This window comes from Amycolatopsis sp. MJM2582 (assembly GCF_000754115.1).
Lineage (GTDB): Bacteria > Actinomycetota > Actinomycetes > Mycobacteriales > Pseudonocardiaceae > Amycolatopsis > Amycolatopsis japonica.
Genome location: NZ_JPLW01000003.1, coordinates 221072 through 266828 on the forward strand (window position 1 = coordinate 221072; position 45757 = coordinate 266828).

46 protein-coding genes and 2 pseudogenes are annotated in these 45757 nt (G+C 69.2%); 19 read left to right on the forward strand and 29 right to left on the reverse strand.

Annotation, left to right across the window (positions count from 1 at the left end):
- The 4 genes and pseudogenes from ED92_RS19775 to hppD form a co-directional block, all read right to left on the reverse strand.
- A pseudogene (locus ED92_RS19775) lies at positions 1–1416 on the reverse strand (hypothetical protein); the annotation flags it as partial.
- The gene (locus ED92_RS19780) at positions 1416–1730 is read right to left on the reverse strand and encodes a type VII secretion target (protein WP_037340818.1); all 315 of its coding nucleotides are present in this window, start codon (positions 1728–1730) and stop codon (positions 1416–1418) included. The pseudogene ED92_RS19775 and the gene ED92_RS19780, both read right to left, overlap by 1 nt.
- 33 nt (positions 1731–1763) lie before the next feature.
- Positions 1764–2321 carry a YbaB/EbfC family nucleoid-associated protein gene (locus ED92_RS19785; RefSeq protein WP_037340821.1) on the reverse strand — a complete coding sequence of 186 codons (558 nt, stop codon included), beginning with the start codon at positions 2319–2321 and terminating at the stop codon, positions 1764–1766.
- Between the two features lie 199 nt (positions 2322–2520).
- Entirely contained in the window at positions 2521–3720 is a 1200-nt protein-coding gene (gene hppD / locus ED92_RS19790; protein ID WP_037340823.1) for a 4-hydroxyphenylpyruvate dioxygenase, read from the reverse strand.
- 122 nt (positions 3721–3842) lie between these two features.
- On the opposite strand from hppD, the gene ED92_RS19795 reads away from it, so the two are divergent.
- A complete protein-coding gene (locus ED92_RS19795) occupies positions 3843–4316 on the forward strand; it encodes an Lrp/AsnC family transcriptional regulator (protein WP_037340824.1) in 474 nt (157 codons plus the stop codon).
- Here the strand turns inward: ED92_RS19795 and ED92_RS19800 are convergent.
- The 3 genes from ED92_RS19800 to ED92_RS19810 form a co-directional block, all read right to left on the reverse strand.
- Positions 4313–5116, reverse strand: a complete 804-nt coding sequence (locus tag ED92_RS19800; RefSeq protein WP_037340826.1) for an MBL fold metallo-hydrolase — start codon at positions 5114–5116, stop codon at positions 4313–4315. The genes ED92_RS19795 and ED92_RS19800 overlap by 4 nt on opposite strands.
- 250 nt (positions 5117–5366) lie before the next feature.
- Complete coding sequence (gene greA, locus ED92_RS19805) at positions 5367–5867, reverse strand: transcription elongation factor GreA (RefSeq protein WP_016337198.1); 501 nt, start codon at positions 5865–5867, stop codon at positions 5367–5369.
- Positions 5868–6066: 199 nt separating this feature from the next.
- The gene (locus ED92_RS19810) at positions 6067–6522 is read right to left on the reverse strand and encodes a DUF4307 domain-containing protein (protein ID WP_037340828.1); all 456 of its coding nucleotides are present in this window, start codon (positions 6520–6522) and stop codon (positions 6067–6069) included.
- 146 nt (positions 6523–6668) lie between these two features.
- Here ED92_RS19810 and mca point away from each other — a divergent pair, with 146 nt between their 5' ends.
- Both mca and ED92_RS19820 read left to right on the forward strand, forming a co-directional pair.
- A complete protein-coding gene (gene mca, locus ED92_RS19815) occupies positions 6669–7562 on the forward strand; it encodes a mycothiol conjugate amidase Mca (protein ID WP_037340831.1) in 894 nt (297 codons plus the stop codon).
- A complete protein-coding gene (locus ED92_RS19820; protein ID WP_037340833.1) occupies positions 7563–7892 on the forward strand; it encodes a hypothetical protein in 330 nt (109 codons plus the stop codon).
- A 72-nt stretch (positions 7893–7964) separates the two neighbouring features.
- Here ED92_RS19820 and ED92_RS19825 read toward each other — a convergent pair whose 3' ends face one another.
- Positions 7965–10457, reverse strand: coding sequence for a polynucleotide kinase-phosphatase (locus tag ED92_RS19825; protein WP_037340835.1), 2493 nt, complete (start codon positions 10455–10457; stop codon positions 7965–7967).
- Positions 10454–11821 carry a 3' terminal RNA ribose 2'-O-methyltransferase Hen1 gene (locus ED92_RS19830; protein WP_037340838.1) on the reverse strand — a complete coding sequence of 456 codons (1368 nt, stop codon included), beginning with the start codon at positions 11819–11821 and terminating at the stop codon, positions 10454–10456. The genes ED92_RS19825 and ED92_RS19830 overlap by 4 nt, the downstream gene beginning before the upstream one ends.
- A gap of 63 nt (positions 11822–11884) precedes the next feature.
- On the opposite strand from ED92_RS19830, the gene ED92_RS19835 reads away from it, so the two are divergent.
- A complete protein-coding gene (locus ED92_RS19835) occupies positions 11885–13903 on the forward strand; it encodes a thioredoxin domain-containing protein (RefSeq protein WP_037340840.1) in 2019 nt (672 codons plus the stop codon).
- Here ED92_RS19835 and ED92_RS19840 read toward each other — a convergent pair.
- The gene (locus tag ED92_RS19840) at positions 13884–14387 is read right to left on the reverse strand and encodes a hypothetical protein (RefSeq protein WP_037340842.1); all 504 of its coding nucleotides are present in this window, start codon (positions 14385–14387) and stop codon (positions 13884–13886) included. The genes ED92_RS19835 and ED92_RS19840 overlap by 20 nt on opposite strands.
- 155 nt (positions 14388–14542) lie before the next feature.
- On the opposite strand from ED92_RS19840, the gene ED92_RS19845 reads away from it, so the two are divergent.
- The 3 genes from ED92_RS19845 to ED92_RS19855 all read left to right on the forward strand — a co-directional run bounded on the left by ED92_RS19845 (position 14543) and on the right by ED92_RS19855 (position 18483).
- Positions 14543–15103: a hypothetical protein gene (locus ED92_RS19845; protein WP_037340845.1), complete on the forward strand. Its 561-nt coding sequence runs from the start codon at positions 14543–14545 to the stop codon at positions 15101–15103.
- 69 nt (positions 15104–15172) lie between these two features.
- Positions 15173–16531, forward strand: a complete 1359-nt coding sequence (locus ED92_RS19850; protein ID WP_037340847.1) for a glycoside hydrolase family 28 protein — start codon at positions 15173–15175, stop codon at positions 16529–16531.
- A gap of 65 nt (positions 16532–16596) precedes the next feature.
- Entirely contained in the window at positions 16597–18483 is a 1887-nt protein-coding gene (locus ED92_RS19855; protein ID WP_037340849.1) for an acyl-CoA dehydrogenase, read from the forward strand.
- On the opposite strand, the gene ED92_RS19860 is transcribed toward ED92_RS19855, so the two are convergent.
- The 3 genes from ED92_RS19860 to ED92_RS19870 form a co-directional block, all read right to left on the reverse strand.
- A complete protein-coding gene (locus tag ED92_RS19860; RefSeq protein WP_037340851.1) occupies positions 18440–19186 on the reverse strand; it encodes a potassium channel family protein in 747 nt (248 codons plus the stop codon). The genes ED92_RS19855 and ED92_RS19860 overlap by 44 nt on opposite strands.
- A gap of 38 nt (positions 19187–19224) precedes the next feature.
- Positions 19225–19596 (reverse strand): pyridoxamine 5'-phosphate oxidase family protein, encoded by a 372-nt coding sequence (locus ED92_RS19865; RefSeq protein ID WP_037340852.1) that lies wholly within the window; start codon positions 19594–19596, stop codon positions 19225–19227.
- A gap of 207 nt (positions 19597–19803) precedes the next feature.
- On the reverse strand, positions 19804–20490 hold the full coding sequence (locus tag ED92_RS19870; RefSeq protein ID WP_369797418.1) for a hemolysin III family protein: 687 nt from the start codon (positions 20488–20490) through the stop codon (positions 19804–19806).
- An 86-nt stretch (positions 20491–20576) separates the two neighbouring features.
- Between ED92_RS19870 and ED92_RS19875 the strand changes: the two genes are divergently transcribed.
- Positions 20577–21353, forward strand: a complete 777-nt coding sequence (locus tag ED92_RS19875) for an isoprenyl transferase (protein ID WP_037306485.1) — start codon at positions 20577–20579, stop codon at positions 21351–21353.
- A 60-nt stretch (positions 21354–21413) separates the two neighbouring features.
- Here the strand turns inward: ED92_RS19875 and ED92_RS19880 are convergent, their stop codons facing one another.
- The gene (locus ED92_RS19880) at positions 21414–21662 is read right to left on the reverse strand and encodes a hypothetical protein (protein ID WP_037340855.1); all 249 of its coding nucleotides are present in this window, start codon (positions 21660–21662) and stop codon (positions 21414–21416) included.
- Between the two features lie 730 nt (positions 21663–22392).
- On the opposite strand from ED92_RS19880, the gene ED92_RS19885 reads away from it, so the two are divergent.
- Positions 22393–23679, forward strand: coding sequence for a PhoH family protein (locus tag ED92_RS19885; RefSeq protein WP_016337181.1), 1287 nt, complete (start codon positions 22393–22395; stop codon positions 23677–23679).
- Here the strand turns inward: ED92_RS19885 and ED92_RS19890 are convergent.
- Genes ED92_RS19890 through ED92_RS19900 form a run of 3 tightly spaced genes read right to left on the reverse strand, consistent with a single transcriptional unit; the run spans position 23676 to position 27852 of the window.
- The gene (locus tag ED92_RS19890) at positions 23676–25340 is read right to left on the reverse strand and encodes an alkaline phosphatase family protein (protein WP_235213337.1); all 1665 of its coding nucleotides are present in this window, start codon (positions 25338–25340) and stop codon (positions 23676–23678) included. The genes ED92_RS19885 and ED92_RS19890 overlap by 4 nt on opposite strands.
- Entirely contained in the window at positions 25337–26380 is a 1044-nt protein-coding gene (locus ED92_RS19895; protein WP_037342459.1) for a glycosyltransferase family A protein, read from the reverse strand. Before ED92_RS19895 ends, ED92_RS19890 begins: the two co-directional genes overlap by 4 nt.
- 32 nt (positions 26381–26412) lie before the next feature.
- The gene (locus tag ED92_RS19900; protein WP_037340859.1) at positions 26413–27852 is read right to left on the reverse strand and encodes a GuaB1 family IMP dehydrogenase-related protein; all 1440 of its coding nucleotides are present in this window, start codon (positions 27850–27852) and stop codon (positions 26413–26415) included.
- Positions 27853–27887: 35 nt separating this feature from the next.
- Between ED92_RS19900 and ED92_RS19905 the strand changes: the two genes are divergently transcribed.
- The gene (locus ED92_RS19905) at positions 27888–28358 is read left to right on the forward strand and encodes a DUF309 domain-containing protein (RefSeq protein ID WP_037340862.1); all 471 of its coding nucleotides are present in this window, start codon (positions 27888–27890) and stop codon (positions 28356–28358) included.
- Here the strand turns inward: ED92_RS19905 and ED92_RS19910 are convergent.
- Complete coding sequence (locus ED92_RS19910) at positions 28344–28748, reverse strand: helix-turn-helix domain-containing protein (protein WP_037342461.1); 405 nt, start codon at positions 28746–28748, stop codon at positions 28344–28346. The two genes, ED92_RS19905 and ED92_RS19910, sit on opposite strands and share 15 nt — an antisense overlap.
- A 9-nt stretch (positions 28749–28757) precedes the next feature.
- Here ED92_RS19910 and ED92_RS19915 point away from each other — a divergent pair, with 9 nt between their 5' ends.
- Both ED92_RS19915 and ED92_RS19920 read left to right on the forward strand, forming a co-directional pair.
- Entirely contained in the window at positions 28758–29114 is a 357-nt protein-coding gene (locus tag ED92_RS19915) for a DUF4440 domain-containing protein (protein WP_235213363.1), read from the forward strand.
- A gap of 73 nt (positions 29115–29187) precedes the next feature.
- Entirely contained in the window at positions 29188–30417 is a 1230-nt protein-coding gene (locus ED92_RS19920; protein WP_037340864.1) for an NADH:flavin oxidoreductase/NADH oxidase family protein, read from the forward strand.
- On the opposite strand, the gene ED92_RS19925 is transcribed toward ED92_RS19920, so the two are convergent.
- The gene (locus ED92_RS19925; protein WP_037340868.1) at positions 30361–31062 is read right to left on the reverse strand and encodes a Pr6Pr family membrane protein; all 702 of its coding nucleotides are present in this window, start codon (positions 31060–31062) and stop codon (positions 30361–30363) included. The genes ED92_RS19920 and ED92_RS19925 overlap by 57 nt on opposite strands.
- A gap of 117 nt (positions 31063–31179) precedes the next feature.
- Here ED92_RS19925 and ED92_RS19930 point away from each other — a divergent pair, with 117 nt between their 5' ends.
- The 3 genes from ED92_RS19930 (at position 31180) to ED92_RS19940 (ending at position 32903) form a co-directional block, all read left to right on the forward strand.
- Positions 31180–32007, forward strand: a complete 828-nt coding sequence (locus ED92_RS19930; RefSeq protein WP_037340869.1) for an NBR1-Ig-like domain-containing protein — start codon at positions 31180–31182, stop codon at positions 32005–32007.
- Positions 32008–32187: 180 nt separating this feature from the next.
- A complete protein-coding gene (locus tag ED92_RS19935) occupies positions 32188–32529 on the forward strand; it encodes a hypothetical protein (protein ID WP_016337171.1) in 342 nt (113 codons plus the stop codon).
- Positions 32526–32903, forward strand: a complete 378-nt coding sequence (locus ED92_RS19940; RefSeq protein WP_037340871.1) for a hypothetical protein — start codon at positions 32526–32528, stop codon at positions 32901–32903. The genes ED92_RS19935 and ED92_RS19940 overlap by 4 nt, the downstream gene beginning before the upstream one ends.
- A 72-nt stretch (positions 32904–32975) precedes the next feature.
- Here ED92_RS19940 and ED92_RS19945 read toward each other — a convergent pair whose 3' ends face one another.
- Positions 32976–34487 (reverse strand): ATP-dependent DNA ligase, encoded by a 1512-nt coding sequence (locus tag ED92_RS19945; protein WP_037340873.1) that lies wholly within the window; start codon positions 34485–34487, stop codon positions 32976–32978.
- A gap of 37 nt (positions 34488–34524) precedes the next feature.
- The gene (locus ED92_RS19950; RefSeq protein WP_037340875.1) at positions 34525–35367 is read right to left on the reverse strand and encodes a helix-turn-helix transcriptional regulator; all 843 of its coding nucleotides are present in this window, start codon (positions 35365–35367) and stop codon (positions 34525–34527) included.
- A gap of 128 nt (positions 35368–35495) precedes the next feature.
- On the opposite strand from ED92_RS19950, the pseudogene ED92_RS19955 reads away from it, so the two are divergent.
- Positions 35496–36326, forward strand: a pseudogene (locus ED92_RS19955) (DMT family transporter); the annotation flags it as partial.
- On the opposite strand, the gene ED92_RS43805 reads toward ED92_RS19955, so the two are convergent.
- Positions 36324–36821 carry an SRPBCC family protein gene (locus ED92_RS43805; protein WP_369797419.1) on the reverse strand — a complete coding sequence of 166 codons (498 nt, stop codon included), beginning with the start codon at positions 36819–36821 and terminating at the stop codon, positions 36324–36326. The pseudogene ED92_RS19955 and the gene ED92_RS43805 sit on opposite strands and share 3 nt — an antisense overlap.
- Here ED92_RS43805 and ED92_RS19960 point away from each other — a divergent pair.
- A complete protein-coding gene (locus tag ED92_RS19960; RefSeq protein WP_037340880.1) occupies positions 36820–37401 on the forward strand; it encodes a TetR/AcrR family transcriptional regulator in 582 nt (193 codons plus the stop codon). The two genes, ED92_RS43805 and ED92_RS19960, sit on opposite strands and share 2 nt — an antisense overlap.
- On the opposite strand, the gene ED92_RS19965 is transcribed toward ED92_RS19960, so the two are convergent.
- On the reverse strand, positions 37398–38795 hold the full coding sequence (locus tag ED92_RS19965; protein WP_037340883.1) for a class II fumarate hydratase: 1398 nt from the start codon (positions 38793–38795) through the stop codon (positions 37398–37400). The genes ED92_RS19960 and ED92_RS19965 overlap by 4 nt on opposite strands.
- Positions 38796–38908: 113 nt before the next feature.
- Between ED92_RS19965 and ED92_RS19970 the strand changes: the two genes are divergently transcribed.
- Positions 38909–39898 (forward strand): NAD(P)/FAD-dependent oxidoreductase, encoded by a 990-nt coding sequence (locus tag ED92_RS19970; RefSeq protein ID WP_037340885.1) that lies wholly within the window; start codon positions 38909–38911, stop codon positions 39896–39898.
- Positions 39899–39900: 2 nt separating this feature from the next.
- Here ED92_RS19970 and ED92_RS19975 read toward each other — a convergent pair whose 3' ends face one another.
- The 6 genes from ED92_RS19975 to ED92_RS20000 all read right to left on the reverse strand — a co-directional run bounded on the left by ED92_RS19975 (position 39901) and on the right by ED92_RS20000 (position 44376).
- Positions 39901–40668, reverse strand: a complete 768-nt coding sequence (locus ED92_RS19975; RefSeq protein ID WP_037340887.1) for a trypsin-like serine protease — start codon at positions 40666–40668, stop codon at positions 39901–39903.
- 9 nt (positions 40669–40677) lie between these two features.
- Complete coding sequence (gene glpX / locus ED92_RS19980; RefSeq protein ID WP_037340889.1) at positions 40678–41748, reverse strand: class II fructose-bisphosphatase; 1071 nt, start codon at positions 41746–41748, stop codon at positions 40678–40680.
- A gap of 84 nt (positions 41749–41832) precedes the next feature.
- Entirely contained in the window at positions 41833–42054 is a 222-nt protein-coding gene (locus ED92_RS19985; RefSeq protein ID WP_037340891.1) for an exodeoxyribonuclease VII small subunit, read from the reverse strand.
- On the reverse strand, positions 42051–42452 hold the full coding sequence (locus tag ED92_RS19990; RefSeq protein ID WP_037340892.1) for a hypothetical protein: 402 nt from the start codon (positions 42450–42452) through the stop codon (positions 42051–42053). Before ED92_RS19990 ends, ED92_RS19985 begins: the two co-directional genes overlap by 4 nt.
- Positions 42449–43714 carry an exodeoxyribonuclease VII large subunit gene (gene xseA, locus ED92_RS19995; RefSeq protein WP_037340894.1) on the reverse strand — a complete coding sequence of 422 codons (1266 nt, stop codon included), beginning with the start codon at positions 43712–43714 and terminating at the stop codon, positions 42449–42451. The genes ED92_RS19990 and xseA overlap by 4 nt, the downstream gene beginning before the upstream one ends.
- Positions 43711–44376: a lipid droplet-associated protein gene (locus ED92_RS20000; protein WP_037340896.1), complete on the reverse strand. Its 666-nt coding sequence runs from the start codon at positions 44374–44376 to the stop codon at positions 43711–43713. The genes xseA and ED92_RS20000 overlap by 4 nt, the downstream gene beginning before the upstream one ends.
- A gap of 151 nt (positions 44377–44527) precedes the next feature.
- On the opposite strand from ED92_RS20000, the gene ED92_RS20005 reads away from it, so the two are divergent.
- Positions 44528–45541: a 4-hydroxy-3-methylbut-2-enyl diphosphate reductase gene (locus ED92_RS20005; protein WP_037340897.1), complete on the forward strand. Its 1014-nt coding sequence runs from the start codon at positions 44528–44530 to the stop codon at positions 45539–45541.
- Positions 45542–45757 lie beyond the last annotated feature (216 nt).

Here is a 45757-nt window from a genome sequence, read left to right on the forward strand (position 1 = left end):
GCCGGTGTCCGCACGGGTGTGCGGGGCGGGGGAGCCGCCGTCGGGTGTGTGGCTGGGCGAACCGCCGGTGTCCGCGCGGTTCGGGCTCGGTGAGCCGCCGTCGGACCGGGTGTGCGGAGTCGACGTGTCGGAGCGGGCGGCGCTGGGGGAACCGTTGCCGCCCGTGTCACCGTCCGAAGTGGACGGTCCGTCACCGGTGCGGTCGGGAGAGCCGCCGTCGGACCGGGACGGCGAGCCGCCACCGTCCCTTGTGGACGATGAGCCGCCGTCGCCGCGGGTGGTGCTCGACGGGGCGCCCGAATCGCCGGAGCCGCCCGTGTCGCCGTCGGAACCGTTCGAACCGTTGGAGCCGTCGCCCGAGCCGCTGCCGGAATCACCGGAGCCATTGCCGTCACCGGAGCCACTGCCCGAGCCGTCACCGGAGCCACTGCCCGAGCCGTCGCCGGAGCCGCTGCCACTGCCACTGCCACTGCCCGAACCGTCACCGTCCGGGCCGTCCCCGGAACCCGAGCCGGAGCCGCCGCCGGATCCACCGGATCCGCCGCCGCTGCCGCCGCGCTGGATGAACCCGCCCGTCTTGATGTTCTTGGTGTTGATCACGTCCAGGCCGGTGACCTTGCCCGCGATCTTGCCGAAGATCTTGATGATCTTCTCGAAGACGTCGGCCAGCTTGCCGAGCAGCGGCGAGACCCGCCGCATCGCGTCGCACAGTTCCTTGAGCTTGTCGGCGATCTTCGCGGCCCACTTGGCGATCGCGGTGACGGCCTGGGCGACCACCACGGGCGTGCCGAAGCCGAGGGAGAACACAGTCTCCATGACCCACGCGATGAGCTTGCCGACCGCGTCCGCGATCAGCTGGCGGATGAACTCACGGACGAACGCGACGATCTCGCCGAAGATCATCACGACGGTGCTGATCGCGCCCGCGACCGTCGCCGCGCCGCTGATCGCCTCGGCCTGTTCCGCGGCCTGCTTGCGGTACTGGTCGGCCGCCTCGCCCGTCCAGCCGGTCGTGCCGTTCTTGACCGCGTTCGAGAACTCGACCTGGGTGTCTTCCAGCTTCTTGGCGACGTTGCCCCAGGTTTCGGAGTACGACTGGATGACCGGCGGGTCGCCGGCGACGGCGTCCAGCATGTCCTTCAGCGGCTGCATGTGTTCCATCAGGAACGAGGCCACCGACGACATCAGGTAACCGAACGGGTCGATCGCCGCGCTGGCGAGCTCGCCCGCGAGGCTCAGCACACCAAGCCCGCCGCCGATCCAGTCGCCGTTCGAGATGCCGTTGAAGGCGTCCATGGCCGACTCGGCGACGCCGATGCCCGCCCCGTAGCCGTATTCGCTGTTCCCGGCCGTCAGCGGACCCGGGCCGTCTCCATCCGTCGGCGCCTTCGCGACGAGCGGGTTTCCCTCGGGCATCAGTCAGGCACCTGCGCGTTCTTGAACTCGGCGGCGAAGTTCTCGTCCTGCGTCTGGTAGGCGTTGGACGCGGACCGCACGTTGTTCGCCACCGCCGTCGCGGCTTCGACGGCCTTGGTCAGCGCGTTGATGCCGAACTCCTCGACCGGGTCGAGCATCATCCGGAACGGCTGGCAGATGATGCCGTACGCGTCGGTCGGCATGCTCACCTGCTGCGCGGCGTCGACCGCCGTGCGCAGGCCGTCGGCGATGCCGTCGATCTGCTTGGCGTGCGCGTCGAGGTCGGCGCCGAGCTCAAAACCCTTGCCTGCCATGGTTTCTCCCCTCTACCAGGCCGGATGGAACGGCTACGAAAGAATGCTGCCGCCGAAGTCGTCGTCATCGTCGTCCTGCGTGCGGCGGCGACGCGGGATCGGCTTCGGCTGAGGTGGGCTCTGGGGTGGGTTCGCCTGCGCCGGCGGCGGAGCGGGATCGTCCTCCTCCGGGCCGAAGCGGTGGTGCCGCTCGGGCTCCGGCGGTGCGAGGTCCTCCTCCGGCGGAGCTTCCGGGAAGGTGCTCTGCGCCTCCGCGATCACCCTGTTCGCCGTCTCGTCGTTCGTGCCGACGGTCTCGGCCATCGCCGCCTGCAGCAGTTCCGGGATCCGTGACTGCGCGAGCTGGACGAGGCGCATGACCTGCGCCGAGACCTCCGCCATCCGTTTGCCGCTCGCGGCTTCGGAGATGACGAGGTTCGTGAGGAGGCCCTTCGAGTCGATCGTGACCTCGATGGTGTTGTCCTTCGACCGCTCGGTCACGGTCTGACCCTGCATGCGGGCGGCCATCGCCTGATAGCGCGCGGCGGTCTCCTGGATCTGCTTCGTCCAGTTGTCCACCATGCGTTCGCTGGCGTCGACGTTGTCCGGCATCGGGACCCTTCCAAGCTGCGTGCTGACGTCTTCACACTGACGGTCCGGAGAGGCCTCCGGTTCCGGGTGCGCTCGAAGTTTAGTTCCCGTCCGGTGTACCACCCTCCGCCGACAAAGTCGGCCCCGTCACGTAGCGAAAGGGCCCTCCACCGCACGAAGTGCGATGAAGAGCCCTTTCACGCCCTGCGAACTGCCGGGGTCAGAGGTTGCCTCGACGCTCCTGCTCACGCTCGATGGCTTCGAACAGGGCCTTGAAGTTGCCCTTGCCGAAGCCGAGCGAACCGTGCCGCTCGATGAGCTCGTAGAACACCGTCGGGCGGTCGCCGATCGGCTTGGTGAAGATCTGCAGCAGGTAGCCGTCCTCGTCGCGGTCGACCAGGATGCGGTGCTCCTTGAGCTTCTCGATCGGCACCCGGACCTCGCCGATCCGCGCGCGCAGCTCCGGGTCGTCGTAGTAGGAGTCCGGGGTGTCGAGGAACTCGACGCCCGCCGCGCGCATCGCCTTCACCGTCGTGACGATGTCGTTGGTGGCCAGCGCGATGTGCTGGCAGCCCGCGCCGCCGTAGAACTCGAGGTACTCGTCGATCTGCGACTTCTTCTTCGCGATCGCCGGCTCGTTCAGCGGGAACTTGACGCGGTGGTTGCCGTTGGAGACCACCTTGCTCATCAGCGCCGAGTACTCGGTCGCGATGTCGTCGCCGACGAACTCCGCCATGTTCACGAAGCCCATGACGCGGTGGTACCAGTCGACCCAGTAGTCCATCTTGCCGAGTTCGACGTTGCCGACACAGTGGTCGACGGCCTGGAACAGTCGCTTCGGCGCGCCTTCGGGCCGGACGATCTTGCTCTCGCGCGGCTCGTAGCCGGGCAGGTAGACGCCGGTGTACTTCGACCGGTCGATCAGCGTGTGGCGGGTCTCGCCGTAGGTCGCGATCGCGGCGATGCGGACGGTGCCGTGCTCGTCGGAGACGTCGTGCGGCTCTTCGAGGACGGTGGCGCCCTGCGCGCGGGCGTGGTCGATGCACTTGTCGACGTCGGCGACCTCGAGGGCGAGGTCGATGACGCCGTCGCCGTGACGGCGGTGGTGGTCGAGCAGTGCGGAGTCGGGCTTGACGCCCCCGGTGATCACGAAGCGGGCCGAGCCCGACTTCAGCACGAACGACTTGCGCTCGAAGTTCCCGGTTTCGGGGCCGGAGTACGCGACGAGCTGCATGCCGAACGCGACCTGGTAGAACCAGGCGGTCTGCGTGGCGTTGCCCGCGATGAACACCACCGCGTCCATCGACTTCACCGGGAAGGGGTCGGTCGAAGAGTCGTGGTCGACGAGGCCGACGAGCTGACGCAGCTGGTCGTAGCTCACGTCGTCAAGAGCACCCTGGGGTTCCACTGTGTGCGTCATGCCCTGAAGCATCCGAGGGCGTGACAAAATGTGCAATGGTCAAAGATTTTGCTGCGCACTATGTCCAGTGAGAGGGCGGGAGGCGCAGTCAAAGTGGGCAACCTGCGTAGGAGGTAGGCACGATGTCGGACTCGCTCGACGCGCTGGACGCGCGGCTGCTGCTGTTGCTCACCGACTCGCCCCGGCTCGGCGTGCTCGAATGCGCCCGCCGTCTCGGCGTCGCGCGGGGCACCGTTCAGGCGAGGCTGGACCGGTTGACCGAACGCGGGATCCTCGGCGGGTTCCCGCCCGAACTCGACCTCGCGGCGATGGGATACGGCCTCACCGCGTTCGCCGTCCTGGAGATCGCGCAGGGCAGGCGGGCCGAGGTCGCGGAGGCGCTGTCCGCCATCGACGAGGTGTGCGAGGTCCACGCGACGACCGGGCAGGGCGATCTCTTCGTGCGGATGGTGGCGCGCAACAACGACGACCTGCAGCGGGTGGTGGACGAGGTGGTCGGCGCGCCGTACGTGCGGCGGACCTCGACGTCGATCGCGTTGTCGACGCCGGTTCCGCCGCGCGTACGGCCGCTGCTGGAACGGCTGGCGAGGAGCTAGCCCACCTGGCTCAGGTACCGCTTCGCCGACCGCTGGACCGCCTCGTGCCCGTCGGTGCGGATGATCGCGTCCCACCAGGCGCCGTAGATCGCCTCGAACGCGTACGGTTCGAGCAGTTCGGCCGCGCGGCGGACGACCTCGGGGCGCTCCGGGATCAGGTTCGGGTAGCTGTACATCATGCCGACGAAGCGACGGTCCGGGATGACCTGCAGGATGTCGCCCGAGAGCACCGCGCCGCGGCCGTTCTCCCCGCCGGGCCAGTGCAGCACCGTCCCGCCGGCGAAATGCACGCCGAGGTTGATGAGCCGCAGGTCGGGGGCGACGTCGAGGGTCGTCCCGCTCCACAGCTTGATCGCCGGATCCGGCCTGCCGATCCACTGCTCGTCGCCCTCGTGCAGGTAGACCGGCACGTCGAAGGCGTGGGCCCATTCGACCATGGTGGTGTAGTAGTGCGGGTGGCTGATCGCGATGCCGGTGAGGCCGCCGAGGTCACGGACCTTGGCGACGAGGTCGTCGTCGATGAAGCCCGCGCAGTCCCACAGGAAGTTGCCGGATTCGGCCTTGACCAGCAGCGCGCGCTCGCCGATGGCGAAGTTGGGAGTGGACCCGACCCCGATGAGGCCGGGCCCCTGCTCCTCGATACGTGCCTGATACGTCCCGCTCGCGCGGACGGCGTTCAGATCGGTCCAGCGCTGTCCGGCCTGCGGGACGTACTGACGTTCGTCCTCGCAGATCGGGCAGTCCGGCCGGGGTTCCGCGTACTGCATGCCGCAGGCGACGCAGATGGGTAGTTCGCTCATCGTTTCCCTCCAGAAATCTCCGGAGGTCACGCTAACGGCTCATATGCGCGCCCGGCCATGGAGCCGGGCGCAGTGTCGATTGTCGCGCGCTGACGAAAACTCGCCGAAGAGGCGCCGGTTCGCAGTCGAACTCGCGCTGCGTGGAGGGCGCCTCTTCATCGAGTTTCCGGGGCCTTCGGCCGCAAAGCGGCGCGCGACGGGTGAAGTCTCCGTCGGGCGCTGGGCGCCCTTGGGGAGACCGGCGGCGCACTTACTTGCCGGTGTACGGCACGGCCTTCACGAGCGTCACCTTCTGGATGCTGCCGTTGGGCAGCTCGTACTCGCGGGTCTCGCCCTCTTTGGCGCCGAGCAGCGCCTTGCCGAGCGGGGACTCCGGCGAGTAGACGTCCAGGTCGCCCTCGGTGCCCTCTTCGCGGGTCGCCAAGAGGAAGTTCTCGTCCTCGTCGTCACCGTCGTAACGCACGGTGAGGACCTTGCCCGGTCCGGCGCTGCCGTCGTTGGCGGGCGGCTCGCCCACCTTGGCCGAGCGGAGGAGCTCCTGGAGGTGGCGGATGCGGGCCTCGTGCTGGCCCTGCTCCTCACGGGCGGCGTGGTAGCCGCCGTTCTCCTTGAGGTCGCCCTCTTCCCGGCTGTCGTTGATCTTCGCAGCGATGACCGGGCGGAGCTCGATGTAGTGGTCGAGTTCCTGCTTGAGCCTGTCGTAGGCATCCTGGGTCAGCCAGGTCACCTTTGTGTCGCTCACGGTCACCATCTCCTAGTAGGGCCTGCCAGGCTTGGGTGTACAAGCCGGCCACCGGACCGGCATGGCGCGCCGGCCTGGCTGAGATAAAGGAAAAACACGGCCCGTCTTGGGCCGTGCCGGTAGATCAGAGTAACACGGCGCGAGGTATCGCCGCCGGTGGAATTCGGTCGCGCCTCGGCGTTGGGCGCCTGTTTCACCCCGTTGGCCGCTATGGCCTTGACAGGTACCGTGGTACGTCGTATGAGCATCCGAAGATATCAGCCGTGACCGGCTTTCCGATGCTCTTGATGGTGGTCGTCACCCGGCTGTTCTTCGAACCAGGCTGAACGAGGACCTCTTTACGGCCGCTTTCCGCGCCGGCCTTGTCACGGACCCGCACGACGCACACGCCGGGACGGTTCACATCGTCCCTGGTCACGTTGATGGTGATCTCCATCGCGTCGCCCGGCTTCTCGGAGAACGAGACGCGTTCGCCCTCGATGGGCGCGCTGCCGAAATTCGTGTACGCGACATAGGCGATCCCACCGCTGACCAGCAGCGCGACCAGGGCGAACACCAGGCGCCGCCAGCGGGCGGGCTTCGCGGCGCGGGTCTTGCCGTACCGGTCTCCTGGCACGTCCGTCCGGGTGCTTTCCGCGGTGGGAGCGTCCTGTCCCGTGCTCAACCCGGGCCTCCCGGTTGGTGTCGTCGTGCTCGCAGGGACAATGGGGTCGTATGCGAGTGGTTCCCCTCGAGTATCCGCGCCCGGCCGGGCGAGCCGTCAGGCAGGGTCTGGAGGGGAATAGGGAACGAGAAGGGGACGTTCGGAGCATGGTGTCTGCCGAGGAACCGCCGAAGTCACGCCTCCGCCTGATGGCGGTGCACGCGCACCCCGACGACGAGTCGAGCAAGGGTGCCGCCACCATGGCCAGGTACGCCGCCGAGGGGCACGAGGTCATGGTCGTGACCTGTACCGGTGGCGAAGCGGGCAGTGTGCTGAACCCGGCCATGGACCGTCCCGAAGTACTGGCCAACATGACCGAGATCCGCCGGGAGGAGATGGCCCGCGCGGCCAAGATCCTCGGCGTGAGCCACACGTGGCTCGGGTTCATCGACTCGGGGCTGCCCGAGGGCGACCCGCTTCCCCCGGTCCCCGAAGGCTCGTTCGCGGTCATCCCGCTCGAAGAGTCCACCGGCGCCTTGGTGAAGGTCATCCGCGAGTTCCGTCCGCACGTGATCGTCACCTACGACGAGAACGGCGGGTATCCGCACCCCGACCACATCCGCACGCACGAGATCTCGGTCGCGGCCTTCGACGCCGCGGGCGAGGCGGAGCGGTACCCGGAGGCGGGCGAGCCGTGGCAGCCGATGAAGCTGTACTACGTGCACGGGTTCTCGCGCGCCAGGATGACCGTGTTCCACGAGGCCCTGCTCGCGCGCGGCCTGGAGTCGCCGTACGAGGAGTGGCTCAAGTCGTGGGACCCGGACAAGGCCGACGTCATGGAGCGGGTGACCACACGCGTCGAATGCGGCGAGTACTTCGAGCAGCGTGACGAGGCGCTCAAGGCGCACGCCACCCAGATCGACCCGAACAGCCGCTGGTTCGCCGTCCCGCGCGACCTGCAGCGCGAGGTCTGGCCGACCGAGGAGTACGAGCTGGTCCGCTCACTGGTGGACAGCACCCTGCCGGAGGACGATCTGTTCGCCGGCTTGAAGGAGGGCTAGATGAGTTTCGTGGTGCCGGCGTTCGCCGTCATTCCGGTGACGGTGTCGTCGCAGTTCCTGGCGCAGCAGCCCGGCAACGGCGACAACGGCGGCCAAGGTGAGGACTTCGGCAAGTCGTCGCCGGTGGGTTTCTTGATCCTGATCCTGTTCCTGATCGCCGTCGGGCTGCTGGTGCGGTCGATGACCAAGCACCTGAAGCGGCTGCCGGAGAGCTTCGACGAGCCCGCCTCCGCTTCGGAGGCTCCTGCTGAGGAGGCCACCGAGGCGCCGAAGGCCGACGCGGAGGCGCCCGCGGCGAAGGTCGAGAAACCGACCGCCAAGTCCGACTGAGCGCTGCCATGAAAGGTCCTTTCCTTGCAAAATTTGCAAGGAAAGGACCTTTCATGGCGTTTCCGAAGCGCGTCAGAGGCGCGGGTCGACCGGATCCGACTCCAGCGCCAGCACGGCGAACACGCACTCGTGCACCCGCCACAGCGGTTCCCCGCGCGCCAGCCGCTCCAGCGCCTCGAGCCCCAGCGCGTACTCGCGCGACGCCAGTGCCCGCTTCCGGTTGAGGCCCCGCTTGCGAAGGCGCGAGAGGTTCTCCGGCAGCGTGTAGTCCGGCCCGTAGATGATCCGCAGGTACTCGCGTCCGCGCACCTTCACCCCCGGCTGAACCAGCCCGCGTGCGCCGCGAGTCAGGTTCGCCGCCGGTTTGACGACCATCCCTTCGCCGCCCGCGCCGGTCAGCTCCAGCCACCATGCGACGCCGCGTGCCACCGACGCCGGGTCGGTGGTGTCGACGGCCAGTGTCCGCGTGCGGGTGAACCGGTCGCCGGTGAGCCGGTCCAGCAGCGAAAGATGCCACTCGTGCGGCCGGTCGTGGTACGCGTGTCCCTCCGACGCCAGGATCTGGAACGGCGCCAGCCGGACGCCGTCGAGGCCGTCGGTCGGCCAGCAGTAACGCCGGTACGCCTGCCGGTACGCGTCCACAGTGGACTCACGAGTCCTGGTGCGTGCCAACAGTTCCGACACGTCGATCCCGCGAGCCGCGGCCGCGTCCAGTGACGCGACGGCGGCGGGCAGCACGGACTGCGCCGCCGCCCCGACGGCCGCGTACTGGCCCGAGATCAGCGACCCGGCCTTCGCGCTCCACGGCAGCAACTCCGCGTCGAGCAGCAGCCAGCCGGTGTCCAGTTCCTCGAACAGGTCCGACGCCGCTTCGCGCACATCGGCGAGCAGCCGCGCGTTCTGGTCCGGAGCGAAGAACGGACGGCCAGTGCGGGTGTAGACCGCTCCGGGTCCCTGGATCCCGAACCGCGCGGGAGCCACGTCCTCGTCACGGCACACGAGCACGACGGCCCGCGATCCCATGTGCTTCTCCTCGCACAGGACGTGATCGACACCCGCCGCGCGGAACTCGGCGAAAGCCTCCTCGGGATGTTCCAGGTAGTCGTCCGTGGCGGACGTCGAACACGGCGCCATGGTCGGCGGCAGGTACGGCAGCCAGCGCGGGTCGACGGCGAAACGGCTCATCACCTCCAGCGCCGCCGCCGATTGCTCGGCGGAGACGCCGACCCGGCCGTGGTGCCGGGTCTCGACGATCCGCTTCCCGGTGACGTCGCCCAGTTCCAGCACCGCGGGCTCGCGTCCGCCCAGCGGCCGCGCCGGTTCGAGCGGCCGGGCCGGTTCGTACCAGACCTTCTTCGCCTTGACCGAGACGACTTCCCGCTCCGGGTAACGCAAAGCGGTCAGCTTGCCGCCGAACACGCAACCCGTGTCGAGACACATGGTCCCGTTGATCCACTCCGGCTCCAACGTCGGCGTGTGTCCATAGAGGACCATCGCCTTGCCGCGGTAGTCGCGCGCCCAGGGCAATCGCACCGGCAGCCCGTACTCGTCGGTCTCACCGGTGGTGTCGCCGTAGAGCGCGGTGCTCCGCACCCGGCCGGACGCGCGTCCGTGGAACTTCTCGGGCAGGCCCGCGTGCGCCACGACGAGCTTGCCGCCGTCGAGGACGTAGTGCGCGATGAGTCCTTCGCAGAAGGCGCGTGCCTTCGCGCGGAAGTCCTCGTCTTGCGCCGAAAGCTGCTCCAGCGACTCCGCGAGACCGTGTGTGGTCTTGACCTTGCGCCCGTTCAGCGCGCGGACCAGTTTCTGTTCGTGGTTCCCGCAGACGACCAGCGCGCTGCCCGCCTCGGCCATCGCCATCACTCGACGCAGCACGCCCGGCGTGTCGGGTCCGCGGTCGACGAGGTCGCCGACGAACACGGCGGTCCGTCCCTCCGGGTGGACGCCGTCGACGTAGCCCAGTTCGACGAGCAGTTCGTCCAGTTCCTCGCGGCAGCCGTGGACGTCGCCGATGACGTCGAACGGTCCGGTGAGGTCGCGACGGTCGTTGCGCAGCGGCTCGACGACGATCTCCGCTTCGGCGATCTCGGCCTCGCTCCGCAACACGTGCACGCGACGGAAACCCTCGCGTTCCAACGACTTCAGCGAGCGGTGCAGTTCGCCGCGCTGACGCCGGACGACGTGCTCGCCGAAATCGCGGTCCGGCCGGGCCTCGTTGCGTTCCTGGCAGACCTTCCCGGGTAGATCGAGCACGATCGCCGTCGGCAGGACGTCGTACTCCTTCGCCAGCTTCAGCAGGCTCGCCCGCGACGCGCGCTGGACGTTCGTCGCGTCGATGACGGTGATCCGTCCCGCTTCGAGCCGCTTCGCCGCGACGTAGTGGAGCACGTCGAAAGCGGCGCCCGAGGCGCTCTGGTCGTTCTCGTCGTCGGCCACCAGGCCGCGGAAGTAGTCGCTGGAGAGCACCTGCGTCGGCGCGAAATGCGTCCGCGCGAAGGTCGACTTGCCGGAGCCGGAGGCGCCGACGAGCACGACGAGGGACATGTCGGGAATGGTCAGTTTCATGCCACGGCCTCCTTTCGAGACGTGAAGACCGCCATCTGGGTCGGCGGTCCTGATTCCTGGGACTCCTGTCCCACCGGCAGGTGGCGGACGTCGTAGCCGCGCCGTGCCGCGACTCCTTCGGCCCACGTGCGGAACTGCTCGCGTGTCCACTCGAAACGGTGGTCGGCGTGCCGGAACCGGCCTTCTTCGAGGAATTCGAAGTGCCGGTTGTACTCGGCGTTCGGCGTCGTGACGAGGACCGTCCGCGGCGCGGCGACCCCGAACACGGCGTGCTCCAGCGCGGGCAGGCGCTCCTCGTCGACGTGCTCGATCACCTCCATCAACACGGCCGCGTCGTAGCCGGCCAGCGACGGATCCGCGTAGGTCAGCGCGGACTGCTTCAGGGTGATCCGCGACTTGTCCTTAAGCCGCTTTTCGGCGATGTCGAGCGCGCTCGCGGACACGTCGACACCGACGATCTCGGTGAACGACGGCTCCTTCTGCAACACGCGCAGCAACGCGCCACCACCGCAGCCGAGGTCGAGCACACGCCGCGCGCCCGCCGCCCGGAGCGCCGCGAGCACACTGCCCTGACGCTGGACGGCCAGCGGTTCGGGCCGGTCCGGCTGCTCGGTGACCCGGGCCTCGGCTTCGGCGGGCACGTCGTCCGCCTCGGCGAGCCGGCCGAGCGCGTACGAGACGATCGGGCGACGACGTTCGAGGTACCGGTTGGTGATCAGGTCGCGTTCCGGATGCGCGGCGAGCCAGCCTTCGCCGACACGCAGCAGCTTGTCCGCTTCGTCCTGGCCGATCCAGTAGTGCTTGTCGCCGTCGAGCGCGGGCAGCAGGACGTACAGGTGCCGCAACGCGTCGACGACACGCTGGGTGCCGGTCAGCCGGAGATCGACGTAGCGGGAATCGCCCCACTGCGGGAACTCGGGATCGAGCGGGACGGCCTTCGCCTCGACCTGCCAGCCGAGCGGTTCGAAGAGTTTGTGGACGACCTCGGCGCCACCGCGCGCGGTCAGCGATGGGACCCGGATCTCCAGCGGGAACCGCTCGTCGACCAGCTCCGGCCGGTTCGCGCACCGGCCGGCCAGCGCCGTGGTGAAGGCGGCCCGCAGCGCCACCGCCAGATACGAGCCACCCGCGTACGGGCGGTCGTTGACGTACTGGGTCAGCGACGTGCCGCCACCGCGCACGAGGTCGACCGGGTCGATCTCGACCAGCAGGGAAACGGTGCAGCGCTCGTCGGACGCCTCCGGGTAGAAGACGTGCGCCGTCCCGGCCGAGAGCGTGAGCGATTGCGCCTTCTCCGGATGCTTGTGCAGGAGAAAGCCGAGGTCGGTGGCCGGGTTCCGGGTGGTGGTCATGGTCAGGAGCACCGGACGAGTGTCGCGCAGACGGCCGTTCTGCGCCCCCGCTTTTCCGCATGCGACCCTGGTGACATGTCGAACCGCCTGAAGGCCGCGACCAGTCCGTACCTGCTGCAGCACGCCGAGAACCCGGTGGACTGGTGGCCCTGGGGCGAGGAGGCGCTGGCCGAGGCGAAACGGCGGAACGTGCCGATCCTGCTTTCGGTCGGCTACGCGGCCTGCCACTGGTGCCACGTCATGGCGCACGAGTCCTTCGAGGACGAAGCCACCGCGACGCTGATGAACGCGAACTTCGTCAACATCAAGGTGGACCGCGAGGAGCGCCCGGACATCGATTCGGTGTACATGGCGGCCACGCAGGCGATGACCGGTCAGGGCGGCTGGCCGATGACGTGTTTCCTGACGCCGGAGGGTGAGCCGTTCCATTGCGGTACTTACTATCCGCCTTCGCCGCGCCCGGGGATGCCGTCGTTCTCGCAGCTGCTCGTCGCGGTCGCCGAGGCCTGGGGCGAGCGGCCGGACGAGCTGCGTTCCGGCGCCCGGCAGATCATCGCCCACCTCACGGAGAAGAGCGGGCCGCTGCCCGAGTCCGTTGTGGACGGTGCGGCGCTGGACGCTGCGGTCGCCACGCTGCGCAAGGAGTTCGACACCGGGAACGGCGGCTTCGGGGGAGCGCCGAAGTTCCCGCCGACGATGGCGTTGAACTTCCTGCTCCGTCACCACGAGCGCACCGGAGCCGACCTCGCCATGGTCGAGCACACCGCCGAGGCGATGGCGCTGGGCGGGCTGAACGACCAGCTCGCGGGTGGGTTCGCGCGGTACTCGGTCGACGCGCGGTGGGAAGTGCCGCATTTCGAGAAGATGCTGTACGACAACGGTTTGCTGCTGCGGTTCTACGCGCAGTTCCACGGCGTGACCGGGCACGGGTACGCGCGGCGGGCGGTCGAGGAGACGGCGGAGTTCCTGCTGCGCGATCTCGGGACGGCCGAGGGCGGTTTCGCCGCGTCGCTCGACGCGGACACCGATGGCGTCGAAGGGCTCACCTACGTCTGGACGCCCGCGCAGCTCGCCGAAGTGCTCGGTGACGACGACGGTGCTTGGGCGGCCGAGCTGTTCCAGGTGGCCGAACGGGGCAATTTCGAGCATGGCGCCTCGACGCTGCGGCTGCGTGAACCGCATCCAGAGGACGAAACGCGTTATGAGCGAGTCCGCCGTGCGTTGCTGGCCGCGCGAAACGAGCGCCCCCAGCCCGCCCGCGACGACAAGGTGATCGCCGCCTGGAACGGGCTCGCGATCGGCGCGCTCGCCAAAGCGGGCTCGCGACTCGATCGTCCACAGTGGATCGAAGCGGCGGCTCGCGCGGCGGCTTTCCTGATGGACACCCATTTCGTGGCCGGACGCCTGCGCCGGACCTCCCGCGACGGCGTCGTCGGCACGACGGCCGGGGTGCTGGAGGACTACGCGTGCCTCGCCGAGGGGCTGCTCGAACTCCACCAGGCGACCGGGGAACCGCGATGGCTCGCGGACGCCATCACCTTGCTGGACCTCGCGTTGGCCCATTTCGGCGTCCCGGACTCGACGGGTGCCTACTACGACACCGCCGACGACGCGGAAGTCCTGGTGCAGCGGCCTTCCGACCCGACCGACAACGCGAGCCCGTCAGGAGCGTCGGCCTTGGCGAACGCCTTGCTGACCGCGTCGGTCCTCGCCGGGCACGACCGGGTCGGCCGCTACCGCGAGGCGGCCGAGCAGGCGCTCGCCCGGGCGGGACGGCTCGCCGCCCACGCGCCGCGGTTCGCCGGGCACTGGCTCACCGTGGCCGAAGCGGCCGCCGCCGGACCGGTGCAGGCCGCCGTCGTCGGCCCGGATGCCGCTTCACGCGCGGAGCTGCTGGCCGCGGCCGTCGCGTCGTTGCCGGACGGCGCCGTCGTCGTGAGCGGGCCCCCGGATGCCGAAGGGGTGCCGCTGCTGGCCGATCGGCCGCTGGTCGACGGCGCCGCCGCCGCGTACGTGTGCCGCGGGTACGTGTGCGAGCGGCCCGTCACCACCGCCGAGGAGCTGAGGTCTCAGCTCACCAGTCCCACGACATAGGGGCGAAGGCGCCGCCGCCCGTCTGCGGTGCCCCGACCGGCTTCACCGCGACCTGTGGCTTCGGCTTCGGCTTGGCCGACGTGGTCTTGGTGGGTTTCGGTGGCTTCGTGGTGGTCGGTGGCTTCGTGGTCGGCGGCGTTCCGATGATGGTGAAAGTGCGCGAAGTCTTCGTGCCATCCGAGCAGGTGAATGTCGCCACGTACTTGCCCGGTGTCTTGCCGACCTTGCCGTAGCCCGCGGCCTTCCCCCAGTTGCCGCCGATCGTCCACTGGAGCGGCGCCGCGAACCCCGGCGACGTCACCGGGGTCGCCGGCCCGCAGCCGCCCATCGCGGCCTTCGTCTCGGCGTAGATCTGCCCGCCGGGTTCGACTTCGGTCGGGGCCAAGAACCAGGACACGTCCTTGGCCTCCGCCGCCGCCGGTACGACCACGCCGAGCTGGGCCGCTCCGAGCACGAGAGCGCCGATCATGGCTTTCTTCAACATGAGGTCCCCTTCCCTGTCGACTGCTGGTGGGAACACGTCCGTGCAGGTCATCAGGTTGCCCCGGGTTTTCGCCCGGGGAGAACACGCGTGAGGTTCGGCTGTTGCGGGCGTAGCGTCGGTAGCGTTGTAATCATGTAATCAAGGAGGCGAGGCGGATGGGACGCGGAAGCTGGAAAGGCCGGGGCGGCTGGCAGCAGGCGGACATCCCGGCGGCGGACGACGCGGCCGCGTGGTTCGGCGGCAGGCTCCCCGAGGGCTGGTTCACCGGCGATCCCGAGGTCACGGTGGATCGCGAAGAGATCGTCATCGTCGGCGAACTCCAGCCGCTCACCGGCGAGTACGCCGACGACGCGGCCCGCGCGGCGGCCGAGGACGGCCGGATCAGCCGGTTCCGCGAGGAGACCCGCGACGAGCGGATCGAGATCGCGCGCCAGGCCGAGCACCGCTATCAGCGCAAGGTCGCGTGGGGCGCGAGCCTCGGCGGCACACGGCAGCTGTTCACCACGCATTCGGCGCCGGTGATGACCAGGCTGCGGCAGCCGGAACGCCTGGTGCTCGACACCCTCGTCGACGCGGGTGTCGCCCGGTCGCGGTCGGAGGCGCTCGCCTGGGCGGTCCGGCTGGTCGGGGAACACGCGGACGCCTGGCTCGCCGAGCTTCGGGAGGCGATGACCAAGGTCGACGATCTCCGCTCACAGGGACCGGACCTTTCCTGAGGCCGGGGTCCGCCCGTAGAGTCGGGATTCCGCCGTCTTCACCGAAGTCCTCTTGCGAAAGAAGGCGTCATGGACGGTAGATTCTCCCGGCGTTGGCTCATCAAGGGCGGTCTCGCGGTGGCCGCGAGCCCACTGCTCGCGCCCACCGCCGCCTCGGCGGCCCCGGCCCTTCCCTGGCCCGCCGCCGAAGACATCGTCGCGCGGACGAAACGGCCGGTCTTCCCGGACCGGACGTTCTCGGTGCTCGACTTCGGCGCCAAGGGTGACGGGAAGACCGACAACACCGCGGCGATCAGGAAGGCGATCGAGACGGCCAACGCGCGCGGCGGCGGACGCGTCGTCGTGCCGAAGGGCACCTTCGTCACCGGTGCGGTGTACCTCAAGAGCAACGTGGACCTGCATCTCGCGGCGGGTGCCGTACTCGCTTTCGGTTCCGACGCCTCGAAGTTCCCGAACGTGCTCACCCGCTACGAGGGCATCGAGTGCGTGAACCGGTCGCCGATGATCTACGCGTATAAGGAATCCAACATCGCCGTGACCGGGAAGGGCACCCTCGACGCGGCGGGCACGGCGTCCTGGAACAAGGGCAAGGACCGCGAGTACCTGGAATCGTTGGTGGCCAAGGGAATCCCGCCGGAGCGGCGGATCGTGCCCGGCTCCGGGCACGCCATGCGCTCCACGTTCGTCGAGCCGTACTCGTGCGACACCGTGCTCATCGAAGGGATCACGCTCAAGAACCCGATGTTCTGGCAGCTGCACCCGACGCTCTGCCGGAACGTCACGATCGACGGCGTCCGCACGGACGCGAGCACCGCGCACTCCAACACCGACGCCTGCGATCCGGAGTCCTGTGACCACGTCGTGATCGTGAACTCCCGCCTCGGCGCGCACGACGACAACATCGCGCTGAAATCGGGCCGGGACGCCGACGGCCGCAGGGTCGGCGTGCCGTGCCAGAACATCGTCGTCGCGAACTGCGTGATGGACGGCAACTGGGGCGCGATCACCTGCGGCAGCGAACAGACCGGCGGTATCCGGAACGTCTACGCGCACAGGCTCACCGTCACCGGCGAGACGAAGTACGGGCTGTACGTCAAGTCGAACACCTTGCGCGGCGGATTCACCGAGAACGTCAATCTCGACAGCGTCTCCGGCACGTTCGTCCGCTCGGTCGTGTACGTGCTGCCGGACTACAACGGACAGACGGGCGAGCATGTGCCCCGGTTCGGGCCGTTCACCCTCAGCCGTTCGACCGGTACGAAATGCGGGCAAGCGGCGTTCAACGTCCGAGGGTTGCCCAACTCACACGTTCGGGGGCTGCGGGTGAGCGATTGCCGCTTCGACGGCGTCGCGAACACGGAGAACACCCTGAAACACGTCGACGACCTGCGGTTCGAGAACACGACGATCAACGGGGAACCGGTCTGATTCGTCCTGCGCTTCCCGATGCGGTGCGGCAGGCTGAACGCAGACCGCACCGCATCGGAGGAATCGTGGACACACCAGGACTTCCCGCGAAGATCGACCCGGACGTGCTGACCACCGTCCTCGATGGACGGTGGGCCGGGCTCCGCCGCGCGGTGCGCGCGCAGATGGCCGCGGAGGTCTTCGAAGACCCTGTCGACGTCGACACCGAAACGCATCGCGCCCAGGTGCTCGAATGGCTGCGGCTGCTCGCCCGCACCGACCGGCCGGGCCTCGGTTTCGACCCGGCGTACGGCGGTGGCGGAGACGTCGGTGGCGCGTTGACGTCGTTCGAGATGCTGGGCTTCGGCGATCTCTCGCTGATGGTGAAGGCCGGTGTCCAATGGGGTCTGTTCGGCGGTGCCGTGCAGCTGCTCGGCACCGAACGCCACCACGAGCGGTATCTGCGCGACATCAAGGATCTGGAGCTGCTGGGCTGTTTCGCGATGACCGAGCACGGCCACGGCTCGGACGTCCAGCATCTGCGCACCACCGCGACCTACGACCCGGCGACGCGCGAGTTCGTCGTGCACACGCCGGACCGGGGCGCGATGAAGGAGTACATCGGCAACGCCGCCCGCGACGGCGAACTCGCCGTGGTGTTCGCGCAGCTGATCACCGGTGGCGAGTCCCGCGGGGTGCACGCGTTCCTGGTGCCGATCCGCGGTGAGAAGGCGCGCGGCGTCGTGATCGAGGACTGCGGCCGCAAGGCGGGCCTCAACGGCGTCGACAACGGACGGCTCACGTTCGACCAAGTGCGGATCCCGCGCGAAGCGCTGCTCAACCGCTTCGGTGACGTCGCCGAGGACGGGACGTACACGAGCCCGATCGAAAGCGACGGCCGCCGGTTCTTCACGATGCTCGGCACGCTCATCCGCGGCCGGGTCAGCGTCGCGGGCAGCGCCGGCAGCGCGACGAAACGCGCGCTGGCGCTGGCCATCCGCTACGGCGAGCAGCGGCGGCAGTTCGCGCGGCCCGACGGCGAAGAGGTCGTGATCCTCGACTACCGCGCCCACCAGCGGAAACTGCTGCCCGCGCTGGCGACGTCGTATGCGCTGCACTTCGCGCAGGAGGGGCTCGTCTCGAAGCTGCACGACATCGCCGAGGACGCGCCGGAAGAGGAGCAGCGCGAGCTGGAATCGCGCGCCGCCGGCATCAAGGCCGTCTCGACCTGGCACGCGACGGCGACCATCCAGGCGGCCCGGGAGGCATGCGGCGGTTCCGGTTATCTCTCGGAGAACCTGCTCGCCGGGCTGAAGGCCGACACGGACGTCTTCACCACCTTCGAGGGTGACAACACCGTGCTGCTGCAGCTGGTCGCGAAGGGTTTGCTGACCAGTTACAAGGACCACTTCGAGGATCTCAGCCCGCTCGCGACCGCGAGGTTCGTGGCGGAGCAGCTCGTCGAGGCCGTGATCGAACGGACGTCCGCGCGCAAGGTCGTCGAGCGGCTCACCGAAGCCGACGACGGCGACGTCCTCTACTCCCGCGAGTGGCACCTGAAGTTGTTCGAAGACCGCGAAGAGCATGTGCTCGCCGGCGTCGCGCAGCGTCTGCGTAAGGCGGGCTCAGACCCCTTCGGTGTCTTCAACGACGCGCAGGACCACGTGCTGCGTGCGGGCCGAGCACACGTCGACCGGGTGGTGCTGGAAGCGTTCGTCGACGCCATCGAACGCTGTGCCGACGCGGAGGCCCGTGAGCTGTTGGAGCGGGTCTGCGACCTCTACGCGCTCGCGAACATCGAGGCGGATCGCGGCTGGTTCCTCGAACACGGACGCCTGACCTCCGGACGCTCGAAGGCCGTCACCGCCGCGGTGAACGCGCTGTGCGCAGACCTGCGCCCGCACGCGCGGACCCTCGTGGACGCCTTCGCTATCCCCGAGCCGTACCTAGCGGCTCCGATGCTGCGGGACTGACCTGGGCGCGCTGCTCGGCGAGCTCGGCCCGCAACGCCTTGACCTCGCGGGTCAGCTCGTCGAGATGCTCGCGGGTCACGGCCTGCGCGGTCTCGTCGGCCTCGGTCACCCGGCGGATCAGCCACGACGCGAGCGTCGCGGTGACCACACCGAGCAGGGCGATCCCGGCCACCATGAGCCCGACCGCGACGATCCGGCCGGTGCCGCTGACGGGATAGCGGTCGCCGTAGCCGACCGTGGTGATCGTCGTGATCGACCACCACACCGCGTCCGGGAAGTCGGTGATCGGCGCGTCCGGCGCGGCGCGTTCGGCGTCGAGCACGGCGAGCGCCGAACAGAACACGATGAGCGCCGTCGCGCCCACCGTGTAGACCACGACGCGGCCGCGCAGCGACAGGCCGGCGTTGCGGTTGAGGACGTTGAGCACCGTGACCAGCCGCAGCAGGCGCAGTTGCCGGATCAGCGGGAGCACGATGATCAGCAGGTCGAAGACGTTGTTCTTCAGGAAGGCCCGTTTGTCCTCGGCGTGTTTGAGGCGGACGCCGTAGTCCAGGGCGAAGACCGCCCACGCGAGCCAGGTGACGACCTCGCACCAGACCCGCCCGGTGTGCCCGAGCGAGGGCTGGAGGATCGGCCAGGCGTACGCGGCCAGGAACAGTACGGCGGCGGCGTTGAGCGGCCACTCCATCCGCTTTTCCCACATCGGACGTCTCCTCACCTGGCCTTTCCCAGGTGCGTACGTTAAGCGATGTCGAGGGCCGTTCCATAGAGTTTGTCGGTTTTGAGGGTGATGTAGAGCCTTCGCTCGCCTTCGGGTGTTGGCGTGACTTCGGAGAGTTCCGCCTTCCCTTCCACGACGGCGAAACTCCAGTGGTCGGCGCTGGAGACGTAGAGCGAGGCGGTCGGGTTGTTGCGCAGCTGCTTGACCTTCAGGCGGTCTTCGGTCGTGCTGATCCGGATCTCGCGCGTCTCGGGATCCCACGTGTAGACGACGGTGGAGAGATGCGGGCGGCCGTCACGCTTGACGGTCGCGAGGGCGCCGAAGGTGTGTCCGGCGAGGAAGTCGCTGAGGGCCGCGTCGTCGAGGCGGCGGGGAGGTGCGTTCTTGGCCATGCGGTGATCATGGCTCCTCGGTCGAGGCGCCGGAAGAAGGCACTTTCTTGTGCCAGAGGGAACACGCTTGTGTCCGTCCTGGTCACGGGACACCGCACTCGCGTGATTGGAGACGTAACTCGCGTGTTCGGAGGCGGAACACGGAGTTCCGTCTCCAATCACGCGAGTTCCGGGTTCAATCACGCGAGTTACGTGTTCGCGCACGCGCTAGGCGTACATGGCCAGCCAGATCGCGATGTAGTGCGAAACCGCGGCGAGGACCGTGCAGGCGTGGAAGTACTCGTGGTATCCGAAGGTGTCCGGGAAGTGGTTCGGCCACTTCACGGCGTAGAACACCGCGCCCAGCGTGTAGAACAGGCCGCCGACGCAGAGTAGGACGAGCGCCGCGACGCCGGCGTGCGTGGCCAGTTCGGGCAGGACGAAGACGGCGACCCAGCCCAGCGCGATGTAGATCGGCACGCCCAGCCACCGTGGCGCGTTCGGCCACAGCATCTTCAGGGTGACGCCGCCGATCGCGCCGCCCCACACGATCGCGAGCACGATGTACCCGGTCGGCTGGGACATGGCCAGAAGGGTGAACGGCGTGTAGGTGCCGGCGATGAACAGGAAGATCATCGAATGGTCGGCGCGCTTCATCCATTCGTATGCTCGTGGGCTCCACAAGCGACGGTGGTACAGCGCGCTGACGCCGAAGACGCCGAGGACGGTCAGGCCGTAGACCGAAGTGGACAAAGCGGCGATACCAGACACAGTGGACGCCGCGAGGCTGATGAGGGTCGCGGCTCCGGCGACGGCGCCGAAGAAGGACCAGAAATGGATGTGCCCACGCAATCGAGGACGCGTGTCCACCACGGGCGCGGGGCCGGACGGCTGGGGTTCGGTCGCTACGCTCACTCACTCAGGTTACGGCACCGTAGGTTTTTCGCCAGTCTCCGTGGCGCGTCCCACTGGGGCCCGCGGGGTGACTAGTCTCCACTGGCGTGAGTCTTCGGTCCTTCTTGTCAGACGTCGTGTACAGCGCCTACGGCAGGCGCCTGATCCAGCAGGCCAAGGGGCGCCATCCACGCCACATCGCCATCATGCTGGACGGCAACCGCCGCTGGGCGCGCGAAGCGGGCTTCACGGACGTCGCCGACGGCCACCGGGCCGGCGCCAAGAAGATCGCCGACTTCCTGAGCTGGTGCAACGAGGCCGACGTCGAGGTCGTCACCATGTGGCTGCTTTCGACGGACAACCTCGGGCGCGCGGCCGAGGAACTCAGCCCGCTGCTGAAGATCATCACCGACGTCACCGACGAACTCGCCGCGCCGCACACGCCCTGGCGGCTCCGCATCGTGGGAGCCCTTGACTTACTGCCGCCCGAGGTCGCGAAGGCCCTCAGCGCGGCCGCGGAGCGCACTGAAGGGCGCTCCGGGATGGAGGTCAACGTCGCGGTCGGTTACGGAGGGCGTCAGGAGATCGCCGACGCGGTCCGCAAACTCCTGCTCCAGCACGCCGACGAGGGCACCTCGATCCGCGAACTCGCGAAGATCCTGGACGTCGACCATATTTCCGAACACATGTACACCTCGGGCCAGCCCGATCCGGATCTGATTATCCGCACCTCGGGTGAGCAGCGGCTTTCCGGATTCCTGCTCTGGCAATCGGCGCATTCCGAATTCTGGTTCACCGAAGCTTATTGGCCCGCATTCCGCCGCGTCGATTTTCTCCGCGCGATGCGCGATTACGCGTGGCGGCACCGGCGCTTCGGTTCCTGACCGGTGACATGACGAAGGCCCCGGCGTGCACTCCGGGGCCTTCGACGTCGTCACTGAAGATCAGTGGTGGTGGTGCTCCAGCGAGTGGGCGATCAGCGCCGGGGTGAGCGCGACGCCCGTGTAGGCACCGGCGACCAGCGAAGCGGCACCGTAGCCCAGTGCGCCGCCGCCCTCGATGAACGTGTTGTAGGCGTCGCCGAACGTGGGGTCCGGGGTGCCGGAGGTGTCACCAGTGGCGGCGAACGCGGTCCCGCCGACCATCATGATGCCCGCGGCGACGGCGGAAACGAAACCAGCCTTCTTCAGCACTTCGCACACTCCTTGGTAGAGATATTCAGGGATCGGGGGCACCGAAATCCGGTGGGGGTGTCCCGCAGTGAGAAAATTACTCGCTATTCAGGAGTTGTGACCGTTGCGTAAGCCCATTGTGTGAGCCCGAAAAGGCGCGTTTCACTCGGTCCGGTTCTCTGTCTCGGGCACAAAATGCGACCGGCTACCAAGCGTGGTAGAACCCTCGATCCCATCAGGTGAACGCCCTGCGTCGCGTTAATCCATCCGGGTCGCATCGACGAGCGTCCCTGAATGGAGATCATCACTACGGACCGTGATGGTGACCAGGCGTTGATGTCACGCGACCGACAGTGAGATGACGGTTTGGCGAATCACCGTGGTGGCTGCCTGCGCGATCGGCCGGACGCAGGTACCTTCCGGAAGTGAGGGTTCGCGTCCCATGCGGACTCTCGCGGGAGGCCCTGGTCGTGGCGGTTGTCGACAGGGCGGCACAGCCGCCCAGTGGATGCACGAGGGGGCCGGCACCCGGCCCTCGCGGCCGTGCCGACTGACGTCGGAAGACGTCGGAAGGAGCGGTTAGCCAGGGAGGTGCCCGGCCCAGCGAGTGCGGGCGTGGTGCCACGCCCACGAGGGAGATGCCGTCGTGACTGCGCAGCGTTCACCCCGCAAGGCCTCTGGCCGTTCTTCGACCGGTGCCTCTGGCCCGGAGAAAGCCTCGATCTCGCCCGAATCCCAGCGGTCCACTTACGTGCTCGACACGTCGGTCCTGCTCTCTGACCCCTGGTCGGTGACCCGTTTCGCCGAACACGCGGTCGTGCTCCCGCTGGTCGTCATCAGTGAACTGGAGGCGAAACGTCACCATCCCGAACTGGGGTGGTTCGCGCGCGAAGCGCTTCGCATGCTCGACGACCTGCGTCGTCAGCACGGCAGGCTCGACGCGCCGATCCCGATCGGTGAGCACGGCGGCACCCTGCAGGTGGAGTTGAACCACTCCGATCCCACGGTGCTCCCGGTCGGCTTCCGCACCGACTCCAACGACCACCGCATCCTCGCCTGTGCGCTCAATCTGGCGGCGGAACGCGCGTCGGTCACGCTGGTGACCAAGGACATCCCCCTGCGCGTCAAGGCGGGAGCCGTCGGCCTCGAAGCCGACGAGTACCGCGCGCAGGAGGTGACGCCCTCGGGCTGGACGGGGATGGCGGACGTGGACGTTCCGCAGACCCTCGTCGACGCGCTGTTCAGCGGCTCTTCGGTGGATCCGGCGGAATTCGGGATGCCCGAGGTCGGTGAACTGCCCTGTCACACCGGGTTGAGGCTGCTCGCGGGCAGTTCGAGCGCGTTGGGCCGGGTCACCGCGGACAAGCGGATCCGGCTCGTGCGCGGCGACAAGGAGGCGTTCGGGCTGCACGGCCGCTCGGCCGAACAGCGGGTGGCGCTGGATCTTTTGCTGGACTCCGACGTCGGCATCGTCTCGCTGGGCGGACGGGCCGGGACGGGTAAGTCGGCGCTCGCGCTCTGCGCGGGGCTGGAGTCGGTGATGGAACGCCGTCAGCACCGCAAGGTGGTCGTGTTCCGGCCGGTCTACGCGGTCGGCGGCCAGGAACTGGGCTACCTGCCCGGTTCCGAGAGCGAGAAGATGCAGCCGTGGGCGCAGGCGGTGTTCGACACCCTCGGCGGGCTGGTCAGCCAGGACGTCCTCGACGAGGTCTTCGACCGCGGCATGCTCGAGGTGCTCCCGCTGACCCATATCCGCGGCCGGTCGCTGCACGACACGTTCGTCATCGTCGACGAGGCGCAGTCCTTGGAGCGCAACGTGCTCCTGACCGTGCTTTCGCGGCTGGGCACGGCCTCGCGGGTCGTGCTCACGCATGACGTCGCGCAGCGCGACAACCTGCGGGTCGGGCGGCACGACGGCGTTTCCGCGGTGATCGAGAAGCTCAAGGGGCATCCGCTGTTCGCGCATGTCACGTTGACCCGTTCCGAGCGTTCGCCGATCGCGGCGCTCGTCACCGAGATGCTGGAGGACCACGGCTAGGCACATGTCATGAAAGGGCCGTTCAGGACGTTTTCTGTCCTGAACGGCCCTTTCATGACACTCACGACACTGGTTTCGCCCAGGGGGAGCGGCCGTCCGTCCACGTCGTCGGTGAGTTCGACGCCGAGCATGGCCGAAAGGGTCGAGCCCAGATCGACGACGTCCAGAGCCGGCAGTTTCGCGCCCGGCTCGAAACCGGGACCGCTGGCGAGCAGCAGCCCGTCCGGCCGGTGGTCCCCGGTGCGCCAGTGCTCGTCCGGTCCGTAGACGACGCCGGTCTTGGGCGACCAGACGGTCTCGATCGGCCCGGTGCGGGCCCAGTCGATCAGCAGATCCGGCAGCGTGTCGTCGGCTTCCCGGTCGTAGTGGTCGCTCGTGCGGGAAACCTCGCGCACGACGGGTTTCCCCGACGCGACGTTCACCAGCGAGAGCAGGTCTTCGGTCAGCTGCTCGCACACGGCTTCGTATTCGGCGCCGGGCTGGACGACGCCGTGCGGCTCGCGGCCGGCCAGGTTGATCCGCACCCCGCCGAAGACGAAGTTGTTGGGAGACAGATAGAACCGCTGCTTCGACCGCTGTTCGGCGGTCGCCCAGTTCGGCACCGCGGGCAGCGGGGCCGACGCGAGACGCTTGCGCAGCAAGGGCATCGCGGCCGAAGCGAGCTTCGTCCTCAAAGGACGGGGGAGTGCGGAGTAGGCCCGTTTGGCCGTCGTCATCGCACCGCCGCCCCGCAGTCCTTCGGTCTCCACCGTGTCGAGGAGCCGCAGGATTTCGTGCAGCAGATGGCTTCCCTCGTACCGCGATCCCATGCCGTGGCTCAGCAGCACGAAGACCGTGGTGTCCGGTCCGGCCAGCGCGAGATGCTCGCCGATCGCCTCGTCGAGGCCGCGGTAGACCGCGCGGATCGGATCCAGTTCCGCGGCGAGCGCGACGTCGTGGTCGCGGTGGCCCGGGTCGTGCAGATGCCACTGCTGATGGCCGATGCTGTGGGATTCCCCGTACACCGAAAGGAAAAGGTCCCAATCGCCCTCGGCGAGCAGTTTCGTCGACACCTGGGTCTTCTGCCCGATCCCGGCGACGAGGCCGTGGGTCAGCGCGCGTTCCTCGTCCGGCGTGCGGTGCGGTCCCTCGCGGTGGAGGTAGTCGTCCGGCGCCCAGTCGCGGACCAGATCGGGCTCGGCGGTGAGGATGGGGGTGAGCCCGAACTCGGCCTCGATCTCTTTCGCCAATTCCGGTGGCGAGGTGTGGAAGCCGAAATGCCTGTCGTGGCAGGCGTATTCGCTCACCATGACCCCGTTGATCGGTTTGTCCGCACGGGAATGCGGGACGTCGAGTACGGCGACCCGTTTGCCCGCATCGGAAAGCGTCTCCCAGAACGGGGTGCCCCGGATCTCCAGAGGGCTGGTCAGCCGCCGTTCGTAGGTTTTGGTGTCGACCTCTTCCCAGCAGTGGAACCCGGTCCGCGCGGCGGTGCGCGCGGTGAAGAAACTGCTCCACAACGAGCCGACGAACAGGCCGTAGGGATTGTGCGTGGTCGCCGAAGCGCTGGTTTCGAGCAGGCGTGCCAACGTCGGCACCTCGCCCGCGGCGGCGAGTTCGCGGATCGTGGTGGGGTCGCACGCGTCGAGTGCGACCACGAGGATCTTGGCGGGCTCGGTCATACTCGGTGCTCCGGTCCTGAATGCTTGCGGCGGATGGCGGCGAAATCGTCGTCGTAGGTCGGCCCGTGGGAAAGCCGGTCCCCGGAAGTCGTCGTGTAGTAGCAGGAGATCGCCGGGACGACCAGCGGCGCGCGGTCCGCGGTCAGCGCCAGGAGCAGATCCCAGTCGCCCATCTCGACCAGCGATTCGTCGAACTGGGCCTCCCGAAGACCGGCTCGGTGCGCGACGGCGCCGATGTCGGCGAGATTCTCCCGCTCCAGGGTTTCCCGGTCGTAGCGGCGCAGGAACAACGTCGGCAGCCCGCCGATGTCGTCGATGACGAAACCGCCGTAGGCCGCCGTGATCTCCGGATGCCCGCCGAACGCCCAGCCCAAAGCCTTGAGCCACAAGGGATGCATGGTGTTGTCGTCGTCGAGGTAGGCGACCACGTCGCCGGTGACCTCGGCCAGCCCGGCGTTGCGGGCGGCGCAGACACCGCCGTGCTCGACCCGGATCGAACGGATCCGCGGATCCTCGAAACCGGCGATCACCTTCGGCGTGGAATCCGAACTGGCGTCGTCGACGATCACCAGTTCCCAGTTCTCGTAACGCTGTGCCAGCACCGAAGCGACGGCGCGCGGCAGCAGCGCGGCCCGGTCGTGCGTGGGCAGGACGATCGAGATCTTCGGTGCGGCAAGGAGTTCGTGCTGATCGATCCAGTGCGTGAACGTGCGGACGTCACGCGCGGCTTCGAGGTTTTCGGTGCGGAGGTGCAGGCCTTCGAACGCGGTGTCGTGGCCGCCGAGCCAGCCGTCGAGCGCTTCCTGTCGCGCGTCGAGGGCGGCTTGCCGGTCCTCGACGGTGGAGATGCGCGCGTCGCCGTCCCGCAGGGCTTTGCCGTGGTCTTCGAGCCAGGCGGTGCGATGCTCCAGCGTGGCGCGCAAGCGCTCGATCTCCGCCGCCTGCTCCGCGAGCGCGGTCCGCAGCTCGGCGATTTCCCCGTTTTCCGCGTGGCGGCGGTCGTCCTTCGCCGCCGCCACGATCCGTCTCAGGCGTCTCACCCGGTGCACCTTAGTGCTTCGGGTGCGCCGAATCACCAGCCCGACGGCAGCGGACGTCCTTCCGCGAAACCGGCGGCGGACTGGATCCCGAGCAGCGCGCGCTCGTGGAACTCCTCCAGCGTCCTTGCGCCCGCGTACGTGCAGGCCGAACGGACACCGGAGCCGATCGAGTCGAGCAGGTCCTCGACGCCGGGGCGAGCCGGGTCCAAGGCCATCCGCGACGCCGAGATGCCCTCTTCGAACAGGCCCTTCTTGGCGCGTTCGAAGACGTTGTCCGTACGCGTGCGGGCGCCGACGGCGCGTTTCGACGCCATGCCGAACGATTCCTTGTACGGCTTGCCCTGCTCGTCGTAGCGCAGGTCGCCAGGGGATTCGTGGGTGCCGGCGAACCACGAGCCGACCATCGCCGCGGACGCCCCGGCGGCCAGCGCGAGCGCGACGTCGCGCGGATGCCGCACGCCGCCGTCCGCCCAGACGTGCTTGCCCAGTTCACGGGCCGCGGCCGCGCATTCGGCGACGGCGGAGAACTGCGGGCGACCGACGCCGGTCATCATCCGGGTCGTGCACATGGCGCCGGGGCCGACGCCGACCTTGACGACGTCCGCTCCCGCGTGGATCAGGTCGCGTGTGCCCTCCGCGGTGACCACGTTCCCGGCGACCACCGGCACCTGGGGGTTCACCGACCGGACGGCCTTGAGCGCGGAGATCATCTTCTCCTGGTGGCCGTGCGCGGTGTCGACCACGAGCACGTCGACGCCCGCCGCGAGGACGGCCTCGGCCTTCGCCGCGACGTCGCCGTTCACGCCGATCGCGGCGGCGACCCGCAGGTTGCCGCCGTCGTCGACGGCCGGGGTGTAGATCTCCGCGCGCAGTGCCGCGATCTCGGTCAGGACGCCCGCGAGCCTGCCGTTCTCGTCGATGCCGAGCGCGAGGCGGCCGCCGTGGTCGTGCAGCCGCTCGAACACCTCGCGGGGCGGAGTGTCCAGCGGGACCGTGACGACCGCGGGCTCCGCGACGTCGGCCAGCCGCGCGAAGCGGTCTACGCCGGCGCAGGCCGCTTCGTCGACGACGCCGACGGGCTTGCCGTCCTCGTCCACCACGACGACGGCGCCGTGGGCCCGTTTGCCGACCAGGTTCAGCGCGTCGGCCACCGCGTCGCCACCGGTCAGCACGAGCGGGGTGTCCCACACGGTGTGACGGCTCTTGACCCAGGTGACGATGTCGGCGACCGCGGCCACGTCGACGTCCTGCGGCAGGACGACGAGCCCGCCGCGCCTGGCGACCGTTTCGGCCATCCGGCGGCCCGCGACGGCGGTCATGTTGGCGACCACGATCGGGATCGTCGCGCCGGTTCCGTCCACAGTGGACAGGTCGACGTCGAAGCGGGACTCCACGTCCGACCGGTTCGGCAGGAGGAACACGTCGTCGTAGGTCAGGTCGTGAGCGGGCCGATGCCCGTCGAGAAAGCGCACGAGGCCCCAGGATACCCGCGTGGGACAATGGCGGCATGACGGACCGGGACCGTGACGAAGCCGGACGAGCCCGCAACGCGCGCCCGCGAGACGGTCTCGGCAGGCCGCTCCCGTACGGCGCCGACGGTGTCGAACGGCAGCCCGAGGGCATCGAACGCAGCCCCGAGGACACCATTTCCGAGGCTCAGCGCCTGCTCGACGCGGGCCGTCCGTTCCACGCGCACGAGGTGTTCGAGGACGCGTGGAAATCCACCGACGGCCCGGAGCGTGAGCTGTGGCGCGGCCTCGCGCAGCTCGCCGTCGGCCTGACCCACGCGGCCAGGGGCAACGGCAACGGCGCGGCTTCGCTGCTGGAGCGTGGCGCGGACAACATCGAGCCGTTTCGCGAGGCCGGGCCGCACGGGATCGACATCCCGGGGTTGCAGGCTTGGGCGCGGGCGATGGCCGAAGAGGTGAAGGTGCGGGCTCGGGTGGAGCCGGTCGCGCCTCGGCTACTGGGCCAGTAGGGCCGAACCCGAGCGGTACAGCTCGATCAGCAGCGGCCGCAGCTCCAGTCCCGCCGGGGTGAGCCGATAGCTGGTCCGGCTCGGGAAGCCGGGCAGCTCTTCGCGCACGGCGAGGCGTCGCGCGGTCAGGTCGCCGAGGCGTTCCGTCAGCACCTTCGCGGACAGGTCGGGCAACGCCGCGCGTAGGTCGCTGAACGACCGAGGCCCGCCCATCAGTTCCCGCAGCACCAGCGTCGTCCAACGACCCGAGATCGCGGCGAGTGCGACCTCGACCGGGCAGTCCGGCTCCGGCCGCCGGGTGCGGCCACGTGCGTCCGGGACGAGCTCGCCGTCGAAGGTTTCCGTTTGGTGACCTGCTTCGCGGTCGGTTTCGCTGTCCGCATGACGCATTCCTCCAGTGTGCCTTTGACCACCGACCCGGCCGAACATCCCTTCGTCTTCCAGACCGCCTTCAACACCGGATCCGCCGAAATCCTCGACACGGTCTACGAACCGGACGCCGTGTTCGTCCGCCGGGACGGCGTGCGGGTGAGCGGCGCGGAACGCCGGGCCGCGAACGGCGGGATCCTCGCGCTCGGGCGGCCGATCGAGGTGACGCCGCGCCAGGTGCACGTCGCCGGTGACCTGGCCCTGCTGATCGTCGACTGGAGCATCGAAGGGCACCTCGCCGCGACGGCGACCGACGTCGCGAAGCGTGGCGAGGACGGGCTCTGGCGCTACGTGATCGACAACCCCTTCGGTATCGCCGCGCCTTGAGTACTCGACATACCGCGAGTATGTTACTTCGAGTAGGGATACTGCTCAGTAGGTAACGGTGGGAGAAAGCGCGATGAGCGAGCCCAAGGAACTGCTGGCCGAACCGCTGAAACTGCGATGCGGCGCGACCCTGCCGAACCGGCTGGCCAAGGCCGCGCTCAGCGAGCAGCTCGGCGACCGCCGCAACCGGCCGACCGCCGAACTGGCCGAGCTGTACCGGACGTGGGCTCGCGGCGGCGCCGGGACGCTGATCACCGGCAACGTCATGGTCGATCCGACCGCGCTCGGCGAACCGCGCAACGTCGCGGTGCCGCGGGAACCGGACGCGACCGAGTTCAAGCCGTGGGCGCGGTCGGTCGACGGGACCGAGACCCGGTTGTGGGCCCAGCTCAACCATCCGGGCAGGCAGAGCCCGCGTTTCCTGTCCCGTCAGCCGGTCGCGCCGTCGGCGGTGCCGTTCGGCGACCGCGGCATCCGCTCGGTCTTCGCGACGCCGCGCGCGCTCACCGTCGCCGAGATCGAGGCGATCGTCGACCGGTTCGGCGTGGCCGCGCGGACCGTCGTCGACGCGGGATTCGCCGGCGTCCAGATCCACGGCGCGCACGGCTACCTCGTGTCGCAGTTCCTTTCCCCGCTGACCAACCGGCGCACCGACGGCTGGGGCGGCGACGCGCTCCGGCGGCGCCGCTTCCTGCTCGAAGTCGTCGCCCGCGTGCGCGCCGAAGTCGGCGACGCCGTGCCGATCGCGGTCAAGCTCAACAGCGCGGACTTCCAGCGCGGCGGTTTCAGCGAGGAGGACTCGCTCGAAGTCGTCCGCGAACTGGGCGAGGCGGGCATCGACCTGCTGGAAGTCTCCGGCGGGACCTACGAGAAGGCCGCCATGATGGGCTCGGCCAAGGCGAGCACCCTCAGCCGCGAGGCATACTTCCTGGACTACGCCGCGAAGGCGCGGCAGGTCACCGACGTCGCACTGATGGTCACCGGCGGCTTCACCAGCCCGGAGGGCATGGCGGAGGCGCTGCGTTCCGGGTCACTGGACGTCATCGGCCTCGGCAGACCGCTGATCGTCGACCCGGCGCTGCCCGGACGGCTGCTCGGTGGCGAGGAGGTCCGTGCCCAGCGCACGGCGCCGAAGACCGGTATCCGGCTGGCCGACAGCCTGCTCGAGATCCAGTGGCACACCCAGCAGATGCACCGGGTGGCCGCCGGGAAACCGGTGGACCGCCGGCTCGGGGCGGTGCGGACGCTAGTACGTGCCGGCGTCGCGGATCCGCTCAACGCTTTCCGCCGGGTCCGGGGCTAGGTAGTCGTCGGGCTCGTCCCGACGGCTGAAAGTGCGGTCGAAGCCGACCGCGGCCGCCGCGAGACCGATGAACAGCACACCGATCAGCACGCAGTTGAAGGCGACACCGCCGTAGCTGTTGATGCCCGGGTCGACGAACGGGTACGGGTAGAACCCGATGATCGCGCCGCGCACCAGCGTGACGGCGAGCCAGGCCAGCGGGTACAGCAGCGACCACCACAGCACCCGCCACGACAGCTGGCCGCGCGGCCCGAACAGCAGCCAGCCCGCGACGCACATCAACGGCGACACCTTGTGCAGCATCGTGTCGGCGAACACCGCCCAGCCGTGCAGTTCGTAGAGATCGGCGAGCGCGACCTGGAAGACGACCCCGGTCACGGTGATGCCGACGAGGCCGGTGAGCCGCAGCACGCCGAACAACGTCGACCGGCCCGTGACGCCGAGCGCGAGCAGCAGGCTGCCGACGCCGACCAGGATGTTCGAGTCGATGGTGAAGAACGCGAGCAGATTGGCCACCCGGCCGGCCGGGGTGTGGAAGGTGCCGCCGGTGGTGCCCGCGGAGACCGGGATCTGCGCGGCGAGCCCGGTGATCACCACCAGCGCCGTCAGGCCGAACCAGGCACGCGCGATCTTGGAAGCCTGCATTCGCCCACTTTATGGGTGATCGGGTGGCGACGTCCCGTCACCACCGCACGCCGCCACTCGATCGGGGGCGGGACGCCGCCGGGTCTTCCCGCCCATCGGGTCATATCGTGGGCACCGATGGACGTCGAGCGGAGGCCCGGACGCCGCGGCCGGGTCGCGCGGGGTCCGGCGGAGGACAGCGGACCCGTCGCCGGGTTCGCGCGACGGCTGTGGGAACTGAAACGGGCCGCCGATGACCCTTCCTACGACCGGATGCGTGACGAGTACGGCGCGCTCGCGTCGAAATCGGCGCTTTCGGCCGCGGCCCGCGGGGAGCGGCTGCCCAGCTGGGAAACGTCCTGGGAGTTCGTCCGCGTGCTGGCCGTCGGCGTGCTCGGCGGCGACGAGGACGAGATCCGCCACGAATGGCGCGGCGAGTGGGAACGCGCGCGGGACGCGCTGACCACCGGTGCCGTGCCGGAACCCGCGCCCGGGCCCGCGCCGGAGCGGTCACGTCGGACGGCGTTCGTCCTCGCCGGTGCCGTGGCGCTCGTGCTCGTCGCGGCGCTGGTGTTCGTCTTCGCCGTCCCGTTCGGTTCCGAGCCCGCCGCGCCGGCCGGTGACGCGTCGGAATTCGTCGCCGACGTGACCGTGCCCGACGGCAGCGAGGTCGCGGCAGGCTCGGTTTTCGTGAAGACCTGGGAGTTCCGCAACGCGGGAACGGTCGGATGGGTCGGGCGCTATCTGGTCCGCGCCGGATCGTTCGGGAATCCGGGCGAATGCGCCACGCCCGAACGCGTCCCCGTTCCGCAGACCGCCCCCGGCGAACATGTCCGCGTCTCCGTCGAGGTGCGCGCGCCCGACCGTCCCGGGCATTGCCAGGTGTACTGGAAGATGGCCGACGAACAGGGCCACATCCTGCTGCCGAACACCCGCGCCGTGTTCTTCTCGGTCCGCGTCATTTGACTTTCCGGGCCGATGGCCAAAGCGCTGACCTGCGCGGACATTGTTCGTTCGGCCATGACCATTCCGCGGTCGTGAATCGCTTCCGGAGTGGCGTCGGCGGCCTTTAACGTCATCGGCGTCCGGGAATTCCGGACGGGGATTTTCCGAAACACTCTCACATTATTTGCGGAAAGGGAATCCATGCGTCCGTACGTCAAGGTCGCCGCACTGGCCGGGGCCGCGCTCACCGTGGCGCTCCTGCCGGTCACCGCCGCGCAGGCGGCTCCGGCGCCCGCTTCGGGCAGTGATCCGATCATCACCTGCGAATCCGGCTATCACGGCTGGATGCGCCGGGCCGGGAAGGACGCGATCTGCCTCAAGCCGGGCACGCGCACTTGGGACGTCAAGGTGTTCGAATGCGCCGGGGATCTGACGGTGCATTTCAAGAACGGCGAGAAGGCCTACTGCGGGGGAAACATGAAGATCGGCCTCGATCTGGCCGTCCAGTCCAATGTCGTCAAGACCGTTGTGGGGAACCGATGAAGAAGAAACTGTTCGCCGTCGTCCCGGTCGCGCTGGCCGGCACCCTGCTGATGGCACCGTCCGCTTCGGCGGCGTCGAAGGTCTGTGAGGGCGGACCGCTGATGGGCGGGAAGACGAAGGTCGTCGAGGTGAGCGCGGGGCAGAGCATCGACATCACCGTGCACAACCACGACTACCGGGGAATGCTCGTCCAGATCATCGACGACGTCTTCGACAAGGGCCTCTGGAGCGGGGCCATCGCGCCGGGCAAGGAGCGCACCGTCAAGCACGGCGTGCTCGGGGAGCCGCCGGTGTATCACAAGATCCGCTTCGAGGTGACCTCCAACCTCTCGAACAACTACACCTACAAGATCTCGTCGGACCGCTGCTACTGACGCGTTTCGTCCTCTGGATGCGGTCGTTGCACGCGCAAGGATCGCATTCAGAGGACTAAATGCGGGAAGGGGTCAGGGCTTCAGGAGGCCGCGCACGGTGTCGATGGTGTCGGCGTCCGCGGCCTCCTTGTCCGGCCGGTAGCGCACGACGCGTGCGAAGCGCAGCGCCAGCCCGCCCGGATAACGCGTGCTCACCTGGGCCGCGTCGAGTTCGATTTCGACGACGAGCTCCGGCCGCACGTGGACCACCCAGTCCGTGCGATGGGTCTCGATCTCCTGGAACGTCTTCGTCTGCCAGGCCAGCAGCTCGTCGGTCATACCCTTGAACGTCTTGCCGACCATGATCGGCGGACCGCCGTCGGGGTCGCGGGCGCCGAGATGCAGATTCGACAGCGTGCCGGTGCGCCTGCCGTGCCCCCATTCCGCGGCGAGCACGATCAGATCGATCGTGTGCACCGGTTTCACCTTGAGCCAGGCGCGGCCCCGGCGCCCCGCCGCGTACGGCGAATTGAGGTCTTTGACCATCACGCCTTCGTGCCCGGCGGCCATCGCCGCTTCCAGCACTCCCTCGGCGGAGGCGGGCCTGACCTCGCCCGGGATGACGTGCTCGCCCGCGACCCGGCGCAGGGCGGCGTTCCGTTCGGAGAGCGGCGCGTCCAGCAGGTCGACGCCGTCGAGGTGCAGGCAGTCGAAGAAGTACGGCCGCAACAGCAGGGCCTTGACCTGCTCCTCGCGGCTGCTGCCGAACCGGCTCATCGTCTCCTGGAACGGCCTGGGCCTGCCGTCGTCGGTCAGCGCGAGGGTCTCGCCGTCGAGCACCACCGACGTGCACGGCAGGGACCGCACCAGGTCCACCAGTTCGCCGACACTGCCGGTGATCTCCCGCAGGGTCCGCGTGTAGATGTGCACCTCGTCGCCTTCGCGGTGGACCTGGATCCGCGCGCCGTCCATCTTGTACTCGACCAGCGCCTCGGCGTGCTCGGCGGCCGCCTCGTCGAGCGACTCCGCCGGGGAGGCCAGCATCGGCCGGATCGGCCTGCCCAGCGCCAGTTTGAACTCGGCCAGCCGCTCGCGGCCGCCCGTCATCGCGGCCAGGCCCGTCACCGGGAGCTGCCCGGACAGCATGAACGCCCGCCGGACGTCCTCGGCCGGGATTTCCGACGCCGCCGCGATGGCGTCCACCATGATCCCTTCGAGCGCGCCCTGCCGGAGCTCGCCGCTGATCAGCCTGAACAGGAACGCCTGCTCCTCTTTGGTCATCTTGACGAGCAGGGCCCGCAGCGTGTCCGCGCGCAGCTTGACCGACCCCGAACCCGACGCCGCCCCGACCGTGTCGAAGGCCGTGTCGACCTCGGACACGGTCAACGACGGCTCGGTGGCCGGGGTCGCGTCCAGCGCGGCCAGTGTCCGCCAACCGGTGCCGATACGGCCCTGGGTCAGCTGCCCGGTGAGGAACGCGATGACCGCGGGGAGCTCCAGTTCGCCCGCGGCGCGCAGGACCGCGGCCAGCGTGGCGATCTTCGCCTTCCTGGACCTCGTGGCGGCCAGTTCGGCCGAAGCGGTCACCACCGCGGTGAGCAACATGGATCCATCATGGACCCGGACACCGACAGTTTCGCGTTCAAGCGTGCGCGGGATCGGTGACCCAGCTGGCGAGCAGGCGCAGCGCGCGGTCGCTGTCGGAGCCGGGCTCGGCGGTGTAGATCACCAGGGCCTGGTCGGGATCGTCGGGCAGGCGCAGCGTCTCGTAACGCAGCCGGAGCTCACCCACGATCGGGTTGACCATCACCTTCCACGCGTGCGCCTTCTCGCGCACGGTCTGTTTCGCCCACAGCTTCCGGAAGTCCTCGCTGCCGAGGGAGAGTTCGCCGACCAGCTGGGCGAGGTACGGGTCGTCCGGATACCGCCCGCTCTCGGAACGGAGGTTCGCGACGATCTCCTTCGCCACGGTTTCCCACTCGGGATGCAGCTCGCGGGCGTGCTCGTCGAGGAAGAACATCTTCGGGATGTTGCGCTCGCCCGCCGGCCGCGAGGCCAGATCGAAGGAGAGCGAGCCGCCCAGGGAATTCCAGGCGAGTACGTCGCCGTAACGACCGAGGACGATCGCCGGGGAGTGGATGGCGTTCAGCATCATCTGGAGTTCCGGCCGGATCCGCTGGGCCTTCGGCCGCGCGACGCGTTTGCGTTTCGGGGTGGCCAGATTGCGCAGGTAGGTGTCCTCGTCTCGGTGCAGCCGCAGCGCGCGGCTCAGCGAATCGAGGACGGAGTCGGACACGTTGCGTGCCCGGCCCTGCTCCAGGCGCGTGTAGTAGTCGACGCTGATCCCGGCCAGCTGCGCCAGCTCCTCGCGCCGCAGCCCGGTGACCCGCCGCTGGTTGAACCCCGTCGGCAGGCCGAGGTCCGCCGGGTCCAGCGCGGCCCTGCGTGCCTTGAGGAATTCGCCCAGTCCGGCCGTCTCGGTCATGTCTTCGAGTATCCCGGATCTCGTGGGGTGGGTGCCTGGTCCTGACAGACCCAGGCTGGTTATGGTCCTGTGCGGCAACTCCGATTTGGACCTTCGCTCAGGGCCAAAAACCCGCCATCGTGAAAGGCATGGACAACGACAGAAGAGCCGTGACGATCGGCGTACTGGGGGTGCTGATCGTCGGCGCGTCCGTGCCGGTGACGGGAATGCTCGACGGCTACCCCGTCATCACCGGACAGGCGCTGCGATACGCGCTGGCGGGAGTGCTCCTGCTGGCGTGGGCGCGGCTGAGCGGACGTCCGCTGCCGTTGCCGGGCGCGCGCGACCTCCCGTCGCTGATCGCCCTCGCGGCGACCGGGATGATCGGGTTCCAGGCGTGCCTGCTGTTCGCGCAGCGCTACGCCGAACCCGGCCTCGTCGCCGCCTTCCTCGGCGGGACACCGCTCGTGCTCGCACTCGCCGGTCCGCTGGCGAAGGGGAAACGGCCGTCGTGGGCGCCGGTGACCGGAGCGGTACTCGCCGGGCTCGGGATCGCGGTGCTGTCCGGCGGCGGTGCGGCGCGCTGGCAAGGGCTGGTGCTCGCGGCGCTGGCCATGGTGTGCGAAGCGCTCTTCACGCTGCTCGCCGTCGGCGTGCTCGAAAGGCTCGGGCCGTTGGCGACCGCGACGTGGGGGTGTTTCGCCGCGGGCGCCGGCGGCACGGTCGTCGGGACGATCATCGACCCGTCCGGCGCCTGGGCGTGGCCGGACGGGCGTGAACTGATCGCGCTCGGCTACCTCACTGTCGTCGTCACCGCGATCGCGTTTCTTCTTTGGTATTCCGCGGTTTCCGTGCTCGGCGCGGACCGGGCCGGGGTACTGGTCGGCCTGATGCCGGTCTCCGGGCTCGCCGTTTCGCTCCTGCTGGGAATGCAGGATTTCCGCTTCTCGCAGGTGATCGGGGTGGCGCTGGTGTCCTCAGGCGTCGTGGTCGGCCTGCGCCGCCAGCTCGACGAGCCTGGCGCACTTGACGTCGAAATGCTTCACGACGTCGCCGCCGACGACCGCGACCATGACCGCGCGCATCGGCCCGCCGAGGGTGATCTCCTGGACGAACTCCGTCCCGCCGTCGACGGCGGTCAACCGCAGCACGAGATCCATGGCACCGAAGGGAATCGGCTGGCGAAGGGCGATCTCGCGGTCCTGGATCAGGGACGTGATCGTGAACGGCTCGGCGACCCGTGAGTGCACGCGGCCGCGAAAGCCGTTCGGGACGAGGAAACCGGTCGTCCCCGTCGCGGCGGGGCCGTGCAGTTCGGCGGCGCTGAGGTCGGGATCCCAGTCCGGCCAACGGCTGAAGTCGGCCAGCGAGGGCCAGAGCGCCGACGGCGGGCACGGAAGGATTTCGCGGGAGGTTCTCGTCCAGGTCATACCCGGACGATATACGGAACTGTCAGTCTCGTAAACTGTGGTCATGGCGAGAGGCAGGCCGAGGGAAGAGGGAATCGACGACGCGGTCCGCGAGGCCGTGCGGGCGTTGCTGACCGAAACCGGTTACCAGCGCTGCACGATCGACGCGGTCGCGGCGCGCGCGGGCGTCGGCAAGGCCGCGGTGTACCGGCGATGGCGGTCGAAGGCGGAACTCGTGTTCGCCGCGGTGATCCATCCGGCCGAGCTCGAACCGCCGTCGGACACCGGCTCGCTGCGGGGCGACGTGGCGGCGGTACTCGAAGTGATCCAGTCCTCTTTGGACGGTGTGGAACTGCGGCAGGCGTTGCCGTCGCTGCTCGCCGACGTCCGGGCGGATCCGGTGCTGGAGGCCCGGTTCGGCGAGGTCTTCCTCGGCCGCGAACGCGGCTATCTGGTCCAGATGCTGGATCGGGCCGTCGCGAGAGGGGAACTCCCACGACGGCCCGATCCGGCTCTCGTGCACGCGATCCTGCTCGGTCCGGTGCTGACCTGGCTGCACCTGTTCACCGAGACACCGCCTTCGGGTGGCCTGGCGGCTTCGCTTGCTTCACCGCTTCACGCGGCTGTGGTCGCTCTCGGCGCTTAGCGGCCTCCGCGCGCCATGCGGAGGACGTCGAGTGCTTCGTCCAGCTGCGCTTCGGTGAGCTTGCCGTTCGCGACGTGCCCGCGTTCGATCACGACCTCGCGAATGGTCTTCAGCTCTTTGAGGGCCTGCTTCGCGATGGCCGCGGCCTCTTCGTAGCCGATGTACTTGTTGAGCGGCGTCACGATCGACGGCGAACCCTCGGCGTACTCGCGCGCGCGGTCGTCGTTCACCGTCACGCCCGCGAACACCTTGTCCGCCAGCAGCCGCGAGACCGCGGCGAGCAGCCGCGCCGATTCGAGCACGTTGCGCGCGATCACCGGCAGGTTCACGTTGAGCTGGAAGTTGCCCGCCGCGCCCGCGAAGGCGACCGCCGCGTCGTTCCCGATCACCTGGGCGACCACCTGCAGCGTCGCCTCCGGGATCACCGGGTTCACCTTGCCCGGCATGATCGACGAACCCGGCTGCAGATCCGGCAGCGCCAGCTCGGCGAGCCCGGTGCGCGGGCCGGATCCCAGCCAGCGCAGGTCGTTCGCGATCTTGTTCAGCGACACCGCGACCGTGCGCAGATGCCCGGACGTCTCGACGACGCTGTCCTGCGTCGCCTGCGCCTCGAAGTGGTCGCGCGCTTCGGTCAGCGGAAGGCCGGTCACCGAAGCCAGTTCCTGCGAAACGGCCGCGCCGAAGCCCTCGGGCGCGTTCAGCCCGGAACCGACCGCGGTCCCGCCGATCGGCAGTTCGCCGAGCCGCGGCAGGCCCGACTTCAGCCGCTCGACCCCGAAGCGGACCTGTGACGCCCACGCGCCGGCCTCCTGGCCGAAGGTGATCGGCACGGCGTCCATCAGGTGCGTACGGCCGGACTTCACGATGTCCGCCCATTCGGTCGCCCGCGTCTCGATGGCGGCGGCCAGGTACTCCAGAGCGGGGATCACATCGGAGAGCACTGCTTCCGTCGCGGCGACGTGGATCGTCGTCGGGAAGGTGTCGTTCGACGACTGCGAAGCGTTGACGTGGTCGTTCGGGTGCACGTCGCGGCCGAGTGCCTTCGACGCGAGCGTCGCGATGACCTCGTTGGCGTTCATGTTCGACGAGGTCCCGGAACCGGTCTGGAACACGTCGATCGGGAAGTGTGCGTCGTGCTCGCCCTCGGCGACCTCGTCGGCGGCCTTCGCGATGGCCTCGGCGACCTCGGCGTCCAGCACGCCGAGCCGGGCGTTGACCCGCGCCGCGGCGGCCTTCAGCAGGCCGAGCGCGCGGATCTGGGCGCGCTCCAGGGCACGGCCGGAGATCGGGAAGTTCTCGACGGCGCGCTGCGTCTGCGCGCGGTAGAGGGCGTCGACGGGGACGCGCACCTCGCCCATGGTGTCGTGTTCGATCCGGTATTCCTGTTCAGCCATACCCCAAGTCTCGCGCAGCGTCTCTCGGCGCGCTCCGTGTCTTTCGGCACGCGAGGGCTAGGATCGAATGTGTTCTCGATCACGCCGCCCACCACCGGCCGGGAGAGTGCCGAATGAGCGAGTCCGCTGGGGAAACGTCGTACGACCTCGTCATCATCGGGGCAGGTCCGACAGGTCTTTTCGCCGCCTACTACGCGGGATTCCGCGGCCTTTCGATGGCCGTCGTGGATTCTCTGCCGGAAGCGGGCGGTCAGGTCACCGCGATGTACCCCGAAAAGATGATCTACGACGTCGGCGGATTCGCCGAGGTCCGCGGCCGCGATCTGGTCCGGGGCCTGCTCGACCAGGCGGCGCCGTTCAAACCCGTGTACTTGCTCGGACGCAAGGCCGAGAAACTCGAAAGCGTCGAAGGCGGCGTCACCATCACCCTCGACGGCGGGCAGGTCCTGCGCGCCGGCGCGGTGCTGATCACCGCCGGGATCGGTGAGTTCACCCCGCGGCCGCTGCCCGCGGGCGACGGCTGGCTCGGCCGCGGCATGGTCCATTTCGTGCCCTCGCTGAAGGCGCACGAAGGACAGCACGTGGTCGTCGTCGGCGGCGGGGACTCGGCGTTCGACTGGGTGCTAGCGCTGCATCCGGTCGCCGCGAGCGTCACCCTCGTGCACCGGCGCGCGAAGTTCCGCGCGGCCGAGTCGATCGTGCGGCAGGCGCGCGAACTCGGCGTGCGGATAGTCACCGACGCCGAAGTCACCCGGTTCCTGGATCGCGACGGCGCGCTTGCCGAGGTCGAGATCCAGATCAAGGGCGCCGAACCCGAGGTGCTGCGCGCGGACACGGTGGTCGCCGCGCTCGGGTTCACCGCGGATCTCGGGCCGATCGAAAGCTGGGGACTCCAGATCGACCACCGGGCGATCTCTGTCGACTCGACCATGGCGACCCCGCGGGAGCGGGTCTACGCGGCGGGCGACGTCGCGGCGTATCCGGGGAAGGTGAAGCTGATCGCGACGGGGTTCGGGGAAGCGGCGACGGCGGTGAACAACATCGCGGTCGCTTTGAATCCGGAGGCGCATCTGTTCCCCGGTCACTCCAGCAACGCCGAGTAGCGTCACGCCGCGGGCGGCGTGATCTTCTCCGCGATCCACTGCGCGTACGCCACCACCGAAGTCGCGATGGACGGCGAGGTCGCGCACACCGGATCCGCGTTGCCCGGACGGCTGATCGTGCCCAGCAGCACCCACTTCTCGTCGACCTTGGCGATCTCCGGGCCACCGGAATCGCCGTAGCACGAACCCGTGTTCCCGCCGGGGTTGTCGGTGCACAACTCGACGGCGCCGTCGAACTTGGCGGTGCACCGCGTGCCTTCGACGATCTTCGTGTCCAGCTGCTGCAGCTTCGCGGGACCCTTGCCACAGCCCGAAGTCGGGCAAGTCTGGCCCCAGCCGAGCAGCCGCGTCGCCGTCCCGGGCGCCACGACGGCGCCGATCGCGATCGGCGCCGTCTTCACCGGGGCGGCCAGCCTCACCAGCGCGAGATCGCCGCCCGCGTGCTCGGGTTCGGGGTTGTAGGACGGATTCACCACGATCTCGGCGAGTTTCGCGATCTCGCCACCCTGGGTGTTGTCGTTGCTGCCGACCCGCGCGCCCAGATTCGCCGGGTTCTTGCCCTCGACGCAGTGCCCCGCCGTCACGAGCCAGTCCGCCGCGATCAGCGTCCCGGCGCAGAAAGCCTTGCCGGAGGCCGAATGCAGCGAAACGATGAACGGATACGGCTCGTCGGCCTCTCTGCCGCCGACGAGGTCGCCCGCGCCCGTGGCCTGCCCGACCGGCGTGAGGACCATCGCCGCGAGCAGGACCACGAGCACGCGCTTGAGCACGGTTTCTCCTTACGGGAGCGGGGGAACGACGTCGTCTTCCAGTGTGTCGTCGAGGTGGCCGTCGAAGTTGACGGACGAGTACGAGCGGAGTTTGGTCAGCCGGTGGTAGCCGTCGATCATCCGGACCGTGCCGGACTTCGACCGCATCACGATCGACTGGGTCGTGGCGCCGCCCGCGCGGTAGTGCACGCCGCGCAGCAGGTCGCCGTCGGTGACGCCGGTGGCGCAGAAGAACACGTTGTCGCCGCGGACGAGGTCGTCGTTGCCGAGCACGCGGTCGAGGTCGTGGCCCGCGGCCAGTGCCTTCTCGCGCTCCGCGTCGTCCTTCGGCCACAGGCGGCCCTGCAGTTCGCCGCCGAGGCACTTCATCGCGCAGGCCGCGATGATGCCTTCGGGGGTGCCGCCGATGCCGAGCAGCATGTCGACGCCGGTGCTCGGCCGGGCCGCGGCGATCGCGCCCGCGACGTCGCCGTCGGAGATGAACCGGATCCGGGCGCCCGCCTCGCGGACCTCCTTGATCAGCTGCTCGTGGCGCGGCCGGTCGAGGATGCACACGGTGACGTCGGAGACGCTGGAGTTCTTGGCCTTCGCGACCCGGCGGATGTTCTCCGCGATCGGGGCGGCCAGGTCGACCTTGCCCGCGGCGTCCGGGCCGACGGCGAGCTTCTCCATGTAGAACACCGCGGACGGGTCGAACATCGCGCCGCGTTCGGCGACCGCGAGCACGGCCAGCGCGTTCGGCATGCCCTTGGCCATCAGGGTCGTCCCGTCGACCGGGTCGACCGCGACGTCGCAGTCCGGCCCGTCGCCGTTGCCGACCTCTTCCCCGTTGAACAGCATCGGGGCTTCGTCCTTCTCGCCCTCGCCGATGACGACGACACCGCGCATCGACACGGTCGAGACCAGCTGGCGCATCGCGTCCACGGCGGCACCGTCCCCGCCGATCTTGTCCCCGCGGCCCACCCAGCGGCCCGCGGCCATCGCGGCGGCTTCGGTCACGCGGACCAGTTCCATCGCGAGGTTGCGATCGGGGGCTTCAGGACGTCGCGAAGAGCTGGCGGACGAGGTGGGGGTGGGCATGCGGCCTCCCGGGTCAGGAACTCGGCGGGGTCCCAGTCTCTCAGATACCCACGGTGGTTCGGTGGCGCAGGAGCATGGTGAACGTCACTGACCGTCGCCGGCCTCGTCCTCGACGGACGACAGCGCGGCCTCGATCCGCTCTCGCGCGCCCTCGAGGTGGTGTTCGCAGACCTTCGCCAGCTGCTCGCCCTTCTCCCACAGGGCGAGCGACTGTTCCAGGGACAGCCCGCCCGCTTCAAGCTCGCGGACGACCTCGACCAGCTTGTCGCGGGCCTGTTCGTAGCCGAGTTCGGCGGTCTCGCTCACGCTGTGCTTCCTTCTACCGGACGTCGGTGCTTGCCGATACCCGCGCACACTACCGCGCCGGCCATGGCGTTGTCGTAACCCACGAAGGCGAGAGCGAACTCCTGGCCGTCACCCTCCGCGATCGCCGCGACGAGGTTCTCCTGTGCCCGCGCCACCCGTTTGCGGTGCACGGAACCGTCCGCGAACCACCATCGGGTGCCGACGTGCTCGGCCGTCGCTTCGGAGAGTTTGCGCAGCTGGGCGTCGAGACCCCGCTTTGTCGAAAACTCACATCCCGCCAGCAGCACGGTCCAGCATTCGGCGGCCGCGTGGTCGGTCAGCAGCGCGTTGCGCAGGACCTCGGGGGCGTCGGCCCGTCTCGCGGCATCGATGGTCAAAGGCAGGAAACTCGCCGTCAACGCCCCTCCTCCGGCTCTCCCGAGACGACGGCGCCGAGTGCGCCGTCGACCACGCGGACGCGCAGTTTCGCGCCGTCCACGACCTCGGAGACGGACCGGAGTACCTGGAGGTTGCCTTCGGAATCGGTGTACTGCACCACGGCGTAGCCGCGTTCGAGGGTCGCCGCCGGGCCGAGCGCGGTCAGCCGCGCGCGGGCGCTGGCGATCTCGGCCTGGTCCTTCGCGAGCAGCGTGAGCATCGCGCGGCGCCCGCGTTCGCGATGGATCTCGACGTCGTCGGAGCGCCGCTGGATCGGGCCGAGCGGATCGGCGAGCACGGGGCGGCTGCGCATCTGGTTCAGCAGCCTGACCTGCGTGTCCACCCAGCCGTGCAGGGCGCGGCGGCCGCGGTCGCGCATCTGGCGGACGCGCTGGGTCTCCTCGCGCACGTCGGGCACGATCCGCTTGCTGGCGTCGGTCGGCGTCGAACAGCGGAGGTCGGCGACGTGGTCGAGCAGCGGGGTGTCCGGCTCGTGCCCGATGGCGCTGACCACCGGGGTCCCGGTCGCGGATACGGCGCGGCACAGCGCTTCGTCGGAGAACGGCAGCAGGTCCTCCACGCTGCCGCCGCCGCGCGCGATCACGATGACGTCGACATCGGGGTCACGGTCCAATTTGGACAGTGCCTGGAGGATCTGCGGGACGGCGAGCGAACCCTGGACGGCGGTGTTGATCACCTTGAACGCGACATGCGGCCAGCGGGCCTGCGCGTTCACCAGGACGTCGCGCTCGGCGGCGGACGCGCGGCCGGTGATCAGGCCGATTCCCTTGGGCAGGAACGGGATCTTGCGTTTGCGCTCCGGTGCGAACAGACCCTCGGCGGCCAGCAGCCGTCGCAGCCGCTCGATCCGCGCGAGCAGCTCACCGATGCCGACCGCGCGGATCTCATTGGCGCGCAGGCTCAGCGAACCGCGGTTCATGAAGAACGTCGGCTTCGCGTGCACGACGACGCTCGCGCCTTCGCGCAGCGGCGGTTCGATCGTGCGCAGCAGACCCATCGGGCACGTCACCGACATCGAGACGTCCGCGGACGGGTCGCGCAGGGTCAGGAACGCGGTGTTGGTGCCCTGGCGGGCCGAGATCTGCGTGACCTGGCCCTCGACCCAGACCGCGCCGAGCCGGTTGATCCACTCGCCGACCTTGCGGGCGACCGTGCGGACCGGCCACGGGTTTTCGGCCGTGGTGGACGGACCCGCCGTCGCGGAGGTGGGTTCGGCGCTCACTGGCCTTCCGTGCCGTCTCCGTCGGCCTTCTTCACGTTCCCGATGCGCCGCGCGAGCATGCCGACGAACGACGCCCTGTCGGCGTTCGCCTTTTCGTAGGTCAGCAGCTCCTCTAGCTGAGCGAGGTCGAACCGGCGCAGACGGGCGCGCAGCTGCGGCAAGGTGAGCGTGTCGTAGTCGTCGAGCCCGGCCGGACCGGAGGTCACGGGCGTGCTCGCACCGGCGGCACTGTCGAATTCGCCGTCGGGGTGCTCCTCGGCGAGCGCGCGCTCCTCCTCGGCCCACGGGTCTTCGGTGAGCGCTTCGAGGTCGTGGAGGTGGCCGTTGGTCTCGGCGCGCGGCTCGGGAACCTCGGCGTCCTCCCGCAGCGGGATGACGCACGAGTCGCGTTCGTACCGGCGTTCGCCCAGGTCCGGCGGGAGATCTTCGTCGAAGGTCGCCCAGCTGGGCGTGTCCTCGACCGGGCGAAGGCCCGATAGCGCGTCGTCGCCCTTGATGGCGAGCTCGGTGACGTGCTGCTGGACGCGCATGGAGAACTGGAGCACCTGGCTGACCACCGTGACGGGGAGCCCGGTGAGCTGCTTGGGAAGTTCGCGAACCCGCTCGGCGGTGGTGACGGCGAGGCCCGCGGCGACCCGGAGGGGGAGCGGGAGAGGCTTCATGCGTCTAGCCTGCCGTATCCGGCCCATCCTGCCCAACCGAACGGGTGTGTCGGCTCACAGGACGTGACTCCCCGCACATACTTTGGAGGGGTTCGCTGGTCACCTGAACGTGAGTGCGAGGAGCCCCCGGGGCAGCCCGTACCCTGGGGGCATGAGTTCTGCGAGTCCCGGAATCACGCCCGCCGGCAGTCCGACGATCACCGAGTCCGGTGTGCCGGCAGGTGGCAAACGTGTCCTGCTCGCCAAGCCTCGCGGCTACTGCGCGGGTGTCGACCGCGCGGTCATCGCCGTCGAAAAGGCACTCGAGCTCTACGGCGCACCCGTGTACGTGCGCAAGGAGATCGTGCACAACCGGCACGTCGTGGAGACCTTGCGCGAGCGCGGGGTGATCTTCGTCGACGAGACCTCCGAGGTGCCCGAGGGCGAACTGGTGGTGTTCTCCGCGCACGGCGTCTCGCCCGCGGTGCACGCCGAGGCGGCCGAGCGCAACCTGCGGACCATCGACGCGACCTGCCCGCTCGTGACGAAGGTGCACAAGGAAGTCAACCGGTTCGCGAAGGACGACTACGACATCCTGCTGATCGGCCACGAAGGCCACGAAGAGGTCGAAGGCACCGCCGGCGAGGCTCCCGACAAGGTGCAGCTCGTCGACACCGCCGAGGACGTCGACAAGGTCCAGGTCCGCGACCCGTCGAAGGTCATCTGGCTGTCGCAGACCACCCTTTCGGTCGACGAGACCATGGAGCGCGTGGATCAGCTGCGGGACAAGTTCCCCGGCTTGGCCGACCCGCCCAGCGACGACATCTGCTACGCCACCACGAACCGCCAGGTCGCGGTCAAGGCCATGGCCGCCGAGTGCGACCTGGTGCTGGTGGTCGGCTCGACGAACTCGTCCAACTCGAAGCGACTGGTCGAGGTCGCGCTGAAGGCTGGGGCGCGCGCGTCGCACCTGGTCGACTTCGCGCACGAGGTCGACGAAGCCTGGCTCGAAGGTGTCGAGACCGTCGGTGTCACCAGTGGTGCTTCGGTGCCGGACGTGCTGGTCATGGATCTGCTGGCGTGGCTGGCCGAGCGCGGCTGGGACAGCGTCGACGAGGTCACGACCGCGAACGAGAAGATCGCGTTCGCGCTCCCGCACGAGCTGCGCAAGGCCGCGAAGGCCTGACGTTCCTTACGGGAAAGGGCCGTCCGAGGAAGTCCTCGGACGGCCCTTTTTGCTGGTCAGAAGCTCAAGTGGGAGCAAAGGTCCCTTGCTTCACCGCTCGTCGTCCCACGGCCGGCGGCGGGGCGGCTGCCCTCCGCGGCGCGGGTCGTCGGCGCGCGGCGGGCGGCGGCGCGGAGCGCCGGGGGCGCTTTCGCCACGGGGATCGCGGCGGCGGGG

What these genes read in the sequence shown, in the direction of transcription:
- ED92_RS19780 (WP_037340818.1), bottom strand. Translation starts at nt 1,730, where the DNA reads ATGGCAGGCAAGGGTTTTGAGCTCGGCGCCGACCTCGACGCGCACGCC.
- ED92_RS19785 (WP_037340821.1), bottom strand. Translation starts at nt 2,321, where the DNA reads ATGCCGGACAACGTCGACGCCAGCGAACGCATGGTGGACAACTGGACG.
- hppD (WP_037340823.1), bottom strand. Translation starts at nt 3,720, where the DNA reads ATGACGCACACAGTGGAACCCCAGGGTGCTCTTGACGACGTGAGCTAC.
- ED92_RS19795 (WP_037340824.1), top strand. Translation starts at nt 3,843, where the DNA reads ATGTCGGACTCGCTCGACGCGCTGGACGCGCGGCTGCTGCTGTTGCTC.
- ED92_RS19800 (WP_037340826.1), bottom strand. Translation starts at nt 5,116, where the DNA reads ATGAGCGAACTACCCATCTGCGTCGCCTGCGGCATGCAGTACGCGGAA.
- greA (WP_016337198.1), bottom strand. Translation starts at nt 5,867, where the DNA reads ATGGTGACCGTGAGCGACACAAAGGTGACCTGGCTGACCCAGGATGCC.
- mca (WP_037340831.1), top strand. Translation starts at nt 6,669, where the DNA reads ATGGTGTCTGCCGAGGAACCGCCGAAGTCACGCCTCCGCCTGATGGCG.
- ED92_RS19820 (WP_037340833.1), top strand. Translation starts at nt 7,563, where the DNA reads ATGAGTTTCGTGGTGCCGGCGTTCGCCGTCATTCCGGTGACGGTGTCG.
- ED92_RS19825 (WP_037340835.1), bottom strand. Translation starts at nt 10,457, where the DNA reads ATGAAACTGACCATTCCCGACATGTCCCTCGTCGTGCTCGTCGGCGCC.
- ED92_RS19835 (WP_037340840.1), top strand. Translation starts at nt 11,885, where the DNA reads ATGTCGAACCGCCTGAAGGCCGCGACCAGTCCGTACCTGCTGCAGCAC.
- ED92_RS19840 (WP_037340842.1), bottom strand. Translation starts at nt 14,387, where the DNA reads ATGTTGAAGAAAGCCATGATCGGCGCTCTCGTGCTCGGAGCGGCCCAG.
- ED92_RS19845 (WP_037340845.1), top strand. Translation starts at nt 14,543, where the DNA reads ATGGGACGCGGAAGCTGGAAAGGCCGGGGCGGCTGGCAGCAGGCGGAC.
- ED92_RS19850 (WP_037340847.1), top strand. Translation starts at nt 15,173, where the DNA reads ATGGACGGTAGATTCTCCCGGCGTTGGCTCATCAAGGGCGGTCTCGCG.
- ED92_RS19860 (WP_037340851.1), bottom strand. Translation starts at nt 19,186, where the DNA reads ATGTGGGAAAAGCGGATGGAGTGGCCGCTCAACGCCGCCGCCGTACTG.
- ED92_RS19865 (WP_037340852.1), bottom strand. Translation starts at nt 19,596, where the DNA reads ATGGCCAAGAACGCACCTCCCCGCCGCCTCGACGACGCGGCCCTCAGC.
- ED92_RS19890 (WP_235213337.1), bottom strand. Translation starts at nt 25,340, where the DNA reads ATGACCGAGCCCGCCAAGATCCTCGTGGTCGCACTCGACGCGTGCGAC.
- ED92_RS19905 (WP_037340862.1), top strand. Translation starts at nt 27,888, where the DNA reads ATGACGGACCGGGACCGTGACGAAGCCGGACGAGCCCGCAACGCGCGC.
- ED92_RS19910 (WP_037342461.1), bottom strand. Translation starts at nt 28,748, where the DNA reads ATGCGTCATGCGGACAGCGAAACCGACCGCGAAGCAGGTCACCAAACG.
- ED92_RS19920 (WP_037340864.1), top strand. Translation starts at nt 29,188, where the DNA reads ATGAGCGAGCCCAAGGAACTGCTGGCCGAACCGCTGAAACTGCGATGC.
- ED92_RS19925 (WP_037340868.1), bottom strand. Translation starts at nt 31,062, where the DNA reads ATGCAGGCTTCCAAGATCGCGCGTGCCTGGTTCGGCCTGACGGCGCTG.
- ED92_RS19930 (WP_037340869.1), top strand. Translation starts at nt 31,180, where the DNA reads ATGGACGTCGAGCGGAGGCCCGGACGCCGCGGCCGGGTCGCGCGGGGT.
- ED92_RS19935 (WP_016337171.1), top strand. Translation starts at nt 32,188, where the DNA reads ATGCGTCCGTACGTCAAGGTCGCCGCACTGGCCGGGGCCGCGCTCACC.
- ED92_RS19940 (WP_037340871.1), top strand. Translation starts at nt 32,526, where the DNA reads ATGAAGAAGAAACTGTTCGCCGTCGTCCCGGTCGCGCTGGCCGGCACC.
- ED92_RS19945 (WP_037340873.1), bottom strand. Translation starts at nt 34,487, where the DNA reads ATGTTGCTCACCGCGGTGGTGACCGCTTCGGCCGAACTGGCCGCCACG.
- ED92_RS19950 (WP_037340875.1), bottom strand. Translation starts at nt 35,367, where the DNA reads ATGACCGAGACGGCCGGACTGGGCGAATTCCTCAAGGCACGCAGGGCC.
- ED92_RS19960 (WP_037340880.1), top strand. Translation starts at nt 36,820, where the DNA reads ATGGCGAGAGGCAGGCCGAGGGAAGAGGGAATCGACGACGCGGTCCGC.
- ED92_RS43805 (WP_369797419.1), bottom strand. Translation starts at nt 36,821, where the DNA reads ATGACCACAGTTTACGAGACTGACAGTTCCGTATATCGTCCGGGTATG.
- ED92_RS19965 (WP_037340883.1), bottom strand. Translation starts at nt 38,795, where the DNA reads ATGGCTGAACAGGAATACCGGATCGAACACGACACCATGGGCGAGGTG.
- ED92_RS19970 (WP_037340885.1), top strand. Translation starts at nt 38,909, where the DNA reads ATGAGCGAGTCCGCTGGGGAAACGTCGTACGACCTCGTCATCATCGGG.
- glpX (WP_037340889.1), bottom strand. Translation starts at nt 41,748, where the DNA reads ATGCCCACCCCCACCTCGTCCGCCAGCTCTTCGCGACGTCCTGAAGCC.
- ED92_RS20000 (WP_037340896.1), bottom strand. Translation starts at nt 44,376, where the DNA reads ATGAAGCCTCTCCCGCTCCCCCTCCGGGTCGCCGCGGGCCTCGCCGTC.
- ED92_RS20005 (WP_037340897.1), top strand. Translation starts at nt 44,528, where the DNA reads ATGAGTTCTGCGAGTCCCGGAATCACGCCCGCCGGCAGTCCGACGATC.